We start from the raw sequence: 54,580 nt of genomic DNA on the forward strand, positions 1-54,580 counted from the left end.
CCTCCGTGCGGTGTGTTCCTAGACAGCTCCACCACATCGGAGGTCTTCGCCATGTTCAAGACCCACCGGTGTCAACAACGCTCGTGATCAATACAGCTAGGGCCTCTCCCTCCCCGGCGCTTCAGCGGGCCGTCGACTCCCACACCGCCACGGCCAGCGCCGCGCACGAGGTGAGGGCCGCGAGGGAGGGCAGGGGCCAGCGGGCCCGCTCCAGGGAGTCCAGGCGCGACTCGTGCTCGTCGAGGGTCTTGTCGGTCTGGTCGGCGCGTTGCAGGAGCAGCGCGAGGTTGCCCTGCGTGGTGGCGAAGCCGACGTCCACGGAGCGGCGCAGCCGCTCCAGCTCCACGGCCACCTCGCCCTGTTCCGCCCCGTTCATGATCCGGCCCCCTTCCGCAGCCAGCGCGGCAGCAGCCGGTCCACCTCGGGCAGCGCCATCACCCGGGTGACGGCCGCCGCCACGGCGACGACCCCCGCGAGCGCGGGCACGTCCGAGGCGGCCGTGCCGTCGGCGAGCAGCGGCAGCAGCGCGACGACGGTCTGGACGGCGGTACGCAGGGTCCTGCGTGCGGCCTCACTCATCCATCTCACCTCCTCTCAGGTAAGCGGCACGCGCAGCCGGTCCCAGCTCGCGCGCCCGGGTACGCCGTCGGCCGCCGCGCCCGTGTAGCCGAGTCGGCGCTGCCAGGCCGCGTACGAGCGCACGTCCGCCTCGCCCCACACCGGGCCGGGCCCGACGCGGTAGTGGCCGCAGCCCTCGGCGACGAGGCGCCGGCCCACGGCCGTGCACAGGTCGCTGCGGCGTCCGGGTACGAAGAAGCCGGCGCCGGGGAAGGGCGCGTACCCGCCCGGCGCGGGGACCGGGCGCAGGCCGAGCCGGGCCTCGACGCGGGTGCGCAGGCCCGGCATCGAGAACGACGGGTCGATCTTGCGGCGCGTCCACTCCTTGTGGCCGATCACGCTCGTCGCGGGCCAGCCGTGGGCGCGGCACAGGGCGGCGGCCACGCGGGCGGCGGCGTCGAGCTGGGCGGCCGGGTAGGGGTCCTCGCCGTTGCCCCGGTTCTCGATCTCGAAGCCGTAGAAGTGGGTGTTGCCGTCCACGGCGTCGGGGCCCGGCGCGGCCGGGACCGGGCGGCGGGCGCGGACGGCCGCGTACACGGCGGACGAGCCCGCGCCCGCGTGGTTGGTGCGGCCGCAGCCGAGCAGATGGACCGTGCCGTCCTTGGCGATGAGGCCGACGCAGAGCGGGCCGGGCAGGGCGGCGGTGCCGTCGCGGCACAGGGCGAGGCTGTCGCGGCCGGCGGTGTGGTGCAGCATGACGCCGTCGACCGGGCCCCAGGGGCCCTTGTGGTCGCGGTTGTGCGTCTGCCAGTGACGGTGTTCGAAGACGCGGACGCCCTCGTCGCGCAGGGCGCGGGCGAGGGCGTTCGCGGTCAGGGGTGTGGCCATGGGCGGTTCCCTAGGTGCTGGAGTGGCTCATACGGGGGTGACCGTGAGGTAGCGGTTGGCGAAGGTGGCGGTGCTGGTGGTGGCGGCGGACTTGTAGGCGAGCGTCGCCGTGTACGTGGTGTTCGGCGTCAGCCCGGTGACCTGGAACTGGGCGGACGCCGACAGGGCGCTGGTGCCGGTGGCGATGGCGGCGCGGGTGTCGGCGGCGGCGAGCACGACCGTGGCGCCGTTCTTGATGACGGCGGAGGCGTAGCAGGCCGTGGCCGCCGAGCTGCTGATACGCGCGCCGAGGGCGACGAGGACGGCGCCGGAGGGCGGGGCGACGAAGGTGACGGTGGTGGCCGTGGAACCGGTGGGCGCCTCCACGTACGCGGTCGATGTCGTGGTGCCCGCGCCGGTGTTGGCGGCGTGGACCGGGCCGGGCGCGAGGGTCGCCCAGGCGGTGCCGTTGTAGTACGTGAACTGCTTGGGCGTCGTCAGGAAGGCGAGCATCCCGGCGACGGGCGCGGGGACCTTGGCGACGAGGGTGGCCTGGTCGGCGAAGCGCAGGACGGTACGGCCGTCGACCGCCTCGGCGAGGGACTGAAGGTGCAGCGGGATGTTCGCGGCGTCGGCGGGCTGCGGGTAGGGCAGACCGCCGAGCGGGGTGAGCTGGGACATGCGGGGTCCTCCGGCTGGGGGATGGGGTGGGGTGGGGCGGGGTGGCGTGGCGGGTCGGATGGCGGGTGCGGGTGCGGGTGCGGGTGAGGGCGCCGCGTCGGGCGCGGGGAGCCGGGCGCGGGGCGAGCCCGGCGCGGGGTGGCCCGGGCGCTGGGCGGTGCCGGCGCTGGGCGGTCCGGCGCCGGGCGGCCCGGGCGGGGTCGAGGGGCAGGCGCTATCCGGGCAGCGACGGCGGCAGGGTGTCCGCGGACGAACCGCCGTCGCCCGCCGCCCCGGCCGCGCTGTCCACGGGCACGGGCCGCGCCACGTTCCCGTCGTCGGCGGGTTCCTGGCCGGTGTTCACGGGGTCCTGCCCGGGGCCCTCGGGCGGCGCCGGCGGCTGTTCGGCCGGCGGTTCGGCGGGCTGTTCGCTCATGAGGTGCCTCCTGTCGCGGTGAGCAGGGCCCGGTAGGTGGCCTTGGTGGCGGTAAGGGCGTCGAGCGTCGCGTAGCCCGCGGTGAGGTCCGCGTACGTGCGCTGCGTGCCGTACTCGGGGTCGACCGGCGGGTCGGGGGTGAGGCCGGGGTCGAGGGGGACGCCGTTGTAGGCGGTGCCGCGCAGCGTCAGCGTCTGCTGCGGCGCCGCGCCCGCCTGGCAGGTGGTGCGGATGCCGACGACCCAGGCGAGCGTGTCGAGCGCGGCCCCGGTGACGTCCACCACCCGTACGACGTCGCCGAGCTGGATGCGCGGATCGTGCAGCACCTCCACCTCGCCGAGCACCGGTACGGGGAAGCGGCCGGCGTCGAGCATGGCGTGCGAGAGGGTGTCGGCGGCCTGCCGGGACTGCACCCAGGCGGAGGCGGCGGCCTCGTAGACCTGGCGGCCGTAGTACGCCTGGCTCGTGGTGTTGTACCAGGCGAACGTGCGCTGCCTGGACTGTCCCGAGCGGACCTGCGGGATGATCTGCACCGACGGCTTGCCGTCCTTGGTCACCGTCCACACGGTGGCGGTGCCGTGGTTGATGAACCGGACCACGTAGTCCGGGCCGTCGCGCAGCGAGCTGACGGTGACGCTGCCCTTGACGGAGGTGCCGCCGGTCGCCGCGCTGCCGAAGCGGACCTTGTGCCCGGTGATCGGGGCGGCGTCGTCGTCGATCTGGAGCGGCCCGATGTCGTTCTCGTCCTCGGCGATGGCGTACCGCACCTCGACCACGGCGCCCGGGTCGATCCGGCGGACGACGGTGTCGGTGACGGTCTCGCCGTTGACGCTGCGCACGCCCGTCCAGTCGGCGTAGGGCTGCTGGCAGTAGTTGCGGCAGGCGTCGATCTCCTCGGAGACGGTGAGCGACGCGATCGAGCGGCGTGTGGTGACCGTCAGATCGGGGCGCGGCGGCACCGTACGGAACCGGGCGGGCCCGTGCCAGCGGAAGACGCCCTGCTCGTCGAACTCGGCGGTCGACATCGTGGCCCGCGCGATCTCGGTGAGGGCGTCCCACTGCGACCCCGACACCTGCGGGATGTCGTACAGCGGGATGTCGGCCTCGTCGAGCACCGCGCCCTTGCGCCAACGGCCCTTGAGATCCCACTCGTTGCCGTTGTACGAGTCGAGGTCGGGCCAGGAGCGGTCGGTGACCTGGACGCACTCGACGGCCATGTCGGTGGTGAGATCCACGCGCTGTAGCTCGGACGGCGGCTGCCCGCCGGCGGCATCCACGTAGGTGGCCGGCGAGCCCGCCAGGTACTCGCCGTCGGGCGCGGTCAGGCGCGGCTTCACCGTCGCCATGACCGGCGAGCCGCCCGCCCGGGTGTCCACGGCGAAGCCGAGGTGCCAGGTGCCGCGCAGCGAGGCGAGCTTGCTGAACGTCCAACTGAAGTACCAGTAGCCGCCGTTGACCGTACCGGAGGTGATCTTCACCTGGCCGGTGGAGATGTCGAAGGTCCCCGCGTAATAGCCGTAGGCGCCGGCGCTGCGGTCGAAGACGAGCTTCAGATCCACGACGCTGCCCTTGGCGAGCGCCGTGTTGACGTACGCCTCCGCCTGGAAGACCTTCCCGGACACGGCGAACCGCGAGCGCGGCATCCACGAGACGGCCAGTCCCGCGGCGGCGGGCATCAGGGCCATCTCGTACGGGGCGCCGTCCCTGATCCAGGAGTACGCGGAGGGGTCGGGCAGCGTCTCGGGCTGGCCGTAGGTGGCGTTGAACCCGCCGTGCAGCGAGGCGTACAGGGCGGTGAAGGGCTTGTCGAGGTCGGCCGCGACCGCGGGGGCGCGCGGCGGCGGGCAGGTGTGGATGCCGCCCTGCCGCAGCAGCTCGTCCACGCACCACACGGTGCTCGCCACGGGCCTGCCGTACAGCAACCCGTGGTACGGGCGAGGCAGTTGGGCCGGGCCGCGCAGCCGCTCCGCGCCGTCGAGCGCCTGCACGGTGACGGTGTCGCTGCCGGACGCGGCCGTCCGCGAACGCACGGTGCCGCGGAAGGCGGGCACGGTACGCCCCGACAGGCCCGCCTCGTGCACCGCGGACTGCCCCGGCCGCACCGCGTCGGAGGTGGCGCGCGGCGCCCACGCCGAGTACAGGCGCGGCGCGGGGGTGCCGCCGGTGCCGCCGAGCTGGACCTCGAGCTGCGCGGACGCGCTGCCGGAGACCGCGCGCATCGCGTCCGGCAGATCGGTGGCGTACGCCCGCTCCACCTTCCACGACTGCACCTGCGGGCCGACCTCCGCGCCGCCGAAGCGGGTGGCGTGGGCGGGGGCGCGTTCGGGCGCGGCGAGCGCGGCGGACAGGTCGGTGTCGTCAGAGTTCAGCACCGCGCACCTCCACGAGATCGATGCTGACGCCCCGGTACGGCAGCGGGTTCGCGGGCGTGTCGCTGTACGCGGTCACGCTCATCGCCGGGCAGCCGTCGCCCAGGGCGTACGGGACCGGGGTGTCGCCGATGGTCAGGCAGGCGCCCGCGAGTCCGGCCAGGCCGGCCGCGCCGGGGCCGCCGACCGGGGTGACGAAGGCGGCGCCGTCCGGCGCGGTGCCGGTGACGGACGGGCCGGTGGCGGCGGACGTGCTGAGGTAGGCCCCGTCGGCGTCCTTCCAGTCGAGCTGGGCGGTGGCGGTGGCCGGGCTCCAGTCCGGCGGCACCAGCCACGACACGCGCATGCCGGGGGCCACGGGCCAGCCGGACCAGGTGCCGTGCCGCCAGCCGACCTTGGTGGTGTCCTGGAACTGCGCGACGACGGTGTCGCCGACGGCCGGGCTGACGACCATCGTGCCGGTCACCGTGAACCAGTGGTCGCCGCCGCTCGGGGAGCTGCTCTGCGCGGCGGCCTGATAGGGGTCGAGCAGGTTCACGGACGCCGGGTCGAGCACGGCGAGCGGCCCGTAGGAGGCGGCCGAACTCCCTTGCAGGCCGGGCCCGTTGACCCGGCGGGCGAGCCGGGCCAGGTGCTGGGCCTCGTCCGGCGGCAGCAGGTCCCAGGAGAACTTCAGCCGGCGCGGGGTGCGCGGCGGGGCGACCGTGGTCACGGCGCCCTCCAGGGACCTGAACTCCGTGACGTTCAGATCGGCGGTACGGTCCCAGCTCTTGGCGGCCTGCGGGAACTCGCGCAGCAGTCCCGGCTTGCCGATCCACAGATTTCTGATCATGGTGTGGTGCTCACCTCCGAGCGAGCTGACGCTGTCCGACCTGGACGGCGCGGGCGATGACCTGGGAGTCCACCGAGACGTGCACGGGCCGCGCGGCCATCGCCTCGACAGCGGCGGCGAGCCGGGCCAGGGTGGCGGCGTTGCCCGGGTGGTGGCCCAGCATGCGGCTGAGCTTGGACAGCGGGATGACGGCCTCGTTCTCGCCGCCCTCACCGATGAGCGCGAGCCGGCCGCCGGAGCGGGCCTGGACGACGCCGCCCTCGGCGAGCGTGGGGATGTTCGGGATCTGCGGCAGATGGATCCCGAACTCCTTGCCGCCGACCACCGGGACCCAGCCCGGGATCTTGACGTGGATGGAGTTCAGGCCGCGGATCATGGCGTTGATGCCGCCGATGTAGGCGCGCGGCAGCGCCGTGAACCCGTTGACCAGGCCCTTCATCACGCTCTTGATGGGCCCGGCGTGGGACTTGATCGCCCCGGAGATCGCGTTCCAGGCCCACTTCACGCCCTTGGCGAGTGCCTTGGACACCTTGTCCATGTTGATGAACTGGCTGATGACCGGCGCGAGCAGCGAGATGACGAGGCCGAGGGCGTTGGCCTTCATCGCGGTGTTCAGGCCCTTCTGGGCGAGGGTGGCGCCCTTGAGCCCCTTGCCGAGCCCGCTCATGGACTTGCCGCCGCCGGTGGCGGTCTTCCCGGCCTTGCCGACGGACTTCTCGACAGCGTCGGACTGCCGCTTCACGTCCCGGAGGGCGGTGTTCGCCTTGCCGCCGGAGGACTTGAGCTTGTCGAGGGAGGTTTTGAATTTGTCGGTGGAGGTTGTGGACTTGCCGAGAGAGGTAGCGGCCTGTCCGGTGGAGTTCTTGAACGTTCCGACCGCTCCCTGCATCTTGCCGATGCTGCTGGTGGCGCGGTTTACTGATGTATTTGCCTTTCCAGCCGCGGAGGAGAACCTGGAAAGGGCTCCCTGGGCGGACTGGAGTTTCTGTACGAGAGACACGGATCCTCCACGCGCGCTGTCACAGATGGGCTTCGAGTTGCGCGACGCGCTTTTCCAGAGTGGCGAAGCTCTTGCTGGCGCGGTCGGCGCTGCCTGCCGCGAGCTTGGAATTGCGCTCCGCACTGCTCAGTAGGTTGCGAGCGACTGTGGCATCCTCCTTGGCCTTCTTTGCCTGTTCATGCGCTGATGAGGCAGCGCTTCGCGCGCCGCCCACGTGCCGACGGAGCTGATCTTCGAATTCTTGGACGCGCCGCTGCTCTTGCTTTTCCGCATCGGCGCGCTTCTTCGCCGCCAGAGCTTCCTTGATTTCCGCCTTCTTCTTGTCCTCCGCCTTTTTCTTCTCCTCGCGCATCCCGTGTGCGAGGTAGTTGAGGGAGGCTTTCGGGAACAAAGGTTTCCCGAGGAAAGTGAGACCCTTCTCGTCGTACTTGAACGCGGAAAGATCCGTCTTGAGGAACTGTGCACTGGTGGTTGCGGCCTGAAAAGTGGCTTCTTTGATCCACTCGGCCTTGTATGTCGGCATCTGTAGGGCTAGTTCGGTTTGAACCGCCTGTGCCAGGGGATCGCTGGATGCCATGAGAACTCCCGGAGAGTGGGGCAAGGCATGAAAAAACTCGGCCGTTGCCGGGCCGAGTTTCGGATGTCGGGGGTGCGCGTTCTACGTCAGGACGATGGCGACGATCAAGATGGCCAGATAGGTGTCCAGGGCGACGGCCAAAGCAGCCATGGCGAAGAACGCCCACGGGGTGCTTCTGCTGTTGCTCACCAGGCCTTCTACGGCATCGTTGCGGGACGGCCGGTCCGGATCGTAGACGATTTCCATGTCCTGGCCAGGAGCGGTCTGCGTGGCCGAGAGCGGGGTGGACTCACCGGAGTACGTGACGCCCGCCACCTGGAATTCGAAGTGCAGAGATACGCCTCCGTCCAGTATCTGGAGGTACGTACAGTGCGCCGTGCTGCGCACGCCGTCACGCCTGAGCCGGCTGTTGCCGCGCCACGACCTCAGCAGTGCCACCGCCGCGACGGTGAGGGCGATCGCGATGACTCCGTAGATCGCCAGACCTGCGGATTCCGATCCCATGAGTGCTCCTCGTCGTCCGGCGTCCTGGAACAGGAAAGTGCTGTCGTGCCGTCAGGTCAACCGGTGGCGAAGAACCGCTGGAGTTCTTGGGGAGACGGTGCTTCGGGCATAGCCCCGGACACTGCTTCCCGGCCGGGGCTTCCGGGGCGGGCGACCGGTTCCGGCGGGTCCAGCGGTTCACTGTCCTCGTCGCGGTTGACCATAGCGAACATCCAGTTGGCTTCCTGGAGTTGGTCCACCGCGTGGGCCAGCAAGTAGTCCGTCGCCGTCCACTCCGCCTCCTCTCCGTGGAGTTCGCGGGCCAGGGCGCTGTCCCGGGGGAGGTGGCGGATCAGGACCGCGACGCGGCGGGAGGAGAGGCGGGCGCGGTGCCAGTCCAGCAGGTCCACGCCGTAGTGGCGCAGCAGATCGGCCTCGATGGCCTCGGCGTGCTCTTCCACGAGCGCGTCGAGGCTCAGTCTTCCCCCAGGCCGAGCCCGGTCTCCTTGCCGTACGCCTCCAGTATCGCGGCGATGTCCTGCATGGTCACGTCGTGCTGCTCGAAGCGCGCGAACTGCTGATCACCCAGGAGGAGTTGGAGAAGGCCATCCACGTCGTTGTCGTCGAGGGCGCGCAGCTTGCGGGCGACGCCGCGGCCGAGTTCGGTCGGCAGCTCGAACGTGTCGTCGTCGAGCGTGAAGGTCCAGGCCCGGCCGAGCGCTTCGAGGCGCTGGGCGCGAGCCGCGTTGACGTCAAAACCTGCCATGAGGTGCTCCTGATGGGGAAGTTGAAAGGTGCGGGAGGAGGGGGCGGCCCGGCGCGCGGGTGCGCGCGCCGGGCCGGCCGGGGGGTGCTTACGCGTACGCGCCGTCCTTCATCAGCCACGACGCGAGCGGCTTGCTCGTGTCGTCCTGGGCGTACGCGGTGAAGGTGACGCCGAGCTTCATGGCGCCGGTGCGGGTCATCGAGATCTCCTCGGTGTCGGTGACCTGGCCGCGCGGGACGATCAGCCGGTAGACGACGGCCGTGCCGTTCTGCACGTCGGTGAACTCGATGCCCAGCGAGCGCTCGTCGGCGCTCGGGTTGGTGGCGAGGTCGTACTTGTACGTGCCGGCCTCGGCCGGGGTGCCCGCGGTCGCCGTGGAGCCGCCGCCCATGAAGAACGGCAGGGTGGTCTTGTTGAACTGCATGAGCTGGAACTTCAGCGTCAGCTCGCGGTCGGAGTAGATGTAGCGCAGCGCGCTCACCGACTGCCAGCCGTCCACCTGGTCGATCTTGTCCTTCTTGGCGAGCTTGACGCCGTCGGTGGACGTGTAGCCCAGCTCGGTCCACCCGGCCGGCCAGGCCACGCTGGTGTCGGCCGGAGCGGCGATCGGGGTGGCGGAGTTGTACGCGGCGACGAGCACCTTGCCGGTGCCCGGGACGCGGATCTGGGAGCTGGTGTTCGGAGAAGGCATGAAGGGACTCCTTCGTAAGTCAGGTTGGCAGGTCAGGCGGGACGGATCGAGAGCTGGAGCCGGGTGAGGTAGCGGCTGGCGGCCGGCCGGTTGTAGTCGGGCAGCCAGCGCGGGCCCTCGACCTCGGACACGTCGGTGACGACCGCCGTGCCGTAGGCGGTGCCCTGCAACTCGTGCACACAGGCACGGGCGGCGAGGGCGATGGTGTGGGCGACGGTCTTGTCGGCGGCGTACGCCTCCAGGTCGACCACGGGGTGATCGAGGTACAGGTCGTCGATCCAGGTCCCGCCGGTGCGGGAGACGAGGACGACCTTCTGGGTGCCGTCGAACCCGGCGGGCGGCCGGTTGTCGACCGTCGTGCCCGCCAGTTCGGCCCGGTTCTTCAGGAAGTCGACGACGAGACGTTCGACGTCGGGAAAGTTCAGTACGGACACATGAAAGCTCCCGTCAAAAGGGGGAGTTGAGGTGTGCTGGGCGGTGTACGCGCAGGCCTGCACGCTCCGGACCACGACCGCGACGAGGGGGCCCGGGCAACACGAAGCGGCAGGACCGCCGCCCGGGTTCCGGGCGCAGCTCTGCCGCTGCTCCAAGTGTGATCGCAGACCCCGAATCCCGCAACTGAGCTTTTCGGGAGGGGAGTTGAGGGGCGCCGCTGAGACGCGAGAGGGCCCGCCGACGGACATCGTCGACGGGCCCTGTTCCGGGTGCGGTACGGGTCGTGCGGTACGGGTGGCGTGGTACGAGCGGTGCGGTACGAGCGGTGCGGTACGGGTGTCAGGAGTCGGGCGGTGCGTCACGGCCGTGGGCGATGCGCTCCGCGGCGAAGACGTCCTCCAGCCGGTACATCAGCCGCCGCCCCTGTTTCCCAGCGGCCTTGAGGTGCCCGAGCTGCACCCACTTGCGGATGGTGGCGGGCGCGACGCCGGCCTCGGCGGCGGCGAGTTCGCCGGTGACGTGGCAGCTCACGGGCGGACCTCCTTCGGTACGCCGTCCAGGACGTGCCGGCAGACCGGGTTCACGCACATCACCACGGCCCGCTCCGGCAGCGCCCGCAGGGACACCGAGTCGCAGGCGGGGCAGCGCCCGGCGATCCGTACCAGCAGCTCGGGATCGCCGACCGCGCGCCCGCACCGGGCGGCCATCCGCCGCGCCTCCTCGGCCACATGCGCGTCCAGGTCCGGGACGCCGGCCACGCTGTCGGCGAGGTCGGCGAGCCGCCGCAGCCGTACGAGGACGGGGGCGGGCCGCGCGGGACGCAGTCCGAGCCGCTCGCGCACGGCCTCCTCCAGCTCGATCACCCCGTCAGTGATGTCGCGCAGGGCGTCGGACACGTACAGCCGGACCGGTGCCCGGCCGGCGCCGGAGGACGGGGCGCCGCGCTCGCGCAGGGTGCGGCCGGCGGAGGGGGCCAACTCGGCGAGCAGCAGCGGGAACCGTTCGGTCAGCGTGCGCAGCCACAGGGCGGATTCGCTCATCGCGCACGCTCCTCGGTGCCGCGTACCGGGACCTCGCGGCCGTTGCGCCACAGGCGTCCGCCGCTGACTCCGTCGAACCACGTGTGCGCGGGGTCCACGACGGCCTCGCACTCCGCCCGGATCGGGCATTGGTTGCACGCTCGCAACGTACGGGCGGCCTCGTCGGGGTTCCGCGTGAAGACCTGACGGGCGGGGAGGGAGGCGCAGGCGGCTGCTCTACGCCAGTCGAGCTCATCGTCGTATCGAGGGAAACCCCTGGTCAAAGGCGGTTCCATGGAAGTTGCAGGGTTGAACACGTGCAGCGCCTCCCCACGTATGGGAACATTTGTTCGAGAAAAGCGAACGCGTGGCCAGAGTCGCATGATGCGTGCGCGTGCGCAAGCGACTACGGGGAGTCGAGAACCGGAAGGGAGCAGCGGTATGTGAGCGTCAAATGACCTTCCCGTCGCGGGAGTTGATGCCGGGGTCCCCTCAGCGTGCGTGCACGCGCATCTATCGTGCGTGCGCGCTCGGTACGCTGTGCCCGCGACGAGGGGAGATCGACGTCATGGGCAGCAGTGCGTGGGCTCGGGCCCACAACGACCCGGAGCGGCGGGATGAGGCTCAGGAGGCGGCGCGCGACGGGCTCGACGCCTTCGCGGGCTGGATCGAGGACCTGATGCGGCAGCGCGGCTACACGATCGACAGCCCGCGCGGCGGGGGCAGGTCCCGGCTGGCCGACGACGCCGGGGTGCACCGGGCGGCCGTCAGCCGGCTGTTGCAGCGGCAGAGCATGCCCGACCTGGAGACCATGCGGCGGCTCGCGGTAGCGCTCGGGGTGCCGCTGCGCGACGTACTGATCCGGTCCGGGCGGCTCTCGGAGGAGGATCTGCCGGTTGGCGGCGCGCAGGAAGGGAATCCAGGGAACGGAGCCACGGAAGGGACGCGTCTGACGCCTGAGGAGGCCGCTCGCAGAATGGGCGTGCCGCCCGAGTTGCGGGAGACGTTCGTCAGGGTGGCGAGGCAGTTCCTGCCGGGCGGTGACTCGATGAACAGGTGACCGCCCCCGGGTAGGGGCGGAAGGGTGGGACACATGGCGCGCGACAGAGTCGACGCACGGACGGGCCCGTCCGCGCGGGACACGGGCGACCCGTCGGACGCGGGCTCGTCGGACGGCGTGGCCCGCCTCGCGGGTGATCTGCTGGTCGAACTCGGGCGCAAGATCGCCGAGTTCGGGGAGCGCGCGGTGCGGATCGTCACCGTGGACGAGATGGAGCGCGAGCAGGTCGTGTGGTTCCGCCTCGGCTGGGAGGAGCACGCCCGCCAGGCCGCGGGCGCCGAGCCGGCCGCGCCCGACGCCCACCCCCAACCTCCGGCGTCCGGGCGCCTGTTGGCGTTCCCGGAGCGCACGCTTTCCTTAGCGGAGGAACCGCGCCACGACCGCTGCGACGCCTCGGCGCCGTCCGGTCCCCGCCCGGTTCCTCCCTCCTCCGCGCCGGACGCGCCGGCCGGCGACCGCGCCAGGCCGCAGGCCCGGCCGGCACCGGAGTAACCGTCCTCTGCGGGGGGCGCCGGCCCTTACCTCCGGCGTAATCGACCCCGCGCGGCGGCCCCGGCACTCTGAAGTCACCGAGAACGACCGTGATCTCAGGAGGCCACCATGACCGCGAACGACATGTACACCGCCGCCGTCGCCCGTTACTTCGAGGCGTGGAACGCGCGGGACGAACAGGCGCGGGCCAAGGCCGTCGCCGCGGCCTGGACCGAGGACGGTACGTATACGGACCCGCTGGCGGATGTCGCCGGGCACGACGGGGTCGCGGCGGTCATCGGGGCGGCGCACGAGCAGTTCCCCGGGTTCGTGTTCCGGCAGCTCGGGGAGGTCGACGGGCATCACCGGGTCGCCCGGTTCGGGTGGGAACTGGTGTCGGAGGCGGATGGCTCCGCGCCGGTGGCCGGATCCGACGTCGTGACCCTCGACGAGGGGGGCCGCATCATCTCGGTCCACGGCTTCCTGGACCGCGTCCCCCAGTAACGGCCTGCAGGCGCTTTCCAGCACGGGCCGGCTGCAGAGACCGTCCGCGCAGTTCCCCGCGCCCCTGGGAGTTCTCCGGGCGGAGGCCGCTTGTAGCTGGGGTTGCGCAGTTCCCCGCGCCCCTGTCGGGGCACTACGGGTGCGTCGTCACCTGCGGCTGCGTCGTGGTCGCTCGCGCAGTTCCCCGCGCCCCTAGGGAGTCCTCCAGCTCGGGCCGGTTGCAGTGACCGTCTGCGCAGTTCCCCGCGCCCCTGAGGGAGCGGGGCTTCGCCCCAGCTCCCCCAGGGGAGGAGGTGGCGACGCAGTCGCCCCTCCAGGGGCGCGGGGAACTGCGCGACCAGCCCACCACCACCCGCAGACGAAATCCGACCCAGGGGCACGGTGCCCCGCGCACCCCCAGCTTTAAGACCCCCGCTCAGCAGAACTCCCCAGGGGCGCGGGGAACTGCGCAAACCTCGGCTTCAGTGGGCCCGAACTGGAGAACTCCCCAGGGGCGCGGGGAACTGCGCAACGTTCAGGTCAGCGGGCCCGAGCTGGTGAACCCCCCCCGGCGGGGAACTGCGTAAGCATCACCTTCAGCGCCCCCGAGCCACAGAACCCCCCGGCGGGGAACGCCGCGGCCTCAGCTTCAAGAGGCCCCACCCGAAGAACCCCCCAAGGCACGTGATCGACCCCGACCCCCAAACTCCCTCCAACCTAACCCGCCCGATATCCACCGTATCTGGCTTCATGTGGGGAAGTAATGGGACCGGTTTGATTGCGGTGTGACTTCACCTCTTGACGCCGCATCTGCGGCCGAGTTGGCTTCGACCCACCTCGGCCGCAACGTCGCGGCCACGTCAGGGAGGTATCCGGAGATGAACACGCGAATGCGAGGCGCCGCACTGGCCGCCACCGCATCCGTACTGCTGGTTTCGCTGTCCGCATGCGGCACCGTGCTGCCCGGCGGAGGCGGCGGAAGCAGCGCGCCCACGCGAAAAGGCAACGATGTCAAGATCGGCCTGTTGCTCCCCGAGAAGGAGACGACGCGCTACGAGAAGTTCGATCACCCGATCATGGCGCGTCAAGTAGCCGAACTCACCGGCGGCCAGGGCCGCCTGCTTTACGCCAACGCCGAGCAGGACGCCGCCCTGCAGAGCCGCCAGATGGAGAAGATGATCTCGGAGAAGGTGGACACGATCGTCGTGGACGCCGTGAACTCCAAGACCATCGCCCCGTCCGTCCAGAAGGCGAAGGACGCCGGCATCCACGTCATCGCGTACGACCGTCTCGCGCAGGGCCCGGTCGACGCCTACGTCGGCTTCGACAACGAACTGGTCGGCCAGACCCAGGGCAAGGCCCTGCTCGAAGCGCTCGGCCCCGGCGCCGGCAAGAGCAGCAAGATCGTCATGATCAACGGCGCCCCCACCGACCCGAACGCCGCAGACTTCAAGCAGAGCGCAGGAGCGGAACTCTCCGAGACCGTCACCATCGCCAAGTCGTACGACACGGTCGACTGGAAGCCGAAGAACGCCGAAGCCAACATGGACCGCGCCATCGCCGCGCTCGGCGCCCACGGCATCGCCGGCGTCTACTCCGCGAACGACGGCATGGCGGGCGGGATCGTGAAGTCCCTCAAGCGCGCGGGTGTCACGAAGATGCCCCCGATCACCGGCCAGGACGCCGAACTCGCGGCCGTGCAACGCATCCTGACGGGCGATCAGTACATGAGCGTCTACAAGCCGTACCCGCAGGAGGCCGCGCGTGCCGCCGAGATGGCGGTACGGGCGTCGCAGGGCCGCACGATCGAGTTCGAGGCGCTGGCGATGGACCGTACCGACAGCCCCACGACGCGGCAGGTGCGTACCGCGAGCGTCAGTGTCGTAGCGCTGACGAAGGAGAACATCAAGGACACCGTCGTGAAGGACAAGATCTTCACGGTGTCGCAGATCTGCACGCCGAAGCTGGCGTCGGCCTGCGCGTCGGCGGGCCTGAAGTAACGCCCGTACGGAACAGCGGAGTTCAGCCGGTCACGGATCCGTACGGGAGTGGAGGAATTCCCGTACGGAACGCCAGTTCGCGGGGCGGTCGAGCAGGGCGACGCCGTGGTCGAAGGAGCCCTTGACGACGGTCAGCCGGTTCACGGGCGCGGCGCGGCTGGCCTTGCTCAACTCCCGTGCGTACGCGCCGAACTGCCGGTCCTCCGCGCCCGCCATGTAGAACACGGGGACGCGCAGGCGCGGGGCGGCGGTGTCGGCCTGGAGGCTGCCGTAGGACGCGGGCGGCGACAGGGCGACGACCGCGTCCGGCGCCGGGCGCATCCCCGGGGCGGCGATGAGCACGGCCGCGCCGCCCTTGGACGCGCCCATGAGAGCGAGCCGCCGGACGCCCTTAGCCCGCAAGTACCGTGCCCCAGCCGCTACTTCGGCGACTTCGTCGTCGTGGGAGTTGACGGACAGGGCGAGGTAGCCGGCGCGGGCGAGGGCGTCGGCCTTCGCCTTCCACTGGCAGGCGTCGCCGTCGGACTGATGGGCGAGCACGACGCCGACGCGCGCCCGCGCGGGCCCGACGAGGATCCCCTCGGTACGCTCACCGCCGCGCACCCGGAACCGTACGACCTGCGCGGCGCCCCGCTTCCCCGACACGCACGCGAACTCCCCCTTGGTCTCCACGGCCCGCCGAGGCCCCTCACCTCCGCCCGACCCCCGCGTACACGCCCCGACGAGCAGAAGCAGCACCCCGACCCCGGCCCCCGCGCGGAGCCACCGCGAACGGGACAGACGGGAGGTACGGGACGCTCGGGGCGCACGGACGCGGCGGACGCTGGACGACATGCGTCGGATCGTGGTCTGGTCCTCGCAGGACGTCAATGCGCCGGGCGGGACGGGATCTGACGGGAGGGTCGGAGCGTGAGCGTGGCGGGGGAGGCGGAGGCGGGGCATCCGCATGGGGTGGACCGGTTGTGCGAGGCGGGTGAGCGGATCTACGCGGAGGCCCTGCGCGCGGGCCGTATCCCGCGAGCGGCGACGGAACAGGCCCCGTGCCTGATCGACCTGGGCCTCCTCCACCCGTCCCCGACGGACCCCACCCATTTCCTCCCACTGCCCCCGGAGGAGGCGGTGGGGAGGCTGGTGCGGGAGGCGAAGTCCGCGCACGACGTGCTGGGGGGCCTGCTGGCGGGGGCGGCGCGCTACGCGGCGTACGAGCGGGGCGGGGCCGCGGCGGGGGACTCGGTGCGGATGCTGGAGGGGATCGCCCGCATCCGGGTCGCGGTCGACGAGGCGACGGCCGGCTGTGAGGCCGAGATCCGCACGATTCAGCCGGGCGGCATCCGCAACGAGTTCGACCTGAGGGCCGGTGCCCGCAGGACGGCCGGCTTCCGGGAGCGCGGCGTCCGCATGCGGAGTCTGTACACGCATGTCGCCCGCCACGGGCACGGCATGGAGCGGTACCTGGAACTGGTCGGTGACGTCGTGGAGGTGCGCACCCTGGACGAGGTTCCCGAGCGGCTGCTGCTCTTCGACCGGGCGCTCGCGCTGCTGCCCGCGAGCCGCGACCGCACCCTCGCCCTGGAGGTCCGGGACCCGGCGCTTGTCACCTACCTCGTGACCCTCTTCGACCTGCTGTGGCGGCGGGCCGTGCCGGTCGCCGAGGCGCTGCCCAAGGCCGGGCCGGACGGCATCACACACCAGGGGCGTTCGATCGCGGCGCTGCTCGCGGAGGGCAACACCGACGCGGTGATCGCCGAGCGGCTCGGGATGAACGTACGGACGTGCCGGGCCCACATCGCCAAACTGGCCGAGGTCCTCGGCGCGTCCAGCCGCACGCAGCTGGGCGTCCGGATCGCACAGGCCGGGCTCACGGGCCTCACGGACCCGGATGCCCTGGCTACGGAGTCCCCGGCTCTGGATCTCCCGGCTCCGGATCGAGAATCCCCGACTGACCGATGAGGTAGCCGAGTTGGGCGCGGCTGTCGCTGCCGAGGGTGGCCGCGAGTTTGGCGATGTGGACGCGGACGGTGCGTACGTTGACGCCGAGGCGCTCGGCGATGTCCGTGTCGGTCAGGCCCGTGACCAGGAGGTGGGCGATGGCCCGCTGCCGGACCGTGACGCCGTGCAGCGCGGGCTGCGGGGCGGCCTCCGGGTACATCGGGGTCGCCAGGTCCCACAGCCGGTCGAAGGCGGTGGCGAGGAACGCGACGAGCGGGGTGTCGCGGATCGCGTAGGCGCGGCTGCGCTCCTTGTTCGCGGGGACGAAGGCGATGCGGCGGTCGATGACGACCAGGCGCTCGGGGAGTTCGTTGAGCGTGCGGGCCTCCGCGTCGCCGTCCAGGGCCTCGAAGTAGCCGAGTACGGGCAGGGAGTGGCGGGTGGTGTGCTGGTAGAGCGTACGGATGCGGCCGCCCCGGGCCAGCAGCGCGCGGTCCCGGGCGAGGGACTCGGCGAGCGCGTCGGCGGGTCGGCTGCCGCCGGGCTGGATGGTCAGGAGTTCGGAGGTGGCGTCTGCCATGGCCTCCTCGATGGCCTGCCGTACGTGGGGGAGCCCTTCGATACGGGTGGCTTCGATGACGGCGCCGGCCGGGCCCAGCAGACCTTTCAACGCCGTTTCCGGCAAGGTGACTTCGACGCGGTGACCGTCCTCGCCCGGGACGACCCGGACGCCGGCCGCGACGTTCACGGTGCCGGCCTCGGAGGCGTGCGGTGCCTTGCCCATCTCTCACTCTCCTCGCGGTTCTCCGGGGGCCGGTGCCGGTCAGAGACCGTCGTGCCCTGTCTGCTCGCTCCCGTCGAGGATCCCCGACTGGCCGATGAGGTAGCCGAGTTGGGCGCGGCTGTCGCTGCCGAGGGTGGCGGCGAGTTTGGCGATGTGGACGCGGACGGTGCGTACGTTCATGCCGAGGCGCTCGGCGATCACCGCGTCGGTGTGGCCCTCGATGAGCAGGGTGGCGATCGTGCGCTGGCGGTCCGTGATGCCGGCCTGGGCGGGCTCCTCGGCGGTGCTGTGCGGGTACATGGGGGTGGCGAGGCGCCAGAGCCGTTCGAACGTCGTCGCCAGGTAGGAGATCAGCGCGGGGTGGCGGATCTCCAGGGCGACCGTGCGGTCCGGGTTCGCCGGGATGAACGCGACCGTGCGGTCCAGCATGATCAGGCGCTCGGTGACCTCGTCCAGGGTGCGGACCTGGACGTCTCCCCGCAGTCGCTCGAAGTGCGCGACGGTGGCGGGGGAGTGGCGGACGGTGTGCTGGTACAGGGTGCGCATCCGGCAGCCGCGTTCGAGCAGGCGCTGCTCGCGGGGCAGGGCGGAGGCGAGGAGCGGGGCGGGGCGGGCGCCGCCCGGCTGGACGGTCAGCAGTTCGCTGGAGGACGCGGCGATGGCCTCGCCGATGGCGTCGTTGATGCGCTGGAAGCCGAGCAGGACGCTGATCATGGGGGCGTCGGGGACGGCGGCGCGTTCGGCGTCGAGGGCCATCAGGGGCGCGAAGGACTCGGAGAGCCGGGCTTCCTGGCTGCGGCGCCGTGCGATGTCCTCCTCCAGGGAGGCGAGCAGCCGGGGCAGGGCGATGGCCGGCGGCACGGGGCGCAGCCACTCGGGGTCCTCGGCGGTCGGGCGGAGCAGGCCGTAGGACTCCAGGCAGGGGGCGGGTTCGGTCTCGGCGCGCGGTACGCGGCCTTCGCGCAGGGCGCGGGTGTAGAGGTTCATTCCCGGCTCGCACAGTTCGGCGATGCCGTGCGCGTGGGCCGGTGGGGTCACGAGTCGTTCTCTCTGCTCAGGGCGGGGGAGTCCGCGTCGAGGATTCCCGACTGGGCTATCAGATAGCCCAGTTGCGCGCGACTGCCGCTGCCCAGGGCTGCCGCGATCTTGGCTATATGTGCGCGGCATGTGCGGACGTTCATCCCTAGGCGCCGGGCGATCGCCTCGTCGACGTGGCCCTCCACGAGAAGACGGGCGATCGAGCGCTGCACACCGGTGATGCCGTCGATCGGCGGAGCGTAGGGGGCCGCGTCCTCCAGGATGGGGACCGCGCGCTGCCACAACTGCTCGAAGACCTTGGCCAGATAGCTGACGACGCCAGGGTGGCGGAGCTCCAGGGCGACCTGGCTGCCCGTCTCGCGCTCGTCGGCCGCGGGGATGAAGGCCACGGCCCGGTCGAAGATCATCAGTCGCTCGATGAGTTCTTCCAGGGTCCGGATCTCGACGTTGCCCTGCGCCATGACCTGGGCATATGCCAACGTGCCCTGGCTGTGGCGGGCCGTGTGCTGGTACAGCGTGCGCATGTTGATCCCGCGCTCCAGGATGCTCTGGCTGAGCTTCATCGCCTCGGTCAGCGCGTACTCGCTCCGGCCGCCGCCGGGCTGGACGGTGAGGATCTCCGACTGGCACTCGGACGTGGCCAGCGCGATGGCGGCGTTGATCCGGTCGAATCCCTCCAGGACGGTGATGGAGTGGGTCGCCGGCCGGCCCTGCGCGCTGACCGCCATAAATGGCTCAAAGGTTTCGGCCAACTCGACCGCGAGGGACCTGCGCTCCTGGATTTCGCGTTCGATGGGCTGGAGCCGGCGCGTCAGTGCCGCGGTCGGGGGAACCGGACGCAGCCACTCCGCGTCGTCCGGGTCGGGGTGCAGAAGCCCGAACTCGATGAGGCACGGTGCGGCGCCTGCTTCGTCCCGTGCGACGCGTCCTGCCTGCAGCGCACTGGTGTAAAGGCGTTTGCCGTCCTCGCACAGTTCAGTCACTGGATGCAGATGTGTCTGAATTATGGGCTCCTGCGCCATTTCTCCACCCCCCAGGGTCCTGAACATGCAGGAACATGATGCATCTCCCCTGTGGTGTTTGCGTGACTGAATGAGCCATCGTCATGGAAGCCGGGGGAGAACAGCCATGGAAGTGAGGACGAGGCCAGCTATGCGCAAGAACATGCTTCGGTCGGCACTTGCTCTTGCCTTCTCCATCGGGATCGGGATCGGTGCGGCGAGCACCCTCGACCTGCACTGGGGCAGTGCGCCGCACATCGACGGCGGCCAGGGCGCCCGGGCAGTGGCGCCACCGGACCTGTACTGGGGCGCAGCCGCCCCGCTGGCTCTGGACCAGACCCACAGGATGGACTTGGGAGCATGATCACGCCACCCGACGACAGATCCCTCCGCCGTGAGATGGCGATCGCCTACCGGTCCGGTTGGCACACCATCGATCTGGTGACGGCCGTGCCGAACCCCGGTGACTCGCTCATGGTCACCCTGTTCGGGGAGCCGATCATCGTGGTGCGGGATGACGACGACGACATCCGGGCCTACCGGTGTCTGCGTCGGCCGCGCGGCGCCCCGCAGCCGGTGCGGACCGTCGTCCGGTACGGAATGATCTTCGTCAACCTCGACCAGCGCGACCATCAGCTCGTCGCCGACCCTGGGCAGGACGCCCCCGGCGTTCCCGACCGCCCCACAGCCACCCCCCGCAGTGCCTGACGCGATGCCCCCGTCGTAGTAGATCGCGCAGGTGCTTCCCCCCGCAGCGGCGCCACCGTGGACCTGAACACGGTGGCGCCGCTGTCGTATGCGCCCCCGGCCATGAACCGCGAACCCCGGGTGCCGCGAACCCCGAGCCCCCGAGACCCGCAGCCCCCGCCCCCTCACCCCGGGAATACCCCGTTGCCCGTCGCCCGGTCCACCGCGATCTCGATGACGACGCGGTCGGGGTTGGGGCGCGGGACGCGGCTGTAGCGCTCGGCGTAGCGGCGCTCCGCGTCCTCCACGCGGGCCGGCTCGGTGCGCACGGTCGCCGCCCCCTCCAGCGTGGCCCAGCGCCGCCCGTCGACCTGGCAGACGGCGACCCGGGCGCCGGGCGCGGCGGACGCCGCCAGGATGTGCGCCACCTTGCGGCTGGCCTTGCCGGTGATGACCCGGGCGACGCGCGCCTCGGCGTCGTACGTGACGCCTACGGGGACGACGTGCGGGGTGCCGTCGGGTCGCAGGGTCGTCAAGGTGCACAGGTGCCGTTCGCGCCAGAAGTCCAGGAACCCGGCGTCGGGGCTGTCGAGGTCGATCCGCTTGGCCATGTCCGGAATCTATACCGGCGGGGCACCCGACTCCCGTACGCGCTCCCGTACCCTGGATTGAGGTTGAGCGGAATGGACTCAACTTTGTGTACGTTGGACAAGGCAGAGCTGTCGTAGCGAAGACACCGGAGACACCCGGGACACCGAGAACACCGAGGACGTGGAGGAGAACGAGGACGTGGACGCCGAGCTGACGAACCGGAGCCGTGACGCGATCAACGCGGCTAGCAGCCGGGCCGTGTCCGGGGGGCACCCGGATCTGACCCCGGCGCATCTGCTCCTGGCCCTGCTGGAGGGCCAGGACAACGAGAACATCGTCGACCTGCTGGCCGCGGTCGGCGCCGACCAGGCCCGCCTGCGGGCCGACGCCGAGCAGACACTCGCCGCGCTGCCCAGCGTGACCGGGTCGACGGTCGCCCCGCCGCAGCCCGACCGCGACCTGCTGGCCGTCGTCGCCGACGCCGGCGAGCGCGCGAAGGACCTGGGCGACGAGTTCCTGTCCACCGAGCATCTGCTCATCGGACTCGCCGCGAAGGGCGGCAAGACCGCCGACGTACTGACCAAGAACGGGGCCACCGCGAAGGCGCTGGCCGAGGCGTTCGCCAACAGCAGGGGAGGACGCCGGGTGACGACCCCGGACCCGGAGGGCTCGTACAAGGCCCTGGAGAAGTTCGGCACCGACTTCACGGCCGCCGCCCGCGAGGGCCGCCTGGACCCCGTCATCGGGCGTGACCAGGAGATCCGGCGCGTCGTGCAGGTGCTGTCCCGCCGCACCAAGAACAACCCGGTGCTCATCGGCGAGCCCGGCGTCGGCAAGACCGCCGTCGTCGAGGGCCTCGCCCAGCGCATCGTCAAGGGCGACGTGCCCGAGTCCCTCAAGGACAAGCGGCTCGTCTCCCTCGACCTCGGCGCGATGGTCGCCGGCGCGAAGTACCGCGGCGAGTTCGAGGAGCGCCTGAAGACCGTCCTCTCCGAGATCAAGGAGAGCGGCGGCCAGATCATCACGTTCATCGACGAGCTGCACACGGTCGTCGGCGCGGGCGCCGGCGGCGACTCCGCCATGGACGCGGGCAACATGCTCAAGCCGATGCTCGCCCGCGGCGAACTGCGCATGGTCGGCGCCACCACCCTCGACGAGTACCGCGAGCGCATCGAGAAGGACCCCGCGCTGGAGCGCCGCTTCCAGCAGGTCCTGGTCGCCGAGCCGTCCGTCGAGGACTCCATCGCCATCCTGCGCGGGCTCAAGGGCCGCTACGAGGCCCACCACAAGGTGCAGATCGCGGACAGCGCGCTGGTCGCCGCGGCCTCCCTGTCCGACCGGTACATCACCTCCCGTTTCCTGCCCGACAAGGCCATCGACCTCGTGGACGAGGCCGCGTCCCGGCTCCGTATGGAGATCGACTCCTCGCCCGTCGAGATCGACGAGCTGCAGCGCTCCGTCGACCGGCTGCGCATGGAGGAGCTGGCGCTCGACAAGGAGACCGACCCCGCCAGCCGCCAGCGCCTGGAGAAGCTGCGCCGCGACCTCGCCGACAAGGAGGAGGAGCTGCGCGGTCTCACCGCCCGCTGGGAGAAGGAGAAGAAGTCCCTCAACCGCGTCGGTGAGCTGAAGGAGAAGCTGGACGAACTGCGCGGGCAGGCCGAGCGCGCCCAGCGCGACGGCGACTTCGACACCGCCTCCAAGCTCCTGTACGGAGAGATCCCCTCGCTGGAGAGCGACCTGGAGGCCGCCTCCGAGGCCGAGCAGGAGGCCGCGAAGGACACCATGGTCAAGGAGGAGGTCGGGCCCGACGACATCGCGGACGTCGTCGCGTCCTGGACCGGCATCCCCGCCGGCCGCCTCCTGGAGGGCGAGACGCAGAAGCTGCTGCGCATGGAGGACGAGCTGGGCAAGCGGCTCATCGGCCAGTCCGAGGCGGTACGCGCCGTCTCCGACGCCGTGCGGCGCACCCGCGCGGGTGTCGCGGACCCCGACCGGCCCACCGGCTCGTTCCTCTTCCTCGGCCCGACCGGCGTCGGCAAGACCGAACTGGCCAAGGCCCTCGCGGACTTCCTCTTCGACGACGAGCGGGCCATGATCCGCATCGACATGAGCGAGTACAGCGAGAAGCACAGTGTCGCGCGGCTCGTCGGCGCGCCCCCCGGCTACGTCGGGTACGAGGAGGGCGGCCAGCTCACCGAGGCGGTACGGCGGCGCCCGTACTCCGTGGTGCTGCTGGACGAGGTGGAGAAGGCGCACCCCGAGGTGTTCGACATCCTGCTCCAGGTGCTCGATGACGGGCGGCTGACGGACGGGCAGGGGCGGACGGTCGACTTCCGCAACACGATCCTCGTCCTCACGTCGAACCTCGGCAGCCAGTTCCTGGTGGAGCCGCTCACCTCCGACGAGGAGAAGAAGCAGCAGGTACTCGAAGTCGTACGGGCTTCTTTCAAGCCGGAGTTCCTGAACCGGCTCGATGACCTCGTCGTCTTCTCCGCGCTGAACAGCGAGGAGCTGCGGCGGATCGCCGGGCTTCAGGTCGAGCGGCTGGCCCGGCGGCTTGCCGAGCGGCGGCTGCGGCTCGATGTGTCGGAGGAGGCGCTTGCCTGGCTGGCGGACAAGGGGAACGACCCGGCGTACGGGGCGCGTCCGCTGCGGCGGCTGGTTCAGTCGGCGATCGGGGATCGGCTGGCTCGGGAGATTCTTTCCGGGGCGGTTTCTGACGGGGATCTGGTTCAGGTCACCGTTGCCGATGACGACACCCTCGCGGTCAGCCCGGCCAAGTCCTTGTAACCCGGGGTTCCTCCCGTGCGGGCCCGCTGTGGCTGGTTGCGCAGTTCCCCGCGCCCCTGGGTAGTCGATCACCTTTCGGCCGGTGGGGCTTCTCGCGCAGTTCCCCGCGCCCCTGGAGGGGCGACTACGTCGCCACCTCCTCCCCTGGGGAGCTGGGGCGAAGCCCCGCTCCCTCAGGGGCGCGGGGAACTGCGCAAGGCGTTCAGGTCAGCGGGCCTCGACCGGAGAACTCCTCAGGGCCGCGGGGAACTGTGCGAGCGGCCACCGCCCACCCGCAGGTGGACGACTGCCTAGGGGGCCGAATCGCCGGGGGAGCGGAGCGGTGGGGTTGCCCCGTGGGGGGCCCTACGAGAGAGGATGGGCCCGAGACATACGAAGGGACCAAGAAACATGAGCATCGACCCGTCCTCGATTCCGAACTTCGGGGGCCAGCCCGAGCCGCAGGGGGCGGAACCGGCAGGCCCCGTCGTCCCCGACCAGGACCTGGTCAAGCAGCTGCTGGAGCAGATGGAGCTGAAGTACGTCGTCGACGACGAGGGCGACCTCGCGGCGCCGTGGGAGGAGTTCCGTACGTACTTCATGTTCCGCGGCGAGGGCGACCAGCAGGTCTTCTCGGTGCGGACGTTCTACGACCGCCCCCACGCCCTGGAGACCAAGGCGCAGCTCCTGGAGTCCATCGACGACTGGAACCGCCGCACCCTGTGGCCCAAGGTCTACAGCCACACGCACGACGACGGCACGGTCCGCCTCATCGGCGAGGCCCAGATGCTGATCGGCACCGGAGTCTCCCTGGAGCACTTCGTGTCGTCGACGGTGAGCTGGGTCCGTGCCGCCATCGAGTTCGACCGCTGGCTCGTGGAGCACCTCGGCCTTGAGGCCGACGTGGACTCCGCCGAGGACAAGCCCGCGGACGGCGACTCCGAGTGAGCCGAGCCCGTACGGGTCACAGCGGCGTGTGGGCGTAGACGACGAGATACGTCCCGTACACCACCGAGAGCCCGGCCAGTGCCACCGTCACCACGACGGCGTGCGCCGGCCGGGCTCTCGCCGTACGGACGAGCGCCCGCGCCATCGGCAGCAGCAGCGGGAACGCGGGCAGCAGGAAACGCGGCTTGCACTCGAAGAACCCGGAGCCGCCGACCGCGATCAGCAGCAGCCCGCCCGTGTACACGAGCAGCGCGAGCGGCGGCCGGTCGAGGACCAGCAGCGCGAACAGCACCACGGCGACCAGCACGAGGATGATGCTGGAGGAGAAGACGAACCGCCCGCCGTGCAGCAGCACCAGCCGCGCGAACTTCGCCGCGCCGACCCCGAGGTCGAACGTCGAGCCCCAGCCGCGCTGCACCGCGAAGTACCCCCCGAGCAGATCGCCCCGCCGCGCCCCCACCCACAGCACGTACGCCACCCAGCCCGCCGGCGCGAGCAGCGCGCCCGCCCACACGCGCGGGGAGACGCGTCCGCGCCGCCGGACGAGTTCGACGGCCGCCGCGCACAGGACGGCCGCGGCGACCGCGTAACCGTTGGGCCGGGACAGGCCCGCGAGCAGCGAGAGGGCGCCCGCCCACACCCAGCGCCCGGACAGCACCGCGTACAGGGACCACGCGGCGAAAGCGGTGAGGAACGGCTCGCTGTAGGCGACGGTCAGCACCACCGAATGCGGCATCGCCCCCCACAGCACGACGAGGAACGCGGCGGCGGCCCGCCCGTACAGCAGGTCGCCCACCCGGTAGATGCCGACCGCCGCGACGAGCGTCGCCGCCCACGCGAGGAGCAGCGCGCACATCTCGGGACTGAACGGCAGGAGCGTGTCCGCGGCCCGGATCGCCAGCGGGTACAGCGGGAAGAAGGCGAGGTCGCTGAAGACGACGCCCGGCTGGTAGTGCACGGTGCGCGCGCCGTAGCCGTGGGCGGCGACGCTCAGGTACCAGGCGGAGTCCCAGGAGCGGCCGAGCAGCGCGAGCGGGCTGCGGCCGGCCGACAGCCCCGCGAGGACGACCGCGAGGACCCCGGTTAGCCGGACGGCGGCGAACAGGGCGACGGCCTGGGCGGCGGTCGGCAACCGGCGCGCCGACCACCGGGCGGCGGAGGGGCGGGGGACCGGCGGGGCATCGGCGAGCGGCGGCGAGCTGGGCTGGGTCACAACGGCACCCTGCGACGCGCGCGCCCCCGCCGCGCGCCCGGCTGCGCCAGACGGGCGCGCCCCGCCACCCCGAAGGGGGTCCGGCCCCGGCGCCCGCTCAGCTCATGTCACAGCCGCTTGAGCCGGTCGACCGCCTCGGCGAGCACCTCGTCCTTCTTGCAGAACGCGAACCGTACGAACGGCGCCCCGGCCGCCCGGTCGTCGTAGAAGACGGCGTTGGGGATGGCGACGACGCCCGCGCGCTCGGGCAGCGCCCGGCAGAACGCGAAGCCGTCGTCGAAGCCGAGCGGCCGGATGTCCGTCGTCACGAAGTACGTGCCCCGCGGCCGGAACACCCCGAACCCGGCGTCCGCGAGGCCCGCCGTCAGCAGGTCCCGCTTGCGGGTCATCTCCGCGCGGAAGCCGTCGAAGTAGGAGTCGGGCAGGGCGAGCGCCTCGGCGATGGCGTACTGGAAGGGCCCGGCGGAGACATAGGTGAGGAACTGCTTGGCCGAGCGCACGGCCGTGACCAGCTCGGGCGAGGCCGTCACCCAGCCGACCTTCCAGCCGGTGTACGAGAAGGTCTTGCCGCTCGATCCGATGGTCACCGTCCGCTCGCGCATCCCGGGCAGCGAGGCCAGGGGGACGTGCGCGGCGCCGTCGAACGTCAGATGCTCGTACACCTCGTCGGTGACCACGAGCAGGTCACGCTCGACGGCCAGCTCGGCGACGGCGGCCAGCTCGGCGGGGGTCAGGACGGTGCCGGTCGGGTTGTGCGGGGTGTTGATCAGCAGCAGCCGGGTGCGCGGGGTGACCGCGGCGCGCAGCTCGTCCAGGTCGAGGCGGAAGGCGGGCCCGTCGCCGGTGGTGTCGGGGCGCAGGGTGACGGGGACGCGGGTGCCGCCGGCGAGCGCGATGGAGGCCGCGTAGGAGTCGTAGTACGGCTCGAACGCGACGACCTCGTCACCGGGTTCGACCAGGGCGAGCAGGGCGGCGGCGATGGCCTCGGTGGCGCCCGCGGTGACCAGGACCTCCCGGTCGGGGTCGAGGGCGATGCCGTAGCGGCGCTCCTGGTGGGCGGCGATGGCGGCGCGCAGCTCGGGGACGCCGGGGCCGGGCGGGTACTGGTTGCCGCGTCCCTCGCGCAGCGCCCGTACGGCGGCCTCGCGCACCTGTTCGGGGCCGTCGGTGTCGGGAAAACCCTGGCCGAGGTTGAGGGCGCCGGTGGCCTGGGCGAGCGCGGACATCTCGGCGAAGATCGTGGTCCCGAACTCGGCGAGGCGGCGGTTGAGCAGCGGGCGGGGGCGGGAGGTCATGCGGGCCATCCTGCGCCGAACCTCTGGGGTTCCTCAACTTACGTCCGGGGTTTGGCACTTGCGGCGGGACCCGGCGCACCGCCTCTGACCTGGAGGCGAGCGGTCGTCACCTGTCGTCGTTTGTCGGCGCGCGAGCGCAGCGAGCTGCCAGAGGTCGCGCGGCCGTAGGTCGCTCGTTCTATCCCTGGTTACTGCGGCACGAAGCCTGGAGTCGCCTGCCCCAACTCACGCAAGTGCGCAAGGTAGTCCTGAGCGGCAGGCTCGGACGCGTACCGCCGCCTCATCTCGGCCGCCAGTTCTCGACTCGTCATGATGAGCGACGGGACCGACCGGCGGTCGCCCTGGAGGGCCCTCTCGCCCATGATGAGGGCCTGTTCGAGGTCGCCCTCACGAGCCGACGTGACACCGAGCGTGACCCGCGCTTCCGCGTTGCGCATCGGGGAGCGCTCCGTGCCGTCGAAGTCCGTACCCGTGCGGAGCACCTCCTCCGCGAGGGTCCGGGCGAGCTTGTCCTCACCAACGAGCCGGTAGCAGTCCATCGAGTAGAAGTCGAACTTGGCGGGGTCTACCACGAAGTGGTTGTCCAGGTTCTCCGGGTGCGCCATCCCTTCGAGCAGCCGCCGCCCCTTGTCGAGCGCTACCTCAACCTGCCGGCGGTCCCCGAGCCGGGCCCACGCCTTGGCCTCCTGCCCAGCGAGCTGGACAGCTACACCGTGACCGGCGGCCACTTCGGCACCTGCCTGAGCGGCAGAGATGACGCCACGGTAGTCACCCGTCGTGAGCGCGAACCAGGCCCGCATCTCGTGGGCCCACCCAGCAATCTCGCTGTTCTCCGACTCATTGGCGAGCGAGAGCGCCGCCTGACGCGTGACCTCGGCCGCGTGGCGGTCGCCCGAGTCATACTCGACACAGCCCACCAGGAGGGCGAGCCAGCCGGAAAGGGCAAGCACCTCTCGGTGCTGTGCGAGCGTGAGGCTCTTGGAGTGGAGTTCCACAACCCGTCGCAGCCACTGGCGCCCCTCGATCAAAAGCGTTTCGCTCGGCATGAACGGGTACTCCGAGCAGAGCCGATCCGTGGTGATCCGCAGGGCATCGAGCGTGGCGGAGTCGACATCGGAGCGGCTGAGGCGGCTGACAATCTCGAAGGTCTCCATGCCGCTGGCGGCGAGCACCTCCTTGTTGCCGTCCCGTCGGCCGGGCACGGGGAAGAGCGCGTTTGTCACGGTGCCGAACGTGGCCGCAATGATCGGGCGGTAGAAGTCGTTCGGCATCATTCCGGCTTCCCAGCGCTTCCACTGCCGGATCATGCTGTCGTCAGCCGGGAGCTCCGTCGTGGCATGCGCTCGCAGAGCCTTCACGGCGTCCCGCTGTGACCAGTCTCGCGCCATGCGCTCTGCCGCGATACGCCGTGCCCATGCGGGCCTGTCGTCGCTCATAACGCCCTCCTCCGAGTGCTGATGTGCAGAGTCTCGCGCGCGACCCCTGGGGACAGGGAAGGGGACAGCAGGGGGACAGGGGGCGTGTCCCCGGGCCGCTGGCCTGCCCCCACGATGTCACTTACCTCACACACTCCGCCTGCCGCATGGTGGTCACAGATCACGCACCACCTGGCACGCAGCGCTGTTCCAGCGCGATGAGCCGTTCAGTCAACGCCTGAATCTGGGAGCGGATTTCCTTGATGTCGTCGCGCACGTCGTCGCTGGGGGCCGAACCGTCGCTGACGAAGTTGCCGAGGTTGCCGGCCGACACGATCAGCCCTTCGGTCCGCAGTGCTGCCAGCCCGTTCTGGATGGTCTGGCTCGCGTACCCGAAGCGGTCCATGAGCTCACGCTGGGACGGGAGCTTGTCACCCGGCTTCATGCGCTTGATGTCCTCGCGGAGCGCGTCCGCGACTTCCACTGCCTTCGGCTTGGGCCCTCTCGTAACCGTCATAGTGCGAGCGTAGCGGCTTTCACCACAGCGAACTAGTGCGCATTACAGCACGGGGCTTGTGCACCACAGCAGACTAGTGCAAGCTAGTTCGCAACGGGTCGCCCGGGGTCGGGCGAGATACCCGCAAAAAAGCCCTGGCCGCAGCCAGGGCTCACAAACAGGGAGCGGCCTCCCACCGCCAAGTAGTCAGCCGCTCCCCGACCCACAGAGGGGTACATCCATCATGCCTGGAACCATCGCGGAACGGACGGCCAGCCAGCGCAAGGCGCGTGTGGGCGAGATCGTGCCGATAACGGCAGAGCAGTCGGACCGGCTGGCCTCGCTGTACGAGGCGTATGGGCGTTGCCTGGTTCGGTACGTGTACTCGCAGCTCACCCGCCGGGGTTACCACAGCATGGCCGCGTGGGAACTCGCGGAAGACATCGCTCAGGGCCTGTGGGTGCGCGTGGCCCGTGAAGGGGCCGAACAGCCGTTGCTGAGCGGGGAGCCCCTGACGGAGGACTCCACGCGTGCGATCTTGTTCACCAAGGCCAAGCAGGAGGTCTTCGGCTATATCAGCAGCCGGGACGCCGGTGAGATCGCGGTTGACATGGACGATCCGGTGACCTGCAAGCGGCTGTGCCCGCTGATGCCGAGCGGGTGCGCCCTGGTCGAGCTTCCCGCCTACCTGGCAAAGATGGTCGACGCGCTGCCGGAGCAGGAGCGCGCGGCGCTGTTGCTCAGTCTGGACGGACTGGACCCGCGCTCGATGGCTGAACACCTCGGGTGCGGCGACTCGACGGCCGAGCGGCTGGCCGGCGCGGCCGTGCTGAGGCTCCAGCTCGACAACCCGGAGCTCTCGCGCGAACCGGTGGCACTGGAGTCCCTGCCGAAGTGGGAGCGGGAGGCACTGTCGGAGCTGAGCCCGGAGCGGCGCGCGGCGCTACTGCGACTGGAGCCCGTGACGCGTCACGCCCTGCTGCTCAAGCACCAGGGCGTGAGCAAGGGCGAGATCGCCAAGCGGCTCAGCCTTTCTTACGACGCGGTGGCGACTGTCGTACGGTGCGCCCCCGCCTCTCGGACCACGCCGAAGTCCAAGACCACCGGTCGGCGTACGAACTCGAAGTTCGCTCAGGTAGCCGACGCGCTGCGGGAGGACATCAAGTACATGGGGCTTGGTGACCGCCTGCCGCGCCGCGTGGACCTGATGGCGCGCTTCGGGGTCGGTAGCCGCACGATCGACAACGCGTGGGCCGTGCTGCGCCGTGAGGGGCTGATCGAGGCGAACGGCGTCTACGGCTACACCGTGGTCCGCTCTCAGGTGGACATGGAGCAGGCGGCATGAGGCACGCACATCCGCTCAACTCCGCGCGGCGGCGCGTACGCAAGGAACAGCTCGCGCGTCGCCACGGGCAGCGCTGCGCCTACTGCCGCCGCCCGTTCACTGACCTGAGTCAGGCCACCCTTGATCACATCGCGCCGTGCTCGCTGTGGCGGTCGTGGTCGGTCACCTCGCTGATGCTCGCCTGCGTCGACTGCAACCAGGCCAAGGCCGACCGACTGCCGCTCTCGCTCGCCCTGCTGTTGCTGGCGTGGGCCGACCCGACTAAGCCGACCGTCGACCCGACCGCCGCGCCCGTGCTGGCCCGACTCGCGGTCGCCAACAAGTCGACGTACGAGGCGGTGTGGTCGGCCGACCCGATCCCGTCTCGGTCTACCCCTGACCTGCGTTATGGGCCGCGTCACACCCCGCGTCACGGCGCCGTGCGGTCGATCCGACCGGTCTGCCGCGCGGTCGTTGACCGTGCGTCGATCCGACCCGACTGCTTGCGTCCGTCCCGCCCGGTGCGGGTGTGCGCGGGCCCGACTGGAGAGGCGGTGTTCGCGTGAACGAGGTGAACACTCAGATGAACGGATCACCCCGACCCGTGAACGGCCGGACCAGGCCCGTGAACGGATCGACCCGGGCCGTGAACACGGTCACCGACGGCGTGAACACCGGAGGCAAGACCGTGAACGCCCGTCGGCCGGTCGCCCCCGGCGGGGGCGGTGAGGGCGGCAAGCAGCCGCCGGCCGCCGCGCGGATCGTGGCCATGGCGCGCGAGCAGTATCGGTTCGTGATGTCCCCCGACGGCCGCCCCTACGCGGTCGCGCTGGACGGTCCGAACATCGCGCTGCCGCTGCGGAACAAGGGCGGGTTGCGTCAGCGTCTGGCCCGGCAGTTCGCGGACGCCTACCCCGGCGAGGTGGCTTCACAGTCCGCGCTGGCCGACGCCATGACCGTGCTGGAAGGTATCGCGGAAGACACCGACCCCGAACCGGTCCACCTGCGGGTGGGACGCGACCCCGCCGGCGCGGTCGTGGTCGACCTGGGCAGCGCCGACGGGCGTGCGGTCGTTGTCACCCCGACCGGGTGGAACGTGGTCGACCGGGCCCCGGTGCTCTTTCGCCGCTCCGGTGCCATGGCGCCGATGCCGCCCCCGGCGCTGGACGGTGACGGACTGGCCAAGCTGCACGCCCTGGTGAACATGGATGAGCCGTCGTTCCGCCAGCTCGTGGCGTGGCTGGTCGCCGCCTGGATTCCGGACATCCCGCACCCGGCGCTGGTGTGCAAGGGCGAGCAGGGCACGGGCAAGTCCAAGGCTGCCCAGTTGTTTATCAACCTGGTTGACCCGTCTCCGGCAGCCAAGCGCAGTCAGCCACGGGACGCCAAGGAGTGGTCGCGGCAGGCGTTCAGTTCATGGGCGCTGTGCCTGGACAACGTCTCCACCATCCCGCCGTGGCTGTCGGACACCCTGTGCAAGGCGGTGACCGGAGACGGTGTGGTGGAACGCGCCCTCTACACGGACGACGACGTGGTGGTGTTGACGTTCCGGCGGGTGCTGGCCATGACCACGATCGACGCGGGAGCCCTCGCCGGGGACCTGGCCGAACGCGTCCTCATGCTCGACTTGCAGCTCATCGACTCCGACCGGCGCCGCTCCGAAGAGGAGTTGGACGCCACCTTCGAGGCGGTGCGGCCTGCCGTGCTCGGGGCTCTGTTCGACGTGCTGGCCTGCGTGCTGGCGGTGCTGCCCTCGGTGCGGCTGGAGTCCATGCCGCGCATGGCTGACTTCGCCCGCGTGCTCGCGGCCGTAGACCAGACGCAGGGCTGGAACACCCTCCGGGACTACCTCGCCACCTCCGCGAACGTCGCCACCGACGCGATGGAGGGCGACCCGTTCGCCATGGCCATCTCCCACCTGGTCGACCAGATGGGCACCTGGCAGGGCACCGCCGGGCAGTTGCTCGAAGTCCTGCCGACCCCGCTGGTCCGGCCGCCGAACTGGCCCAAGGACGCCACCCGCGCGAGCGGACGCGTCAAGCGGCTCGCCCCGCTGCTCCGCTCCATCGGAATCACGGTGGACGACACACAGCGTAGCCGCGACCGACACCGACACCGCCTCCTCACCCTCACCCGCGCACCCGACGAAGACGAGTCAGCGTCCACAGCCGAACAAGCCGCTCTCTGGCCAGAGGTAGCCCCCACGGGGCACGGCAGAACCTCGCCTGAACAGCCTTGACGTAGCCGGAAGGCCCGCCGGGCCGGGCCGCACACCAGCGGCCCGGACACGTCGAACCTGCGGACGCTACAGCCGGCCAGCGCCCGCAGCGTCCGCACCAGCGTCCGCACCCTTGCACCCCAACTGGCCTGCGGTAACACGGCCATGCGGACGCTAGGGGCGCTGCGGACGCTGCGATACACCAACTCTCTAGGACGGCAACCGGCACCACTCCCACGCACCGCCCCACGGACACGAGGAGTCACCACCGCCATGCCCACCGCCGAAGAGCCCGCCGACCCGCGCGCCATCCTGCGCGGCGGCCTGCCGGACCGCTACCTGACCCCCGAAGATCTGGTCACCATGTTCGGCCTCCCGAGCGTCGAGACCGTCTACCAGTGGCGCCGCAAGCGCATCGGCCCGCCCGGCTTCCGCGTCGGCCGCTACCTCCGCTTCGACCCCACCGCCGTACGCACCTGGGTGACCGAACGGACCGCCCTCGACGACGCGGCCTGAGCCGCTGGTGTGACAGAACCCGCCGCAGCTGCACCGGGTTTCGTCACGCAACCGGCCCCATCCAGGACGAGGGAGTCACCACCCGCCGGGCCAGGGAGGCAGGGAGAACTCCCTGACCGCCTCCCTGCCCGCCTCCCTGGGCCTGATCAGCGTAAACGGCCCTCAGGGAGGCAGGGAGGCGCGCCTCCAGCACCCCCGAAAACCCCCTCAGGAAGCCGTCCGAGACTCCCTGTCCCGACCTCCCTGACGCTCTCTTGCGCCCTCTACCGAGAAGGGAGTCAGCCCCCATGGCTGGCCATATCCAAGACCGCTGGTACAAGACCGAGACCGACGCCGACGGGAAGACCGCCCGGGTCAAGACCGACCGCCACGGAACCGGCATGCGCTACCGCGCCCGCTACATCGGCCCCGACGGCACCGAGAAGTCCAAGAGCTTCCCCGACCGTCAGAAGCGCCTCGCTGAGAAGTGGCTCAGCGCCATCGAGACGGACATGACGCGCGGCCAGTACACCGACCCCAAGTCCATGCAGATCACGTTCCGGCAGTACGCCGACAAGTGGTTGGACACCAAGACGCCCAGCGTCATGACCCGGAAGGAACTCGGCCGGCGCCTGCGACTGCACGCCTACCCGGTGCTCGGCTCGCGGCCGATCGGGACCTTCCGGCCGGAGCACATCCGGGAGTTCGTTGCCGCTCTGGAGGCGAAGCCCGGTGTCGGCCCCTCCTACGCTCGGAACATCTTCGCGGACGTTCAGGCGGTCCTGTCCGCCGCTGTCGACGACGCGCTGTTGTCCCGCAACCCGTGCAGTGCTCGGACCGTCCGGCGACCCAAGCCCGACCCGCATCCCGTCATCCCGTGGGTGCCCGACCAGGTGTTCGCTGTTCGCGCGGCCCTTCTGGACCGGTACCGCGCGATGGTCAACGTCGGGGCCGGGTGCGGCTTGCGCCAGGGCGAGGTGTTCGGGCTCGCTGAGGACGCCCTCGACACCGACGGCCGCACGCTTCACGTGGTTCGGCAGATCAAGCACGTTGAAGGCCACCCGGTGTTCGCCCTCCCCAAGGGAGGCAAGAAGCGGGACGTACCCCTGCCCGGTTCCGTGGCGGAAGCCCTCCGGGCGCACATGGACGCCTTCAAGCCTGTTGAGATCACGTTGCCGTGGGACGTGCCGGAGGGGCCGAAGGTGTCCGCCCGGCTGATTTTCACGGCGGAGCAAGGGGGCATGGTCTGGCGCAGCAACTTCAACGGCAAGGAGTGGAAGCCCGCTCTCGCGGCCGCTGGGCTCATCCCGGACGCGGACGATGACGGCAAGTACGAGTCGGCGCGTGAGCACGGCATGCACGCCCTCAGGCACTTCTACGCCTCCGCGCTGTTGGACGCGGGGGAGAACATCAAGGCAGTCAGCGAATACATGGGGCACGCCGACCCGGGGTTGACGCTGCGGGTGTACGCCCACCTGATGCCCGACAGTCGCCAGCGGGCCCGCCACGCCATCGACACGGTGTTCCAGCGTCTCTCTGAGGAAGATCACGGCCCACAGACGGCCCGGTGACCTACGGACGGCCCCTGAATTGCCCTTACGTGCAGGTCAGGGACCGTTGCCCCTGGGGAACCCTCTGAAGTTCCTCAACTCTGCTTTGGGCGGCGGCCGGTACGGGCATCTCCCTGGCACCGCCCCGGGTGGGGCGCCCCTCGGGGGACACGGGGGACAAGGAAAAAAAGGGGGACGGCCGGTGATGCAGGTCTTCGTCATCGTGGTCTTCATCGTGATCGTCACGCTGATCGTCATGGGCACGGCCCGCGCGGGCTCGGAGCGCAAGGTCGCCGCCGCACGCGCCCGCGCGAACCGCCGCGGCTCGTACGGCGGTGCGCGTACGTCGCTGAACAAGCGCGGAGCGAACCGCAAGGGCACGAGCCGGAGCTGGTGGGCGGGCGGGGGCGGCGGCTCGTCCTGTTCGGGGGGCTACTCCTGCTCGTCCGGCTCGGCCGACTCGTCGGGGTCCTCCGGGCACTCGGGGCACTCGTGCGGCGGCGGCGGCCACTCGTGCGGCGGGGGCGGGTCCTCCTGCGGCGGCGGGTCCTCGTGCGGGGGCGGGTGCGGCGGGAGCTGAGCGCCGCCGGGACCCGCTCCGGACGTGCGGCCCGCGCGAAGCGACTGACACGGGGCAGTCGGTTCCGAGGGCCGCACGTGTGTTCGCGCAGACGCCCGGAGGTTGTGCGCGGGGCGCGAACGGGCGCACGGAAAGTTGAACAGGTGAACTGTGTAGCGCTCGGGGGGATGGAAACCCTCCGAAGTTGGGTAAAAACGCTGTGAGGGCGGCGCCGCTCATGATTCCCTTTGAATCGTCAACGCAGCCCTCGTACTACGTACCTTTCGCGTTCGCGTGGGCACGTGCCGGTCCCTTTGACGTAGCCGGCCCCACCTCCTTTGCGTGCTAGCGGAGCCGACCCATGCTCACGACCCTGAACACCGCCTATTCCGACACGAGTGCGGCCGACCTGGCCTGGGCCCTGGGCCGCGAGCCCTTGCCCGCACTCGCCAGCCTCGACCTCGAACTCGCGGGCGCCAAACTGCAGTTGAGGCTGCTCGGCGCCTCCCACCAGGTCCTCCTTGAGGAGGAGAACGGAAGCTGCTCGGAGACGGTCGCCTGCATCCCCGGCTCCAGTACGCCGCTGCCGCTCGGCGTCGCCAAGCGGGTGGGCGACTGGGAGTACGAATTCGCCGCGCGCGTCGAACAGTTGACGGAAGGACAGTTCGCCGGGCGGGCGCAGGAGCTGCTCGCCCTGGTGGCCGACCATCCGAACGGTCTTGCGGGCGTCTTCCCCGGCAGCCCGCACGCCTTCACCGCGATGCTCGCCCAGCGCCACGAGGGCCAGGTCCACTGGCGGACCTGGCACGCCTACCCGCAGGACGGCCAACTCGTCGCCACCCGCAGCCGCGTCGGCGTCCGCGTCCCGGCCGCCGCCCTGTGAGCCGGGGCGCCCGGCGGCAGCGGGGGCGCGGGTTCCACACGTGTGGGTGACCGGATGGAGTCGTACGGTGACGTAGCGTTCCAGGCGTGATCGAACCGCACGTGCCCGCCGCGCCCCCCGGGCCAGGGTTGTCCCGGCCCAGGCGGCGGCGGGCGGCGGGCGGGGCGCCCCTGCCCGTGCGGCCGGCCACCGGCCGGTTCCTCGTCCTCGCCTGCGTGTTCGTCTGCGCGGCCTGCGGACTCGTCTACGAACTGGAACTCGTCGCCCTCGCCTCCTACTTGATGGGCGACTCGGTCACCCAGGCGTCCGTCGTGCTCTCCGTGATGGTCTTCGCCATGGGCGTCGGCTCGCTCGCCGCCAAGCGGCTGCGCCCGCGCGCCGCCGTCGGCTTCGGCCTCGTCGAAGCGGCCCTCGCGCTGGTCGGCGGATGCAGCGCCATGGCCCTGTACGCGGTCTTCGCCTGGACCGGCGACTGGGGCGGCCTGTGGGCGCACGGCTCGCGGATCGTCCTCGTCGCCTTCTCCCTCGCCATCGGCGTGCTCATCGGCGCCGAGGTGCCACTGCTGATGGTGCTCATCCAGCGCATCCGCCGCCAGGACCCCGGCGGGGCCGTCGCGGACCTGTTCGCCGCCGACTACGTGGGCGCCCTCGTCGGCGGGCTCGCCTTCCCGTTCGTCCTGCTGCCGCTGCTCGGGCAGTTGACGGGCGCGCTGCTGACCGGCGCGGTCAACGCGGTGGCGGGCGGCACCCTCGTCCTCGGCCTGTTCCGCCGCGACCTCAGCGGGCGCGGGCGGCTGATCGTGCTCGTCGCCAACGTGACGGCCCTCGGGGTGCTCGCCGCCGCCTGGCTCCTCGTCGGCGACTTCGAACGGGCGGCGCGGCAGGCCCTGTTCGGGCCGCATGTCCGGGTCGCCGAGCAGACCGGCGAGCAGGAGGCCGTCGTCACCGGGACGCCCGGCGGGCCCACCGACCTGTACCTCGACGGGCGGCTGCGGGTCAGCGGGCGGGACGAACCCGCGTACCACGACGCGTTCGTGGGCCCCGCGCTGCGCGGGCCGCACGCCCGGGTCCTCGTCCTCGGCGGCGGGGACGGGCTCGCCGTGCGGGCGGTGCTGCGGGCGCCCGGGGTGCGGCGGGTCGACGTCGTCGACAGCGACCCCGAGGTGGTCCGGCTCGGCCGCACGGACGCGGGCCTCCGGCGGCTCAACGGGCGGGCGTTCGACGATCCCCGGGTGCGGGTGCGTACGGGGGACGTGTTCGCGCGGCTGCGGGGGATGCGGGGGGTTCGATACGACGTCGTCGTGTGCGATCTGCCCGGGGGCGGGGCCGGGGGTGGGGAGAGCGACGTGACGAAGTTGTACTCGCAGGAGTTCTACGGGCTGGTGGGGCGGGTGCTTGAGGGGGCGGGGCGGGTTGTCGTGCCGGGGGGTGGGGGGCGGGTGTGGCAGGTGGGGGCGACGGTTCGCTCCGCTGGGTTGCGGGTCGTTGTGTTTCAGGGGGCTGGGGTGGGGCGGCCCGCGCTCTTCGTTCTGGCGACGCCCTCCGCGTTCCCCGCACCGGTCCCTTCATCGGCGGGGGGGATCCCCGACATCCCTCCGTCGACGCTGACGCATCCGCGCCCGTGAGCGGGTTCTTCATCTGACGGTGCGTCGTGGCTGGCCGCGCAGTTCCCCGCGCCCCTTCGGGGCACGACCGTGCGTGGTCATCCGCGGCCCGGTGGATGGCTGGTCGCGCAGTTCCCCGCGCCCCTGAGGAGCGGGGCTGCGCCCCAGCTCCCCAGGGGGAGGAGGTGGCGACGTAGTCGCCCCTCCAGGGGCGCGGGGAACTGCGCGAGAAGCCCCACCGGGCGAAAGGTGACGAACAACGGGCAGGCCCACCCACCCAGGGGCGCGGGGAACTGCGCGATCAGCCACGACGAAGCCGTAAGACGAGGAACCCGCCCGAAGGGGCTGTCACCTCAGGGGCGCGGGGAACTGCGCGACCAGCCACCCACCCACCCGCAGGTGGCCGACAACCCAGGGGCGCGGGGAACTGCGCGACGTCGGGGCCGGAGCGGAGGGGAGGGGATACAGTCGGGCCGTATGGAGCATGAGGTGTTCGTTCCGGTGCCCGCGGAGTCGATGAGGGCGGTCCTCAGCGACCCCCTCCGAGTAGCCCGCGCCCTCCCCGGCTTCCAGCACGCCGCGACAGGCGAAGAAGGCCGCCTGAAGGTCCGTATCGGCGGCCACACCATCACGTACCGAGGCACGGTCACCGTCACCGAGCGCCCCGACGGCACGTTCACCCTGACCGGCGTCGGCACGGAGGCCCGCGGCTCGGGCCAGGTCGGTTTCCAGCTCATGGCCCGCGTCGCCGCCGCCGCAGGCGGTTCCGCGGTGAGTTTCACGGGCACCGCCGACGGCGACGGCCGCGTGGCCGAACTCCCCGCCGACGCCGTACGGGCGGCTGTCCACCGCCTGCTGAACCGCTTCGCGGAGAACCTGGGCGCCGCCGGCCAGGAACCGGGCGCGGAAGAGGACGCCGTGGACGACGAGGACGGCGGCACCGACGTGGAGGACGTCGACGACCTCGGCGCCGGGGACGAGGACGCGGACGACGACATGGACGGTGACGTCGAGCTGGACATCGACGACCTGCCCCCGGAGCCCGTCGCCGCCCACGCCCGCCGCACGATGATCGGCCGCAGCGCGGAGGAGGTCGACCACGCCCCGCCCCGCGGCCGCTACGCCCCCGTCCCCGCGCCGGAGGGCGCCACCGCGAGCGCCACCCTGCGCTGGGCGGCGCCCGCCGCGGCCGTGGCGCTGGCCTCGGCGATCGTCGTCGGCCGTGCCCTGCGCCGCCGCCGCTGACCCGGCCGGGACCTGGGCGGCAGGCGATTCGACATAGGGTCGGGCGTCGTGACGACTTTGGAGACGACGCTGACCGCGGGCGACGCGGAAGTGACCGTGTCGCCGGCCCACGGCTGCCGCGTGAGCAGCCTGAAGATCGCCGGGACGGAACTGCTGCGCCAGGGCGAGCGCTACGGCTGCTTCCCGATGGCGCCCTGGTGCGGCCGGATCAGGGACGGCGCCTTCCGTGACGGGGGCCGCACCTATCAGATGCCGCTGAACTCCCCGCCGCACGCCATCCACGGCTTCGCCCGCGACGCCGAGTGGACCGCCGCCCGCGGCAACCCCGGCGAGGCGGTCTTCACGTACGACCTGACCGACCCCTGGCCGTTCGCGGGCCGTGTCACGCAGATCGTGGCGCTGACCGAGGACGCGCTGACGCTGACCATGGGCATCGAGACGTACGGCGACTCGTTCCCGGCGCAGCTCGGCTGGCACCCCTGGTTCAACCGGACGCTGCGCGACGGCGGCGAGGGCGTGCGGATCGCGTTCGACGCGGCCTGGCAGGAGGAGCGCGGCGCGGACCATCTGCCCACCGGCGAGCGCGTCCCCGTACGGCCGGGACCCTGGGACGACTGCTTCGGCATGCCCGACGGCGTGGACGTCACCCTGACCTGGCCCGGCGAGCTGGAGCTGAACGTCACCAGCCGCGAGCAGTGGGCCGTGATCTACGACGAGCAGGACGCGGCGGTGTGCGTCGAACCGCAGACGGGTCCCCCGAACGGCCTCAACACCCTGCCCCGGCTCGTCACCCCCGTGGAGCCGCTGGAAGCCGCGACCACGTGGAGCTGGCGCCGCCTTTAAGCTCGTAGGCATGACGAACGACGTGCGCGGCGCGCTGCTGACGCAGATCAAGGACAAGGCCGTGGTGCACGGCAAGGTGACGCTCTCCTCCGGGATCGAGGCCGACTACTACGTGGACCTGCGCCGCGTCACCCTCGACGGCGAGGCCGCCCCGCTCGTCGGGCAGGTGCTGCTCGACCTGACGGCCGAGCTGGAGTTCGACGCGGTCGGCGGCCTCACCATGGGCGCCGACCCGGTCGCCACCGCGATGCTGCACGCCTCGGCCGCGCGCGGCGAGCGCCTGGACGCGTTCGTCGTCCGCAAGGCCGCGAAGGCGCACGGCATGCAGCGCCGCGTCGAGGGTCCCGACATCAAGGGCCGGCGCGTGCTCGTCGTCGAGGACACCTCCACCACCGGCGGCTCCCCGCTGGAGGCCGTGCAGGCGGTGCGGGAGGCGGGCGCCGAGGTCGTCGCCGTCGCCACCATCGTGGACCGGGCGACCGGTGCCGCCGAGAAGATCACCGAGGGCGCGGGCGTGCCGTACCTGTACGCGTTCTCCAAGGACGAGCTGGGCCTGGACTGACCGGTTCGGGACCTGTGGCCCTGGGATCAGGGCCTTCCCCCGGACTGGAGCATCCGGGCAAGTCTGGAAAGATGGGGGCGACGATGATGTCACCCTTTGGTGCTCGGTGAGGGTCACCACGAACTACCACCCAAACCCGCAATCCCGCGCTTGACGAGGAGACGGCAGATGCCCATCGCAACCCCGGAGCAGTACAACGAGATGCTCGACCGGGCCAAGGCGGGGAAGTTCGCCTACCCGGCCATCAACGTCTCGTCGACGCAGACCCTGAACGCTGCGTTGCAGGGCTTCGCGGAGGCCGAGTCCGACGGCATCATCCAGATCTCGACGGGCGGCGCCGAGTACCTGTCGGGCCAGGGCGTCAAGGACATGGTCGTCGGCGCGCAGGCCCTCGCCGAGTTCGCGCACGTCGTCGCGGAGCGCTACCCGAACAAGATCGCGCTGCACACGGACCACTGCCCGAAGGGCAAGCTCGACGGCTACGTCCGTCCGCTGCTCGACATCTCCGCCAAGCGCGTCGAGGCCGGCGGCCTGCCGCTGTTCCAGTCGCACATGTGGGACGGCTCCGCCGAGACCCTCGCCGACAACCTGGAGATCGCCCAGGAGCTGCTCGCCAAGGCCAAGGCCGCGAACATCATCCTGGAGATCGAGATCACCCCGACCGGCGGTGAGGAGGACGGCGTCACGCACGAGATCAACGACAACCTCTACACCACGGTCGACGACGCGCTGCGCACCGCCGAGGCCCTCGGCCTCGGGGAGAAGGGCCGCTACCTGCTGGCCGCCTCCTTCGGCAACGTCCACGGCGTGTACAAGCCGGGCAACGTGGTGCTCCGTCCCGACCTGCTCAAGGACCTCAACGAGGGCGTCGCCGCGAAGTACGGCCGGCCGGCCGGCTCGCAGCCGTTCGACTTCGTCTTCCACGGCGGTTCCGGCTCCACGCTGGAGGAGATCCGCACGGCCCTGGAGAACGGCGTCGTCAAGATGAACATCGACACCGACACCCAGTACGCGTTCACGCGTCCGATCGCCGGTCACATGTTCGAGAACTACGACGGCGTCCTGAAGGTCGACGGCGAGGTCGGCAACAAGAAGACGTACGACCCGCGCGTGTGGGGCAAGAAGGCCGAGGCGGGCATGACCGCCCGCATCGTCGAGGCCTGCGAGAACCTGCGCTCGACGGGTACGCGCATCAAGTAACCCGATCACCGACGCGGGCCCGGCACCTCCCTTGCGGACGTGCCGGGCCCGCGCCGTACCCGGAGGGGGGCCATCCGTGGCGTACGACTTCGACACTCCCGTCGACCGGCGCGGCACCTGGAGCGTGCAGTGGGACGGGCTCGCCGACCGGTTCCCCGCCGGTGACCTGCTGCCGTTCACCATCTCCGACATGGACTTCGCGTGCCCGCCCGAGATCCTCGCGGCGCTCACCGCCCGCGTCGCGCACGGCGTGTTCGGCTACTCGGACTGGCGCAACGACGACTTCCGGGACGCGGTCACCGACTGGTTCGCCCGCCGCCACGCCACCGCCGTGGACGCCGGGAGCCTCGTGTACGGGCCGTCCGTCCTCAATCAGATCGCGCAACTGCTGCGCATGTGGACGCGGCCCGGCGACGGCGTCGTCCTGCACACGCCGACCTACGACGGGTTCCGCAAGACCGTCACCGGGCTCGGCCGCGACCTGCGCGCCGTCGCCGTCGACGACTGGGACGGCCTCGCCCGCGAGCTGGCCCGCCCCGACAGCCGCGTCCTCGTCCTGTGCTCCCCGCACAACCCGACCGGGCACGTATGGAGCGAGAGCGAACTGCGCCGCATCGCGGACCTCGCCGACGCCACGGGCACCGCCGTCGTCAGCGACGAGATCCACGCGGACCTCACCCACGAGGGACACGTCCATCTGCCGTGGACGCGGTTCGCGCGCGGCCCCCGCTGGGCGCTCGTCACCTCCGCGAGCAAGTCCTTCAACTTCCCCGCCCTCAGCGGCAGTTACGGCTTCGTCGGGGACGCGGAGCAGCACGCCGAGTTCCTCCGCCGCATGGGCCACGACGAGGGCCTAGAGTCCCCGTCCGTCCTCGCGCTGACCGCGCACATCGCCGCGTACCGCGAGGGCGGCGCCTGGCTCGACGCGCTGCGCGCCTACACGTACGGCAATCTGCGCCTCGTACGCGAGGAGCTGGACGCCGCCTTCCCCTCGCTCGGCTGGCGGGAGCCCGACGCCGGGTACCTCGCCTGGATCGACCTGCGGCCCCTCGGCGTCACCGAGGACGGCCCGCTCCAGCGCGTCCTCGTCGAGCGGGAGCGCGTGGCGATCATGCCCGGGGCCACGTACGGCGCTCCCGGCCATGTCCGCCTCAACGTCGGCTGCCCCCGCGCGAAGGCCCGCGCCGGTGTCGAGGCCCTGATCAGGGCCGTACGCACCGTCACGGGCCGGGGATGAGCGGGGGCCGCGCCGTCAGCGCATGAGGGCGTCGTACGCCTCGGGGCTGCTGTCCTTCAGGAACTCGCGGCAGCGCTCCGCCTCGTCCTTCTCCTCGATGGCGGCGGCGGCCCGCGCCAGCGCGGCGAGGCAGCGCAGGAACCCGCGGTTCGCCTGGTGCTCCCACGGCACCGGGCCGTGCCCCTTCCAGCCGCTGCGGCGCAGCGCGTCCAGGCCCCGGTGGTAGCCGGTGCGGGCGTAGGCGTAGGACTCGACCGTGCGGCCCGCCTCGAACGCGTCGTCGGCGAGCTGCGCCCACGCCAGGGAGAACGTCGGGTACTTCGCCGCGACCTCCGCGGGCGTCAGCGAGTCCTCACCCAGCAGGCGGTACGCCTCCTCGTTCTCCGGCAGATACGTCGGATCGGGCCCGCCCAGCAGGTTCTTGTGCGTCGTCATACGGCCAGTCTGCCACCCGCGCCGCGCGCCGCTCCCGCCCCGGCGGCCACGCCCGGCGGTGCCCGGGGGCGGGGGTTGATGTTTCGGGGGAGGATTGCGGAGGATGCCGGTGGGGACCGGGGCCCCGTGCCGGTAACGGCAGGGCGGACCGCTACCCGGAGACACATCTTGGCGAGGGCCCATGTCTGACCTGTCCGAGCGGGCGCGCGCGCTGGACGCCGCCGATCCGCTGGCCGCCGTCCGCGGCGACTTCGTGCTCGACGACGTCGTCTACCTCGACGGCAACTCCCTGGGCGCGCTGCCCGCGCACGTCCCCGGCGCCGTCGAGGACGTCGTACGGCGGCAGTGGGGCGAGCTGCGCATCCGGTCCTGGACCGAGTCCGGCTGGTGGACGGCGCCCGAGCGGATCGGCGACCTGATCGCCCCGCTCGTCGGCGCGGCCGGGGGCCAGATCGTCGTCGGCGACTCCACCAGCGTCAACGTCTTCAAGGCGCTCGTCGGCGCGGTCCGCCTCGCCGGCGGTCCTGACGCCGGGCGCGACGAGATCCTGGTCGACGCGGCGACCTTCCCCACGGACGGGTACATCGCCGCGTCCGCCGCCCGCATGACCGGCTGCGCGGTACGGGCCGTGGCCCCCGGCGACGTCCCCGCCGAGGTCTCCGGGCGCACCGCCGCCGTCCTCCTCAACCACGTCGACTACCGCACCGGGCGCCTGCACGACCTGCCCGCGCTCACCGCCGCCGTGCGCGGCGCGGGCGCCGTCAGCGTCTGGGACCTGTGCCACAGCGCGGGCGCCCTGCCGGTCGGGCTCGACGCGCACGGGGTGGACCTCGCGGTCGGCTGTACGTACAAGTTCCTCAACGGGGGGCCCGGTTCGCCCGCGTACCTGTACGTGCGCCGCGCCCACCAGGAGCGGTTCGACTCCCCGCTGCCCGGCTGGAACTCGCACGCCGAGCCCTTCGGCATGCGGCCCGCCTACGAGCCCGCCGACGGTGCCGTGCGCGGGCGCGTGGGCACGCCGGACATCCTGTCGATGCTCGCCCTCGAAGCGGCGCTGGCGGTGTGGCGGCGCGAGGACGTGACGATCGACGCCGTACGGGAGAAGTCGCTGGCCCTCACCGACTTCTTCCTGGAGTGCGTCGCCGCGTACGTGCCCGAGGGGCGGGTTCAGCCGGTGACGCCGCTGGAGCACGCGGCCCGGGGCAGCCAGGTGGCGCTGCGCTGCGCGGACGCGGGCGCGGTCATGGAGCGGCTCATCGCGGCGGGCGTCGTCGGGGACTTCCGGGCGCCGGACGTCCTGCGGTTCGGGTTCACCCCGCTGTACGTGGGGTTCGCGGACGTGGAGCGGGCGGCGCGGATCCTCGGCGACATCCTCGGCTGAGGGCGCCGCCGTCGCCGGGGGTGCCCTTCCGGGGGCCGGGCAGGCGGGGTCAGGTGAAGACGCCCGCGCGGGCCGCGGTCAGCGCCGCGTCCGCCGCCCGGGCCGCCTCCGCGGGGCCCGGCGGGACGCCGGTCGTCAGATACCGGTAGTACAGCGGGGCGGACACCGCCCGGACGACCTCGCCCGCGTCCGTCCCCGCCGGCAACTCCCCGCGCTCCACGGCCTCCTGGACCGCCGGCGCCCACTCCGCGACGCGGACCGAGTAGAAGTCCCGCAGCGCCTCCGCCGTCCGCGCGTCGCAGGTCGCCGCCGCGATCACCGCGCGGAACAGCGGGCCCTGGCGGGGGTCGGCGAGGGTGCGCCGGACGAGGTCGGCGTTGGCGAGGAGGTCGCCGCGGAGGGTGCCGGTGACCGCGCGGGGCAGCGACTCCTGGGCCATCTGCGCGAGCAGGTCCGCGACGAGCCCGGTGACCGAGCCCCAGCGCCGGTACACCGTGGTCTTGCCGACGTCCGCGCGCCGGGCGATGTCCGCGAGGTCGAGGCGGTCGAAGCCGTGCTCGGCGAGCACGTCACCGGCGGCGGCGAGGACGGCCGCGCGGACCCGCGCGGTGCGCCCGCCGGGCCGCAGCGTGCCGGGCTCGGCGCCCTCGGCCCGCCCCTCGCCGTGTCCGCTCTCCCGCTCGCTCGTCTGTTCGCTGGGCATACCGGCCAGAGTAACGGAACAGCAGGACCGTTTACCCTGCTTCCGCCGTGTCGGCGCACGTCACGGGGCTGGTAGCGTCCGCTTACCTTGCAGTTCCACGACGGTGCCCAGAGCACGACGATGCCGAGAGGTCGGAGCATGCCGGACGACGAGGCCCGCGCCGCAGCCGCCGCCCGCGAGAAGGCCGAAGAGGATTCGGCCTTCGCGCACCCCGCCGTCCCGGCGGACGTCAGCGCCGCGTACGGCGATCACCCGGACCAGGTCGTCGACTTCTACGCCCCGCGCGACGGCGCCACCGCCGCGCCCCTGGTCGCCGTCCTGCACGGCGGCGCCTGGCGGTCCCCGTACGACAGGGCGCACCTGAGCCCGCTCTGCGCCTTCCTGGCCCGGCGCGGGTTCGCCGTCGCCAACATCGAGTACCGGCGCGGCAGTTCGCTGCCCCACCAGGACGCCGACGGGCCGGTCGCGGGGCGCTGGCCGGAGACGTTCGACGACGTGGCCGCCGCGTTCGACGCCCTGCCCGCGCTGGCCGCCGCGCACCTGCCCGCAGCCGACCCGCGCCGGACCGTCGTCACCGGCCACTCCGCGGGCGGCCACCTCGCCCTGTGGCTGTCCGCGCGGCACGTCCTGCCCGCCGACGCCCCCTGGTACACGCCCGCGCCGCCCGCCCTGCGCGGCGTCGTCGCCCTCGCGCCCATCGCGGACCTCGCGCTCGCCGAGGAACTGGGCGTGTGCGGCGGCGCGAGCGCCCAACTCCTCGGCGGGACACCCGAGTTGTTCGATGCGCGGCGGCCCCTCGCCGACCCGTCCGAGCTGCTGCCCACCGGCATCGCCACCACCGTCGTCCAGGGCCGCGACGACCTGACCGTGCCGTTCGCCGTATCCGAGTCCTACGCGGACAAGGCGGCCCGGGCCGGCGAGGTGGTCGGCGTGACGCTGCTGGAGGGCGTCGGGCACTTCCCCCTCATCGACCCGGCCGCCGACGCCTGCGCCGTCGTCGCCGAGGAGATCGCCCAGCTCGCCTGGTGAGCCGGCCCGTACGGCGACGCGGCGGGCCCGCGCGCCGATCCGTACGGCAACCTGGCGGGCCCGCGCGCCGATCCGTACGGCGGGGACGCGGGCCCGCGTAGTCCTTGAGACGGACCCCGCCGAACCCTCCCCGGTACGGACGCGCCGCCCGCCCCCGCCCGCCTACCGTGAACGCATGACCGAGACCACCACCACCCGGGTCACCCCCGCCCCCGGCACCGGCGCCGGTGAGCGGGCGGGGCGTGCGGGCCGCGCCCCCGAGTACCAGCTCACCCGCTCGGCACTGGGCGGCCTGCGCGACGACCTGTTCCGGGACGCGGGCGCGTACCGTCCGCTGCCGCGCGCGGCGACCGACGGGCCGCTCGCGCAGTTGCTCCCGGCCGCCCACCGCCGCCACCTGGCCCTGCTGCCGCACGCCTGCGTCCTCTTCCTCGCCCTGCTCGCCTTCGTCGCCGGCGCCGGTTCCGCGGACGGCTTCGGCGGCAACCTCGTCGGCCTGCTCGCGGGGGCCGTGCCCGGCGCCGCGGTGGCGCTCACCCTGTCGCGGCCGGTGCTCGCGTTCTGGGTGTCGCTGCTGTCCGTGCCCTTCGTCGGCGTCCTCGCCGGGGACGGCTCCTTCCCCTGGTCGGCGGCGAGCGCGCTCGGGCACACCGCCGTCATGATGGTCGTCGCCGCCCGCACCCGGCCCCGCACGGCGGCCTGGATGTGGGCGCTGACCGCGCTGTTCTCGCTGCTCGCCGAGGGCGCGCGCGGCTCCTGGTACGACTCCGTCAGCGCGCCCGTCCTCGTCGTCTCGGGCATCGCCGTCGCCCTGGTCACCCTCGTCCAGGCCAACCGCACCACCCGCCGCGAGGTCGTCCAGGAACGCACCGTGACCGCCGTCGAACGCGACCGGCGCACCCTCCTGGAGGAGCGCACCACCATCGCCCGCGAACTGCACGACGTCGTCGCCCACCACATGTCCGTCGTCGCCATCCAGGCCGAGGCCGCGCCCTACCGCGTCCAGAACCCGCCGCCCGAGCTGGAGCAGGCGTTCGCCACGATCCGGGAGAACGCGGTCGCCGCCCTCACCGAACTGCGCCGCGTCCTCGGTGTCGTACGGGCCGAGGACTACGAGGCGCCCGACGCGCCGCAGCCCGCCCTCGCCGACCTCGACCGCCTCCTGGAGAACGTCCGCGAGGCCGGCCTCACCGTCACCAAGACCGTCACCGGCGCCGTACGCGAACTGCCGCCGGGCGTCGAGCTGTCGGCGTACCGCATCGTGCAGGAGGCCCTGAGCAACACCCTGCGGCACGCGCCCGGCGCGAGCGCCGTCGTCGAGGTCTCCTACGTACTCGGCGGGCTCGGCCTGCGCGTCGCCAACGGCCCCGCCGACACCCTCGCCAAGCCCAGCCCCGGCGCCGGACACGGGCTCACCGGTATGCGGGAGCGGGTCGCCATGCTCGACGGCGAGATGACGGCAGGACCTACCGGGGACGGCGGCTACGAGGTCCTCGTCTACGTCCCCGTACGCGCCGCCGGCGCCGAGGGGGACGCCGCGTGAGCATCCGGGTGCTGATCGCCGACGACCAGGTGATGGTGCGCGAGGGGTTCTCCGTACTGCTCAACGCCATGCCCGGCATCGAGGTCGCCGGCGAGGCGGTCGACGGGCGGGACGCGGTCGCCAAGGTCCGCGAACTGCGGCCCGACGTCGTCCTCATGGACATCCGCATGCCCGAGCTGAACGGCATCGACGCGACCCGCGAGATCGTCGCCGCCGACGAGGGCGCGAAGGTGCTCGTCCTGACGACGTTCGACCTCGACGAGTACGTGTACCAGGCGCTGCGCGCCGGGGCGTCCGGGTTCCTCCTCAAGGACGCCTCCGCCCGCCAACTCGCCGAGGGCGTACGGGTCGTGGCCTCCGGGGAGGCCCTGCTCGCGCCCACGGTGACGCGCCGCCTCATCACGGAGTTCTCCCGGCTCGCGGAGCGGCCCCTGCCGGGGGGTGCGGGCGGGGTCGGGGCGTACGGGGAGCTGACCGAGCGGGAGACGGAGGTCCTTGTCCTCATCGCGCAGGGGCTGTCCAACGCGGAGATCGCCGGGCGGCTCGTCGTCGCGGAGTCCACGATCAAGACGCATGTCAGCCGCGTCCTGGTGAAGCTGGGCCTCCGTGACCGGACACAGGCGGCGGTCTACGCGTACGAGTCCCATCTGGTGACGCCCTCGGCCTAGGCGGTTCGGGGCAAGGGAGTTCGCCGGCGAAGGCAGCGTGCAGCCGAGGTCGCGCAGTTCCCCGCGCCCCTGTCGGGGCGCTGCCCCCCGAGGCCGTCGCCCACCTGCGGCCCGGTGGGTGGCTGGTCGCGCAGTTCCCCGCGCCCCTGAGGGAGCGGGGCTTCGCCCCAGCTCCCCAGGGGAGGAGGTGGCGACGAAGTCGCCCCGACAGGGGCGCGGGGAACTGCGCGAGAAGCCCCACCGGGCGAAAGGTGACGAACAACGGGCAGGCCCACCCACCCAGGGGCGCGGGGAACTGCGCGGGCAGCCACGACGCACCGTCGGACGAAGAACCCGCCCGCCGGGGCTGTCCCGCAGGGGGCGCCCACCACTACGTTGCCCCCATGGAAGCTCCCCGCACCCCCCAAACCGCGTTCGCCCCGCAAGACCCCCGCTTCCTGCACAACCCGTACCCCGCGTACAACTCCCTCCGCGAAACGGCGAGAGCCCACCCGTACGCCCCGACCGCCCAATACCTCATCCCGCAGCACCAGGACGTGAGCGCCCTCCTCAGAGACCGCCGCCTGGGCCGCACCTACCGCCACCGCCACACCGACGAGGAGTTCGGCCGCCCGTCCCCGCGCCCGGAGCACGAGCCGTTCCACACGCTCAACGACCACGGCATGCTGGACCTGGAGCCCCCGGACCACACCCGCATCCGCCGCCTCGTGTCGAAGGCGTTCACCCCGCGCACGGTCGACCGCCTCACCCCGTACGTGGAGCACCTGGCCGGCACCCTCGTGGACGACCTCGTACGGCAGGGCGGCGGCGACCTGCTGACGGCGGTCGCCGAACCCCTGCCCGTCGCGGTCATCGCGGAGATGCTCGGCGTCCCGGACAGCGACCGCCCCCTGCTGCGCCCCTGGTCCGCGGCGATCTGCGGCATGTACGAGCTGAACCCGCCGGAGCCCGTCGCCCGCGCCGCCGTCACCGCGTCCGTGGAGTTCTCCGCGTACCTGCGCGAACTGATCGCCCACCGGCGCGCGCACCCCGGCGACGACCTGATCTCGGGGCTGATCGCGGCGCACGACGACGGCGACCGGCTGACCCTGCAGGAGATGGTCTCCACCTGCGCGCTGCTCCTGAACGCCGGCCACGAGGCCACGGTGAACGCGACGGTGAACGGCTGGTGGGCGCTGTTCCGCCACCCCGACCAGCTCGCCGCGCTCCGCGCCGACCACGCGCTGGTGCCGACGGCGGTGGAGGAACTGCTGCGCTACGACACGCCGTTGCAGTTGTTCGAGCGCTGGGTGCTGGAGGACATCGAGGTCGGCGGCGTGCCGATCCCGCGCGGTTCCGAGGTCGCTCTCCTCTTCGGCTCCGCCAACCACGATCCTGCCGTCTTCCGCGACCCCGAGCGCCTGGACCTCACCCGCGAGGACAACCCGCACATCTCCTTCAGCGCCGGCATCCACTACTGCATCGGCGCCCCGCTCGCCCGCATCGAACTGGCCGCGTCGATGCGGGCGCTGCTGACCCGGGCGCCGACGCTGCGGCTCGCGGCGGAACCGGTCCGCAAGCCGAACTTCGTCATCCGGGGCCTGGAGGGTCTGCGCGTCGAGCTGTGAGGAGCCGGGCGAGCAGCACTCCGGCCAGCGCGCCCGCGAGGGTGCCGCCCGCCAGGCACAGCGGCAGGTCCACGACGAACACCCGCCAGTCGGGGCCCTGCTCGAACCGGTGGAGCCGGCCCTTCGCGCGGACGTTCCAGACGGCGATCCCGGCGCCGAGCCCGGCGAGGGTGCTGAGGCAGCCGGCGGCGGCCTGAATGCGTTGTCCCATGTCAGGGGGACGCACCGGGCCGCCGCCGGGGTTCCGGACAGGTCAGTTGGACAGGTCGCGGCAGTGGTACGAGGCGCTGACCAGCCGCGACACCGTACTGAGCGCTGGGAGGACGCCCTGCGCGAGCGCACCGCAAGACGCTGGGCCCGGACGGCTGAGCCCCACCGGCGCGCCCGGTCAGGGCAACGCCAGCGACCACGCCTCCTGCCGCACCGACCACGTCCGCCTGCGCACCGGGCCCCCGATCGTCACCTGATCCGCCCGGTACCGGAAGTCCGCCCCGGTCACCGTGACCGTACGGGCCCATGCGCACACCGGCTCCTCCGCCGTCCGCCGCACCTCCACCCGCGCGAACCCGTCGCCCGCCGACGGCCGCACCGACACCCCGCGCACCGGCTCGTCCAGGTCGACGAGCGTCGTGCCGTCAGCCTCGATCCGCAGCCGCGCGGGGCCCGCGTCGTCCGGCTCCGCGCCCTGCGGCGAGCGCGCCGCCAGTCCCCGCACCAGCGCCCCGCACGCCCGCCACCACGGCTGCCCCGCCGGCCGGTCGCCCGCGCCGCCGGCGACCGGCGGGATGGACAGGCCGCCGAGCACCACCCCGTCGCTGTCGTCCACCAGCAGATCGAGCCGGCGCTCCGTCCCGTCGAGCGCGGCCCGCGCCGCCGCGACCGGGCCGCCCGGCACCCCGAGCGAGCGGGCCAGCGACACCGCGGCGCCCACCGGCACCATCGAGAACACCGCGTCCGCCAGCTCCCGCTCCCGGTGCAGCAACGTCACGGCACGCACCAGCGCCCGGTCGTCCCCCACCACGACAGGCCGCCGCGCGCCGCGTCTGGCAAGGGCCCGCGCGAACTCCTCCGGCCCGTCCGGCAGGCACACCTTCACGGACGCGCCGGCGCACAGCACGTCCTTGGCGATCCGTACGGATTCCCCGTCCGCGCGCCGCGCCAGAGGGTCGACGAGGACCAGCAACTGGCGCGACAAGGGCCCCGCTCCCTCGTGCCCGGCCGGTCTGTCCGGATGATCCAAAGCCGCCACCTCGGCCCTGCCTCGCTTCCTCGGGTAGCATCTTTGTGCAAGAGCCCCTTGCGCTATTGCGCCAGGGGCTTCGTCTATTCCGGGGCACCCCAAGGCTTACGAAGGCTCGCCGCATCCCCGCGGCCGTGGCCCCTGACCTTGGACATGCCCCGCCCGGAAGGGGTGTACGCCTGTGCCCGCACTTGTGCTGCTCGGTGCTCAGTGGGGTGACGAAGGCAAGGGAAAGGCCACCGACCTGCTCGGTGGGTCCGTGGACTACGTAGTGCGCTACCAGGGCGGCAACAACGCCGGCCACACGGTCGTCGTAGGCGACCAGAAGTACGCGCTGCACCTCCTCCCTTCCGGGATTCTCTCCCCGGACTGCACGCCGGTCATCGGTAACGGTGTCGTCGTCGACCCGTCGGTCCTGCTCTCCGAGCTGAGCGGTCTGAACGAGCGCGGCGTCGACACGTCCAAGCTCCTGATCAGCGGCAACGCTCACATCATCACGCCGTACAACGTCACCGTCGACAAGGTGACGGAACGCTTCCTCGGAAAGCGGAAGATCGGCACCACCGGCCGCGGCATCGGCCCGACGTACGCGGACAAGATCAACCGCGTCGGCATCCGCGTCCAGGACCTCTACGACGAGTCGATCCTCACCCAGAAGGTCGAAGCGGCCCTGGAGGTCAAGAACCAGCTCCTCACCAAGCTCTACAACCGGCGCGCCATCGAGGCCCAGCAGGTCGTCGAGGAGCTGCTCGGCTACGCGGAGAAGATCAAGGGTTACGTCGCCGACACCACCCTGATCCTCAACAACGCGCTCGACGAGGACAAGGTCGTGCTGTTCGAGGGCGGCCAGGGCACGCTCCTCGACATCGACCACGGCACGTACCCCTTCGTCACCTCGTCGAACCCGACCGCGGGCGGCGCCTGCACCGGCGCCGGCGTGGGCCCGACGAAGATCAGCCGCGTCATCGGCATCCTCAAGGCGTACACGACGCGTGTCGGTGCCGGGCCGTTCCCGACGGAGCTGTTCGACCAGGACGGCGAGGACCTGCGGCGCATCGGCGGCGAGCGCGGTGTCACCACCGGCCGTGACCGGCGCTGCGGCTGGTTCGACGCGGTGATCGCCCGCTACGCGACCCGCGTCAACGGCCTCACCGACTTCTTCCTGACGAAGCTCGACGTGCTCACCGGCTGGGAGCAGATCCCGGTCTGTGTCGCGTACGAGATCGACGGCGAGCGGGTCGAGGAGCTGCCGTACTCGCAGTCCGACTTCCACCACGCGAAGCCGGTGTACGAGTACCTGCCGGGGTGGTCGGAGGACATCACGAAGGCGAAGACCTTCGGTGATCTGCCGAAGAACGCGCAGGCGTACGTCAAGGCGCTGGAGGAGATGTCCGGTGCGCCGATCTCCGCGATCGGCGTAGGCCCCGGCCGCACCGAAACCATCGAGATCAACTCCTTCCTCTGACCGGAAGGGGACGTCCAGTTCAGCCCCGTAAGGGGCGCGGGGAACTGCGCGCTCAGCCACGGCGCCCCCGCGCCCTGGGGCTCCGCCCCAGCCCCCGCTCCTCAATCGCCGGAGGGGCTTGATTTACCGGCGCTGAGACAAGCCCCGTAAGGGGCGCGGGGAACTGCGCGGCCAACCACGACGCACCCGGCACTCTGGGGCGCTGCCCCAGCCCCCGCTCCTCAATCGCCGGAGGGGCTTGATTTACCGGCGCTGAGATAAGCCCCACCGGGCCCGCCGTGCCGTCACTCCTTGGTGTAAGTGATGTGTTCGACCCGGCCGCCCGGCTGAGGGAGATCACGGCGCAGCTCACCGGAGGGCAGAAGCGTGATCGTGCTCGGGTTACCCGGAGTACACGCACTGGCCGGCTGCGCCACCACCGGATCCGTACCGCCGATGTACACCGTCGACCCCGACGCAGAGGTCAGCGCCCCGCGGAACACGCAGTGGAAGGGATCGCCGTTCTTCTGCGTACCGTCCGCCGACAACGTCATCACCATGTCCCCGGCCTCCCCCTGCCGAAGCTTCAGCACCCGCGAACTACGCCCGTGATCGGTGTCGAAGCCCCCCGTCCACGTACCGATGAAGCGGTCCGGTATCGCGCCGGACGACTGGGGCGTCTTGTCCTGCGGAGTGGACGGCGCGGGCGTGGGACTGTCCGGCCCCGGGGTGGACGGCGCGGTGGAGCCCGCCGTGGGGGAGTTCTGGCCGCCCTGGGCCTGCCCGCCCCCACCCGTGTCGCCGTTCTTCATCAGCGCGTACACGGAACCTCCCGCGCCGAGCGCCACGATCAGCGCCACCACGATCAGCGCCGCCGTGGAACGCCCCCCGCGCCGCGGCTCGGGCTGCGGCGCGACCGGCGGCGCCATGCCGGGCCCGTACGGCGGTGTCTGCCCCCAGCCGCCCTGCGGATACCCGTACGCGGCATGCGGGTAGCCGTACGCGGCGGCGGGCGGCGGTGGGGTGTGGGCGCCGGCGATCTGCGTCGGCAGATGGTTCACCGGGGCGGGCCCGGGCGTACCGGGCGGCGGCGGCTCCTTCTCCGGCGACGGCGCCGACGGCGCGGGTAATGGCCCGGGCGAGCCGTCCAACACCGTGGGCGTAGGCGCGGACGCCGCAGGCGAGGCCGCGGCGGCGGCCTGCTCAGGGTCCTCGGAGTCCAGCAACTGCACCGCGTGCCGCCCCAGTTGAGCGACGAGCGCCCCCGGCAGCCACGGATCGCGCGTACGCCCGCCCACGGCGAGCGTGTCCTCCGCGCCGGTGAGCCGCAGCACCTCGTCGAGGGTGGGCCGCTCGCCCGGCTGCTTGCGCAGGCAGTCCCGTACGAGGTCCTGGAGGCCCTCGGGGAGCGCGGCCAGCTCCGGTTCCTCCTGGGCGATACGGAACATCAGGGCGTGCACCCCACTGTTCGACGTGCCGAACGGCAGCGTGCCCGTCGCCGCGTACGCGAGGACCGAACCGAGGCAGAACACGTCGCACGCGGGCGTGATCCGGTCGCCGCGCACCTGCTCGGGCGCCATGAAGCCGGGCGAGCCGACGAGCGCGCCGGTCCTGGTCAGGCCGCCGTCGGTGACCGTCTCCAGGGCGCGCGCGATGCCGAAGTCGATGACGCGCGGGCCGTCGATGGTCACCAGCACGTTGGACGGCTTGAGGTCGCGGTGCACGATGCCGGCCGCGTGGATGTCCTGGAGCGCGTGCGCGAGGCCGGCGGCGAGGATGCGTACGGAACGCTCGGGCAGCGCGCCGTAGTCATGGCCGACGACCTGCTGGAGCGAGGGCCCGGCCACATAACCGGTCGCCACCCACGGGATCGCCGCCTCCGTGTCCGCGTCGAGCACCGGCGCCGTCCACGCGCCGCCGACCTGCCGGGCGGC

At 72.0% G+C, this 54,580-nt stretch carries 59 protein-coding genes (1 of these 59 cut by a window edge); 28 read left to right on the plus strand and 31 right to left on the minus strand.

Annotation, left to right across the window (positions count from 1 at the left end):
* Window positions 1-121: 121 nt before the first annotated feature.
* From ACZ7LY_RS28925 to ACZ7LY_RS29005, 17 genes are all read right to left on the minus strand, one after another.
* Window positions 122-376 (minus strand): hypothetical protein, encoded by a 255-nt coding sequence (locus ACZ7LY_RS28925; protein ID WP_471627685.1) that lies wholly within the window; start codon window positions 374-376, stop codon window positions 122-124.
* Window positions 373-579 (minus strand): hypothetical protein, encoded by a 207-nt coding sequence (locus tag ACZ7LY_RS28930; RefSeq protein WP_471627686.1) that lies wholly within the window; start codon window positions 577-579, stop codon window positions 373-375. The genes ACZ7LY_RS28925 and ACZ7LY_RS28930 overlap by 4 nt, the downstream gene beginning before the upstream one ends.
* A 15-nt stretch (window positions 580-594) precedes the next feature.
* A complete protein-coding gene (locus tag ACZ7LY_RS28935) occupies window positions 595-1,446 on the minus strand; it encodes a peptidoglycan-binding protein (RefSeq protein ID WP_471627687.1) in 852 nt (283 codons plus the stop codon).
* Window positions 1,447-1,473: 27 nt separating this feature from the next.
* Window positions 1,474-2,106 carry a hypothetical protein gene (locus ACZ7LY_RS28940; RefSeq protein ID WP_471627688.1) on the minus strand — a complete coding sequence of 211 codons (633 nt, stop codon included), beginning with the start codon at window positions 2,104-2,106 and terminating at the stop codon, window positions 1,474-1,476.
* A 214-nt stretch (window positions 2,107-2,320) separates the two neighbouring features.
* Complete coding sequence (locus ACZ7LY_RS28945; protein ID WP_471627689.1) at window positions 2,321-2,521, minus strand: hypothetical protein; 201 nt, start codon at window positions 2,519-2,521, stop codon at window positions 2,321-2,323.
* Window positions 2,518-4,893, minus strand: coding sequence for a hypothetical protein (locus tag ACZ7LY_RS28950; protein ID WP_471627690.1), 2,376 nt, complete (start codon window positions 4,891-4,893; stop codon window positions 2,518-2,520). Before ACZ7LY_RS28950 ends, ACZ7LY_RS28945 begins: the two co-directional genes overlap by 4 nt.
* Complete coding sequence (locus ACZ7LY_RS28955; RefSeq protein ID WP_471627691.1) at window positions 4,880-5,722, minus strand: hypothetical protein; 843 nt, start codon at window positions 5,720-5,722, stop codon at window positions 4,880-4,882. Before ACZ7LY_RS28955 ends, ACZ7LY_RS28950 begins: the two co-directional genes overlap by 14 nt.
* 10 nt (window positions 5,723-5,732) lie before the next feature.
* Window positions 5,733-6,611, minus strand: coding sequence for a hypothetical protein (locus tag ACZ7LY_RS28960; RefSeq protein WP_471627692.1), 879 nt, complete (start codon window positions 6,609-6,611; stop codon window positions 5,733-5,735).
* Between the two features lie 130 nt (window positions 6,612-6,741).
* Window positions 6,742-7,299 carry a hypothetical protein gene (locus ACZ7LY_RS28965; protein WP_471627693.1) on the minus strand — a complete coding sequence of 186 codons (558 nt, stop codon included), beginning with the start codon at window positions 7,297-7,299 and terminating at the stop codon, window positions 6,742-6,744.
* Between the two features lie 81 nt (window positions 7,300-7,380).
* Window positions 7,381-7,803, minus strand: a complete 423-nt coding sequence (locus ACZ7LY_RS28970) for a hypothetical protein (RefSeq protein WP_471627694.1) — start codon at window positions 7,801-7,803, stop codon at window positions 7,381-7,383.
* 56 nt (window positions 7,804-7,859) lie between these two features.
* Window positions 7,860-8,192, minus strand: a complete 333-nt coding sequence (locus ACZ7LY_RS28975; protein WP_471627755.1) for a hypothetical protein — start codon at window positions 8,190-8,192, stop codon at window positions 7,860-7,862.
* A gap of 65 nt (window positions 8,193-8,257) precedes the next feature.
* Window positions 8,258-8,548: a hypothetical protein gene (locus tag ACZ7LY_RS28980; protein WP_471627695.1), complete on the minus strand. Its 291-nt coding sequence runs from the start codon at window positions 8,546-8,548 to the stop codon at window positions 8,258-8,260.
* Between the two features lie 88 nt (window positions 8,549-8,636).
* Window positions 8,637-9,239: a phage tail tube protein gene (locus tag ACZ7LY_RS28985; protein WP_471627696.1), complete on the minus strand. Its 603-nt coding sequence runs from the start codon at window positions 9,237-9,239 to the stop codon at window positions 8,637-8,639.
* 32 nt (window positions 9,240-9,271) lie between these two features.
* Window positions 9,272-9,673: a hypothetical protein gene (locus ACZ7LY_RS28990; protein WP_471627697.1), complete on the minus strand. Its 402-nt coding sequence runs from the start codon at window positions 9,671-9,673 to the stop codon at window positions 9,272-9,274.
* Between the two features lie 340 nt (window positions 9,674-10,013).
* The gene (locus ACZ7LY_RS28995; protein WP_471627698.1) at window positions 10,014-10,205 is read right to left on the minus strand and encodes a helix-turn-helix domain-containing protein; all 192 of its coding nucleotides are present in this window, start codon (window positions 10,203-10,205) and stop codon (window positions 10,014-10,016) included.
* Window positions 10,202-10,714 carry a hypothetical protein gene (locus tag ACZ7LY_RS29000; protein WP_471627699.1) on the minus strand — a complete coding sequence of 171 codons (513 nt, stop codon included), beginning with the start codon at window positions 10,712-10,714 and terminating at the stop codon, window positions 10,202-10,204. Before ACZ7LY_RS29000 ends, ACZ7LY_RS28995 begins: the two co-directional genes overlap by 4 nt.
* Complete coding sequence (locus ACZ7LY_RS29005) at window positions 10,711-11,076, minus strand: WhiB family transcriptional regulator (RefSeq protein ID WP_471627700.1); 366 nt, start codon at window positions 11,074-11,076, stop codon at window positions 10,711-10,713. The genes ACZ7LY_RS29000 and ACZ7LY_RS29005 overlap by 4 nt, the downstream gene beginning before the upstream one ends.
* A 296-nt stretch (window positions 11,077-11,372) precedes the next feature.
* Here ACZ7LY_RS29005 and ACZ7LY_RS29010 point away from each other — a divergent pair, with 296 nt between their 5' ends.
* From ACZ7LY_RS29010 to ACZ7LY_RS29025, 4 genes are all read left to right on the plus strand, one after another.
* The gene (locus tag ACZ7LY_RS29010) at window positions 11,373-11,753 is read left to right on the plus strand and encodes a helix-turn-helix transcriptional regulator (RefSeq protein ID WP_471627756.1); all 381 of its coding nucleotides are present in this window, start codon (window positions 11,373-11,375) and stop codon (window positions 11,751-11,753) included.
* A gap of 33 nt (window positions 11,754-11,786) precedes the next feature.
* Window positions 11,787-12,245 carry a hypothetical protein gene (locus tag ACZ7LY_RS29015; RefSeq protein WP_471627701.1) on the plus strand — a complete coding sequence of 153 codons (459 nt, stop codon included), beginning with the start codon at window positions 11,787-11,789 and terminating at the stop codon, window positions 12,243-12,245.
* 108 nt (window positions 12,246-12,353) lie between these two features.
* Entirely contained in the window at window positions 12,354-12,728 is a 375-nt protein-coding gene (locus tag ACZ7LY_RS29020; RefSeq protein ID WP_471627702.1) for a nuclear transport factor 2 family protein, read from the plus strand.
* A gap of 857 nt (window positions 12,729-13,585) precedes the next feature.
* Complete coding sequence (locus tag ACZ7LY_RS29025; RefSeq protein ID WP_471627703.1) at window positions 13,586-14,707, plus strand: sugar ABC transporter substrate-binding protein; 1,122 nt, start codon at window positions 13,586-13,588, stop codon at window positions 14,705-14,707.
* A gap of 30 nt (window positions 14,708-14,737) precedes the next feature.
* On the opposite strand, the gene ACZ7LY_RS29030 is transcribed toward ACZ7LY_RS29025, so the two are convergent.
* Window positions 14,738-15,379 carry an alpha/beta hydrolase family protein gene (locus ACZ7LY_RS29030; protein WP_471627704.1) on the minus strand — a complete coding sequence of 214 codons (642 nt, stop codon included), beginning with the start codon at window positions 15,377-15,379 and terminating at the stop codon, window positions 14,738-14,740.
* Window positions 15,380-15,622: 243 nt separating this feature from the next.
* Between ACZ7LY_RS29030 and ACZ7LY_RS29035 the strand changes: the two genes are divergently transcribed.
* Complete coding sequence (locus tag ACZ7LY_RS29035; protein WP_471627757.1) at window positions 15,623-16,657, plus strand: LuxR C-terminal-related transcriptional regulator; 1,035 nt, start codon at window positions 15,623-15,625, stop codon at window positions 16,655-16,657.
* Here the strand turns inward: ACZ7LY_RS29035 and ACZ7LY_RS29040 are convergent.
* From ACZ7LY_RS29040 to ACZ7LY_RS29050, 3 genes are read right to left on the minus strand one after another with little or no spacing between them, the layout of a single operon-like run.
* A complete protein-coding gene (locus ACZ7LY_RS29040; protein WP_471627705.1) occupies window positions 16,596-17,420 on the minus strand; it encodes a LuxR C-terminal-related transcriptional regulator in 825 nt (274 codons plus the stop codon). The two genes, ACZ7LY_RS29035 and ACZ7LY_RS29040, sit on opposite strands and share 62 nt — an antisense overlap.
* Before the next feature lie 39 nt (window positions 17,421-17,459).
* On the minus strand, window positions 17,460-18,458 hold the full coding sequence (locus ACZ7LY_RS29045) for a LuxR C-terminal-related transcriptional regulator (protein ID WP_471627706.1): 999 nt from the start codon (window positions 18,456-18,458) through the stop codon (window positions 17,460-17,462).
* Window positions 18,455-19,507, minus strand: a complete 1,053-nt coding sequence (locus ACZ7LY_RS29050) for a helix-turn-helix transcriptional regulator (protein WP_471627707.1) — start codon at window positions 19,505-19,507, stop codon at window positions 18,455-18,457. The genes ACZ7LY_RS29045 and ACZ7LY_RS29050 overlap by 4 nt, the downstream gene beginning before the upstream one ends.
* A gap of 103 nt (window positions 19,508-19,610) precedes the next feature.
* Between ACZ7LY_RS29050 and ACZ7LY_RS29055 the strand changes: the two genes are divergently transcribed.
* Complete coding sequence (locus ACZ7LY_RS29055) at window positions 19,611-19,823, plus strand: hypothetical protein (protein WP_471627708.1); 213 nt, start codon at window positions 19,611-19,613, stop codon at window positions 19,821-19,823.
* Window positions 19,820-20,167, plus strand: coding sequence for a hypothetical protein (locus ACZ7LY_RS29060; protein WP_471627709.1), 348 nt, complete (start codon window positions 19,820-19,822; stop codon window positions 20,165-20,167). Before ACZ7LY_RS29055 ends, ACZ7LY_RS29060 begins: the two co-directional genes overlap by 4 nt.
* Before the next feature lie 164 nt (window positions 20,168-20,331).
* Here the strand turns inward: ACZ7LY_RS29060 and ACZ7LY_RS29065 are convergent, their stop codons facing one another.
* Entirely contained in the window at window positions 20,332-20,757 is a 426-nt protein-coding gene (locus ACZ7LY_RS29065) for a pyridoxamine 5'-phosphate oxidase family protein (protein WP_471627710.1), read from the minus strand.
* Between the two features lie 178 nt (window positions 20,758-20,935).
* Between ACZ7LY_RS29065 and clpB the strand changes: the two genes are divergently transcribed.
* Together clpB and ACZ7LY_RS29075 are read left to right on the plus strand one after the other, a co-directional pair.
* Window positions 20,936-23,530: an ATP-dependent chaperone ClpB gene (clpB, locus tag ACZ7LY_RS29070; RefSeq protein WP_471627758.1), complete on the plus strand. Its 2,595-nt coding sequence runs from the start codon at window positions 20,936-20,938 to the stop codon at window positions 23,528-23,530.
* A gap of 390 nt (window positions 23,531-23,920) precedes the next feature.
* Window positions 23,921-24,457, plus strand: a complete 537-nt coding sequence (locus tag ACZ7LY_RS29075) for a YbjN domain-containing protein (RefSeq protein WP_471627711.1) — start codon at window positions 23,921-23,923, stop codon at window positions 24,455-24,457.
* A gap of 16 nt (window positions 24,458-24,473) precedes the next feature.
* On the opposite strand, the gene ACZ7LY_RS29080 is transcribed toward ACZ7LY_RS29075, so the two are convergent.
* The 4 genes from ACZ7LY_RS29080 to ACZ7LY_RS29095 form a co-directional block, all read right to left on the minus strand.
* Window positions 24,474-25,670, minus strand: a complete 1,197-nt coding sequence (locus ACZ7LY_RS29080; RefSeq protein ID WP_471627712.1) for a hypothetical protein — start codon at window positions 25,668-25,670, stop codon at window positions 24,474-24,476.
* Between the two features lie 107 nt (window positions 25,671-25,777).
* Window positions 25,778-26,974 (minus strand): pyridoxal phosphate-dependent aminotransferase, encoded by a 1,197-nt coding sequence (locus ACZ7LY_RS29085; RefSeq protein WP_471627713.1) that lies wholly within the window; start codon window positions 26,972-26,974, stop codon window positions 25,778-25,780.
* Between the two features lie 179 nt (window positions 26,975-27,153).
* Window positions 27,154-28,401: an XRE family transcriptional regulator gene (locus ACZ7LY_RS29090; RefSeq protein WP_471627714.1), complete on the minus strand. Its 1,248-nt coding sequence runs from the start codon at window positions 28,399-28,401 to the stop codon at window positions 27,154-27,156.
* Between the two features lie 160 nt (window positions 28,402-28,561).
* Complete coding sequence (locus ACZ7LY_RS29095) at window positions 28,562-28,897, minus strand: winged helix-turn-helix domain-containing protein (RefSeq protein WP_471627715.1); 336 nt, start codon at window positions 28,895-28,897, stop codon at window positions 28,562-28,564.
* A gap of 223 nt (window positions 28,898-29,120) precedes the next feature.
* On the opposite strand from ACZ7LY_RS29095, the gene ACZ7LY_RS29100 reads away from it, so the two are divergent.
* From ACZ7LY_RS29100 to ACZ7LY_RS29160, 13 genes are all read left to right on the plus strand, one after another.
* The gene (locus ACZ7LY_RS29100; RefSeq protein WP_471627716.1) at window positions 29,121-30,221 is read left to right on the plus strand and encodes a sigma factor-like helix-turn-helix DNA-binding protein; all 1,101 of its coding nucleotides are present in this window, start codon (window positions 29,121-29,123) and stop codon (window positions 30,219-30,221) included.
* Window positions 30,218-30,766, plus strand: a complete 549-nt coding sequence (locus ACZ7LY_RS29105; protein WP_471627717.1) for an HNH endonuclease — start codon at window positions 30,218-30,220, stop codon at window positions 30,764-30,766. The genes ACZ7LY_RS29100 and ACZ7LY_RS29105 overlap by 4 nt, the downstream gene beginning before the upstream one ends.
* A gap of 59 nt (window positions 30,767-30,825) precedes the next feature.
* Complete coding sequence (locus tag ACZ7LY_RS29110) at window positions 30,826-32,439, plus strand: ATP-binding protein (protein WP_471627718.1); 1,614 nt, start codon at window positions 30,826-30,828, stop codon at window positions 32,437-32,439.
* 252 nt (window positions 32,440-32,691) lie between these two features.
* Complete coding sequence (locus ACZ7LY_RS29115) at window positions 32,692-32,934, plus strand: helix-turn-helix domain-containing protein (protein WP_471627719.1); 243 nt, start codon at window positions 32,692-32,694, stop codon at window positions 32,932-32,934.
* 287 nt (window positions 32,935-33,221) lie between these two features.
* Window positions 33,222-34,484 (plus strand): tyrosine-type recombinase/integrase, encoded by a 1,263-nt coding sequence (locus ACZ7LY_RS29120; RefSeq protein ID WP_471627720.1) that lies wholly within the window; start codon window positions 33,222-33,224, stop codon window positions 34,482-34,484.
* A 184-nt stretch (window positions 34,485-34,668) separates the two neighbouring features.
* Window positions 34,669-35,043 carry a hypothetical protein gene (locus ACZ7LY_RS29125; RefSeq protein WP_471627721.1) on the plus strand — a complete coding sequence of 125 codons (375 nt, stop codon included), beginning with the start codon at window positions 34,669-34,671 and terminating at the stop codon, window positions 35,041-35,043.
* A gap of 340 nt (window positions 35,044-35,383) precedes the next feature.
* Window positions 35,384-35,905: a DUF2617 family protein gene (locus ACZ7LY_RS29130; RefSeq protein ID WP_471627722.1), complete on the plus strand. Its 522-nt coding sequence runs from the start codon at window positions 35,384-35,386 to the stop codon at window positions 35,903-35,905.
* Between the two features lie 86 nt (window positions 35,906-35,991).
* Window positions 35,992-37,530 (plus strand): polyamine aminopropyltransferase, encoded by a 1,539-nt coding sequence (locus ACZ7LY_RS29135; RefSeq protein WP_471627723.1) that lies wholly within the window; start codon window positions 35,992-35,994, stop codon window positions 37,528-37,530.
* A gap of 456 nt (window positions 37,531-37,986) precedes the next feature.
* A complete protein-coding gene (locus tag ACZ7LY_RS29140; RefSeq protein ID WP_471627724.1) occupies window positions 37,987-38,754 on the plus strand; it encodes an SRPBCC family protein in 768 nt (255 codons plus the stop codon).
* Between the two features lie 48 nt (window positions 38,755-38,802).
* Window positions 38,803-39,597: an aldose epimerase family protein gene (locus tag ACZ7LY_RS29145; RefSeq protein ID WP_471627725.1), complete on the plus strand. Its 795-nt coding sequence runs from the start codon at window positions 38,803-38,805 to the stop codon at window positions 39,595-39,597.
* A gap of 10 nt (window positions 39,598-39,607) precedes the next feature.
* Window positions 39,608-40,159 carry an orotate phosphoribosyltransferase gene (pyrE, locus tag ACZ7LY_RS29150; protein WP_471627726.1) on the plus strand — a complete coding sequence of 184 codons (552 nt, stop codon included), beginning with the start codon at window positions 39,608-39,610 and terminating at the stop codon, window positions 40,157-40,159.
* Between the two features lie 168 nt (window positions 40,160-40,327).
* Complete coding sequence (gene fbaA / locus ACZ7LY_RS29155; protein WP_471627727.1) at window positions 40,328-41,359, plus strand: class II fructose-bisphosphate aldolase; 1,032 nt, start codon at window positions 40,328-40,330, stop codon at window positions 41,357-41,359.
* A gap of 76 nt (window positions 41,360-41,435) precedes the next feature.
* Entirely contained in the window at window positions 41,436-42,596 is a 1,161-nt protein-coding gene (locus ACZ7LY_RS29160; RefSeq protein WP_471627728.1) for a MalY/PatB family protein, read from the plus strand.
* 15 nt (window positions 42,597-42,611) lie between these two features.
* On the opposite strand, the gene ACZ7LY_RS29165 is transcribed toward ACZ7LY_RS29160, so the two are convergent.
* A complete protein-coding gene (locus ACZ7LY_RS29165; RefSeq protein ID WP_471627729.1) occupies window positions 42,612-43,031 on the minus strand; it encodes a DUF3151 domain-containing protein in 420 nt (139 codons plus the stop codon).
* Window positions 43,032-43,212: 181 nt separating this feature from the next.
* On the opposite strand from ACZ7LY_RS29165, the gene kynU reads away from it, so the two are divergent.
* Window positions 43,213-44,412, plus strand: coding sequence for a kynureninase (gene kynU, locus ACZ7LY_RS29170; protein ID WP_471627730.1), 1,200 nt, complete (start codon window positions 43,213-43,215; stop codon window positions 44,410-44,412).
* 49 nt (window positions 44,413-44,461) lie between these two features.
* On the opposite strand, the gene ACZ7LY_RS29175 is transcribed toward kynU, so the two are convergent.
* On the minus strand, window positions 44,462-45,115 hold the full coding sequence (locus ACZ7LY_RS29175) for a TetR/AcrR family transcriptional regulator (RefSeq protein ID WP_471627731.1): 654 nt from the start codon (window positions 45,113-45,115) through the stop codon (window positions 44,462-44,464).
* Between the two features lie 138 nt (window positions 45,116-45,253).
* Between ACZ7LY_RS29175 and ACZ7LY_RS29180 the strand changes: the two genes are divergently transcribed.
* From ACZ7LY_RS29180 to ACZ7LY_RS29195, 4 genes are all read left to right on the plus strand, one after another.
* On the plus strand, window positions 45,254-46,144 hold the full coding sequence (locus ACZ7LY_RS29180) for an alpha/beta hydrolase (RefSeq protein ID WP_471627732.1): 891 nt from the start codon (window positions 45,254-45,256) through the stop codon (window positions 46,142-46,144).
* A 175-nt stretch (window positions 46,145-46,319) separates the two neighbouring features.
* Window positions 46,320-47,687, plus strand: a complete 1,368-nt coding sequence (locus tag ACZ7LY_RS29185) for a sensor histidine kinase (protein WP_471627733.1) — start codon at window positions 46,320-46,322, stop codon at window positions 47,685-47,687.
* Entirely contained in the window at window positions 47,684-48,355 is a 672-nt protein-coding gene (locus tag ACZ7LY_RS29190) for a response regulator (RefSeq protein WP_471627734.1), read from the plus strand. The genes ACZ7LY_RS29185 and ACZ7LY_RS29190 overlap by 4 nt, the downstream gene beginning before the upstream one ends.
* Window positions 48,356-48,738: 383 nt before the next feature.
* On the plus strand, window positions 48,739-49,962 hold the full coding sequence (locus ACZ7LY_RS29195) for a cytochrome P450 (RefSeq protein ID WP_471627735.1): 1,224 nt from the start codon (window positions 48,739-48,741) through the stop codon (window positions 49,960-49,962).
* Here the strand turns inward: ACZ7LY_RS29195 and ACZ7LY_RS29200 are convergent.
* Together ACZ7LY_RS29200 and ACZ7LY_RS29205 are read right to left on the minus strand one after the other, a co-directional pair.
* Window positions 49,925-50,173 (minus strand): hypothetical protein, encoded by a 249-nt coding sequence (locus ACZ7LY_RS29200; RefSeq protein ID WP_471627736.1) that lies wholly within the window; start codon window positions 50,171-50,173, stop codon window positions 49,925-49,927. The two genes, ACZ7LY_RS29195 and ACZ7LY_RS29200, sit on opposite strands and share 38 nt — an antisense overlap.
* Before the next feature lie 177 nt (window positions 50,174-50,350).
* Window positions 50,351-51,157, minus strand: a complete 807-nt coding sequence (locus tag ACZ7LY_RS29205) for a diacylglycerol kinase family protein (RefSeq protein WP_471627737.1) — start codon at window positions 51,155-51,157, stop codon at window positions 50,351-50,353.
* Between the two features lie 226 nt (window positions 51,158-51,383).
* Here ACZ7LY_RS29205 and ACZ7LY_RS29210 point away from each other — a divergent pair, with 226 nt between their 5' ends.
* Window positions 51,384-52,667 (plus strand): adenylosuccinate synthase, encoded by a 1,284-nt coding sequence (locus ACZ7LY_RS29210; protein ID WP_471627738.1) that lies wholly within the window; start codon window positions 51,384-51,386, stop codon window positions 52,665-52,667.
* A gap of 284 nt (window positions 52,668-52,951) precedes the next feature.
* Here the strand turns inward: ACZ7LY_RS29210 and ACZ7LY_RS29215 are convergent, their stop codons facing one another.
* Window positions 52,952-54,580, minus strand: partial view of a serine/threonine-protein kinase gene (locus tag ACZ7LY_RS29215; RefSeq protein ID WP_471627739.1) — the 3' portion only. 201 nt of this gene lie beyond the right edge of the window; 1,629 of the gene's 1,830 nt are visible here — the last part of the coding sequence; the start codon falls outside the window, past its right edge — the gene reads right to left on this strand; the stop codon is at window positions 52,952-52,954.

The sequence above is a fragment of the Streptomyces sp. NPDC107550 genome (assembly GCF_055639095.1).

Excerpts from the sequence above, each read along its gene's own strand:
- ACZ7LY_RS28925 (WP_471627685.1), bottom strand. The coding sequence starts at position 376 with ATGAACGGGGCGGAACAGGGCGAGGTGGCCGTGGAGCTGGAGCGGCTG.
- ACZ7LY_RS28930 (WP_471627686.1), bottom strand. The coding sequence starts at position 579 with ATGAGTGAGGCCGCACGCAGGACCCTGCGTACCGCCGTCCAGACCGTC.
- ACZ7LY_RS28935 (WP_471627687.1), bottom strand. The coding sequence starts at position 1,446 with ATGGCCACACCCCTGACCGCGAACGCCCTCGCCCGCGCCCTGCGCGAC.
- ACZ7LY_RS28940 (WP_471627688.1), bottom strand. The coding sequence starts at position 2,106 with ATGTCCCAGCTCACCCCGCTCGGCGGTCTGCCCTACCCGCAGCCCGCC.
- ACZ7LY_RS28945 (WP_471627689.1), bottom strand. The coding sequence starts at position 2,521 with ATGAGCGAACAGCCCGCCGAACCGCCGGCCGAACAGCCGCCGGCGCCG.
- ACZ7LY_RS28955 (WP_471627691.1), bottom strand. The coding sequence starts at position 5,722 with ATGATCAGAAATCTGTGGATCGGCAAGCCGGGACTGCTGCGCGAGTTC.
- ACZ7LY_RS28960 (WP_471627692.1), bottom strand. The coding sequence starts at position 6,611 with ATGCAGGGAGCGGTCGGAACGTTCAAGAACTCCACCGGACAGGCCGCT.
- ACZ7LY_RS28965 (WP_471627693.1), bottom strand. The coding sequence starts at position 7,299 with ATGGCATCCAGCGATCCCCTGGCACAGGCGGTTCAAACCGAACTAGCC.
- ACZ7LY_RS28970 (WP_471627694.1), bottom strand. The coding sequence starts at position 7,803 with ATGGGATCGGAATCCGCAGGTCTGGCGATCTACGGAGTCATCGCGATC.
- ACZ7LY_RS28980 (WP_471627695.1), bottom strand. The coding sequence starts at position 8,548 with ATGGCAGGTTTTGACGTCAACGCGGCTCGCGCCCAGCGCCTCGAAGCG.
- ACZ7LY_RS28985 (WP_471627696.1), bottom strand. The coding sequence starts at position 9,239 with ATGCCTTCTCCGAACACCAGCTCCCAGATCCGCGTCCCGGGCACCGGC.
- ACZ7LY_RS29000 (WP_471627699.1), bottom strand. The coding sequence starts at position 10,714 with ATGAGCGAATCCGCCCTGTGGCTGCGCACGCTGACCGAACGGTTCCCG.
- ACZ7LY_RS29005 (WP_471627700.1), bottom strand. The coding sequence starts at position 11,076 with ATGCGACTCTGGCCACGCGTTCGCTTTTCTCGAACAAATGTTCCCATA.
- ACZ7LY_RS29010 (WP_471627756.1), top strand. The coding sequence starts at position 11,373 with ATGCGGCAGCGCGGCTACACGATCGACAGCCCGCGCGGCGGGGGCAGG.
- ACZ7LY_RS29015 (WP_471627701.1), top strand. The coding sequence starts at position 11,787 with ATGGCGCGCGACAGAGTCGACGCACGGACGGGCCCGTCCGCGCGGGAC.
- ACZ7LY_RS29020 (WP_471627702.1), top strand. The coding sequence starts at position 12,354 with ATGACCGCGAACGACATGTACACCGCCGCCGTCGCCCGTTACTTCGAG.
- ACZ7LY_RS29025 (WP_471627703.1), top strand. The coding sequence starts at position 13,586 with ATGAACACGCGAATGCGAGGCGCCGCACTGGCCGCCACCGCATCCGTA.
- ACZ7LY_RS29040 (WP_471627705.1), bottom strand. The coding sequence starts at position 17,420 with ATGGGCAAGGCACCGCACGCCTCCGAGGCCGGCACCGTGAACGTCGCG.
- ACZ7LY_RS29050 (WP_471627707.1), bottom strand. The coding sequence starts at position 19,507 with ATGTTCAGGACCCTGGGGGGTGGAGAAATGGCGCAGGAGCCCATAATT.
- ACZ7LY_RS29055 (WP_471627708.1), top strand. The coding sequence starts at position 19,611 with ATGCGCAAGAACATGCTTCGGTCGGCACTTGCTCTTGCCTTCTCCATC.
- ACZ7LY_RS29060 (WP_471627709.1), top strand. The coding sequence starts at position 19,820 with ATGATCACGCCACCCGACGACAGATCCCTCCGCCGTGAGATGGCGATC.
- ACZ7LY_RS29065 (WP_471627710.1), bottom strand. The coding sequence starts at position 20,757 with ATGGCCAAGCGGATCGACCTCGACAGCCCCGACGCCGGGTTCCTGGAC.
- ACZ7LY_RS29075 (WP_471627711.1), top strand. The coding sequence starts at position 23,921 with ATGAGCATCGACCCGTCCTCGATTCCGAACTTCGGGGGCCAGCCCGAG.
- ACZ7LY_RS29085 (WP_471627713.1), bottom strand. The coding sequence starts at position 26,974 with ATGGCCCGCATGACCTCCCGCCCCCGCCCGCTGCTCAACCGCCGCCTC.
- ACZ7LY_RS29090 (WP_471627714.1), bottom strand. The coding sequence starts at position 28,401 with ATGAGCGACGACAGGCCCGCATGGGCACGGCGTATCGCGGCAGAGCGC.
- ACZ7LY_RS29095 (WP_471627715.1), bottom strand. The coding sequence starts at position 28,897 with ATGACGGTTACGAGAGGGCCCAAGCCGAAGGCAGTGGAAGTCGCGGAC.
- ACZ7LY_RS29100 (WP_471627716.1), top strand. The coding sequence starts at position 29,121 with ATGCCTGGAACCATCGCGGAACGGACGGCCAGCCAGCGCAAGGCGCGT.
- ACZ7LY_RS29105 (WP_471627717.1), top strand. The coding sequence starts at position 30,218 with ATGAGGCACGCACATCCGCTCAACTCCGCGCGGCGGCGCGTACGCAAG.
- ACZ7LY_RS29115 (WP_471627719.1), top strand. The coding sequence starts at position 32,692 with ATGCCCACCGCCGAAGAGCCCGCCGACCCGCGCGCCATCCTGCGCGGC.
- ACZ7LY_RS29120 (WP_471627720.1), top strand. The coding sequence starts at position 33,222 with ATGGCTGGCCATATCCAAGACCGCTGGTACAAGACCGAGACCGACGCC.
- ACZ7LY_RS29125 (WP_471627721.1), top strand. The coding sequence starts at position 34,669 with ATGCAGGTCTTCGTCATCGTGGTCTTCATCGTGATCGTCACGCTGATC.
- ACZ7LY_RS29130 (WP_471627722.1), top strand. The coding sequence starts at position 35,384 with ATGCTCACGACCCTGAACACCGCCTATTCCGACACGAGTGCGGCCGAC.
- ACZ7LY_RS29140 (WP_471627724.1), top strand. The coding sequence starts at position 37,987 with ATGGAGCATGAGGTGTTCGTTCCGGTGCCCGCGGAGTCGATGAGGGCG.
- pyrE (WP_471627726.1), top strand. The coding sequence starts at position 39,608 with ATGACGAACGACGTGCGCGGCGCGCTGCTGACGCAGATCAAGGACAAG.
- fbaA (WP_471627727.1), top strand. The coding sequence starts at position 40,328 with ATGCCCATCGCAACCCCGGAGCAGTACAACGAGATGCTCGACCGGGCC.
- ACZ7LY_RS29165 (WP_471627729.1), bottom strand. The coding sequence starts at position 43,031 with ATGACGACGCACAAGAACCTGCTGGGCGGGCCCGATCCGACGTATCTG.
- kynU (WP_471627730.1), top strand. The coding sequence starts at position 43,213 with ATGTCTGACCTGTCCGAGCGGGCGCGCGCGCTGGACGCCGCCGATCCG.
- ACZ7LY_RS29175 (WP_471627731.1), bottom strand. The coding sequence starts at position 45,115 with ATGCCCAGCGAACAGACGAGCGAGCGGGAGAGCGGACACGGCGAGGGG.
- ACZ7LY_RS29180 (WP_471627732.1), top strand. The coding sequence starts at position 45,254 with ATGCCGGACGACGAGGCCCGCGCCGCAGCCGCCGCCCGCGAGAAGGCC.
- ACZ7LY_RS29185 (WP_471627733.1), top strand. The coding sequence starts at position 46,320 with ATGACCGAGACCACCACCACCCGGGTCACCCCCGCCCCCGGCACCGGC.
- ACZ7LY_RS29195 (WP_471627735.1), top strand. The coding sequence starts at position 48,739 with ATGGAAGCTCCCCGCACCCCCCAAACCGCGTTCGCCCCGCAAGACCCC.
- ACZ7LY_RS29200 (WP_471627736.1), bottom strand. The coding sequence starts at position 50,173 with ATGGGACAACGCATTCAGGCCGCCGCCGGCTGCCTCAGCACCCTCGCC.